Genomic DNA, 57,671 nt, shown 5'->3' with positions numbered 1-57,671 from the left:
GCACTGCGCTGGTCAATGCTGGCGGCACCTTTGGCGTCGTGCTGAACACGGCGCAAGCCAACGGTCAGATCCTCAACGCGTATCAGACCGATACCGCGGGCTTGCCGTCGGCCATCTTGACGGTCACAGCGCCCGACACTACCGCGCCCAACGCACCGGCGTCGCTGGTGCTCAATGGCGCCGGCACCGTCCTGAGCGGGATTGGCGAAGCCGGCGCAACGGTCACCGTGCGCAGCAGTCTTGGCGTCGTGTTGGGCACCGCCACCGTGGCAGTGGACGGCACGTTCAACGCCAACCTCTCGGCGGCCCAGCTCAATGGTCAGTTGCTGTCGGTGAGTCAGCGTGACGTCGCAGGCAACGTCTCGTTGCTCGCCAACCTCAGTGCCGTCGACACCACGCCGCCCGCTGCGCTGACCAACGTCGCGCTGAATGTCGCGGGCCTTCAGGTCAGCGGCAACGGCGAGGCCGGCGCGACCGTGCGCGTGACCAACGCGGCCGGGGTTGTGCTCGGCAGCGCCGTGGTCAGTGCGGCGGGCGGGTTTGTCGTCTTGCTCTCCAGTGCTCAGTTGAACGGTCAGGTGTTAAGCGTCCAGCAGGCGGACGTGGCCGGTAACGCGTCGGTCGTTGCGACGGTCAATGCTCCGGACCTTCAGGCGCCTAATCCCCCTTCCGCCCTGGTGTTGGCCGCCAACGGCCTCACCCTCAGCGGCAACGGTGAAGTCGGCGCGACAGTCAGGGTGTTCAATGCCAGCGGCACGCTGTTGGGGACCACCACCGTAGGCGCTGGCGGAACCTTCAACCTCACCCTCAACGCTGCGCAACTGGACGGCCAGGCGCTGACGGTGCGTCAGGTCGACGTCGCGGGCAACGTGTCGGCTGCCGGCAGCCTGGTGGCTGCGGACATCACGCCGCCCGGCGCACCGACAGCGGTGGCCGTCAATGCCAGCGGCTCGGTGGTCACGGGTACCGGTGTCGCCGGCTCGACAGTGACCGTGCGCAACGCAATCGGGGCTGTGCTCGGCAGCACGACAGTGGCCGCCAACGGCAGCTTCTCGGTGGCATTGAGTGCGGCGCAGATCAACAACCAGGTGCTGAGCATCAGCCAGGCGGATGCCGCGGGTAACGTGTCGATTTCGGCAAGCGCCATTGCGCCTGACCTGACACCGCCGGCTGCACCCGGTGCGCTGCTGGTCAGCGTGGATGGCCTGACGGTCAGCGGCACGGGGGAAATCGGCTCGACGGTGCAGATCAAGTCCACCGGCGGCGCAGTGCTCGGGACGGGCACTGTCGGGGCCACAGGGCTGTTCAGCGTCACCTTGGCACCGGCGCAGATCAACGGCGAAACCCTGCTGGTCAGCCTCACCGACATCAAGGGCAACCTCTCGGTGGCGGCCAACGTCACCGCGCCGGACATCGACGTCAACACCCCGGTCATTGCCAGCGACAACCTGGCCACCGCCTCGGTCAGCCTGGTGCCGGTGAAGACCACGCAGAACGTTGCGGACTCCTTCAGCACCTTGCTGGCAGGGTTTTCCAAGGCATTTGTGTTCACCGTCAACAGCGGCACCACCCTTGATCCGACCCTGACACTGACCACCGGCAGCGCGGTGTCACTGCTCGACGGAGTCGTCTACACACTGCAGGTCAAGAACGCCAGCGGCAGCTGGGTGACCCTGGACGTCAACGGCAACGGCGGCCTGCTCGACCTGGTCGCCCTGACCGGTCAGGGCGTGCGCGTCAATATCGCCGATCTGCAGGGTGGCGATTACCGGCTGGTCGTGTCGAGCACCGGCATCGGCGTGGTGACCACGGTCACCACGCAGCTGCAGCTGGACGTCACCAGCCTGACCCAGTTCAACGGGGTGGCCGGTGCCGCCGTGACCGGCAACGTCATCACCAACGTCGGCACCGACGGCCAGGTGGATGTGACCGGCCCGGACAACGGCGCGGTGCTCCAGGTGCTGAAAAACGGCAGCTACGTCACCGCCAGCGCGGGCACTACGGTGCAAGGGCTGTACGGCACATTGACCATCGACGCCAGCGGCAACTACAGCTACACACCCAACGGCGCTGTCGCCAGCGTCGGCAAAGTGGATGTCTTCAGCTACCAGCTGGTGCACCCGAACGGCCTCAGCGACACGGCCAATCTGTACGTGCGCATAGACAGCCCGCAGGCCACCGAGGTGTGGAGCGATACCAACCTGGCCAGCCCGGCCTTGCTGGTCGACGCCACCAACGACATCGCGGTCAGCGACATTACCCTGGTCAACAAGGAGGTCATCACCAACTCGACGCTGGGCAGCTTCAGCGTGCCAGTGCTCGGCGGTGGCAACGGGTCGTGGAACACCAGTGTGGCGGCCGGCACCATCAGCGATCTGACGGTAGTGGTCAGCTCGAGCAACGTGGCCAGCCTGCTGGGTTCGCTAACCGTCGGCCTGTACAAGCTCAACACTGCGACCGGCCAATATGTACTGGTCAAGAGCTACGGCGGCAGTGCCCTGGCGAACCTGGGCGGCAATAGCTACGGCATCCGCTTCGACGACCAGACGGCCGGCAGCTATCAGGTGAAAATCAGCTCCGGCGGCATCGGTGTGCTGACCACCGTCAACGCCAGCCTGATCAACGACGCCACTTACACCAATCAGTTCGTGGTCAGCAGTTACACCCCGGTGGCGGGCAACCTGCTCACCGATACGGCCGGCGGCGGGGCTGATGTGCTGGGCTCGGCATACACCGTGCTCAGTGTGCTGGCGGCCGGCAATTACGTGACACCGGGCTACAACGGCACCACGATTCTCGGCACCTACGGTTCGCTGCTGGTGCAGGCGGACGGGCGCTACACCTACACCCTGACGCCGGGCCAGACCAATGCGGTCATCGGCCATGAAGACATCTTCACCTACCAGCTCAAGCACCCCAACGGCACCACCGACACGGCGACGCTGACCGTTGATCTGGAACAGGCCGGTGCCGCCGTCACTACCTCATTCGCGGCGCTGTCCACCGTAGCGAACGTCGACGATCACAGCGCCACCGCCGTTGCGACCACCGGCGCCGAGCTGATTCAGGGCACGGCGGGCAATGACACGCTGGACGGGTCCCATGGCGGCGCGGTCACCCTGCAAGGCGGTGCTGGCAACGACACGCTGATCATCGCCGACCAGCATTTCGCCTCGGTCGATGGCGGCACGGGCACCGATACGCTGCTGTGGGCCGGGGGCGATGCGACCATCAACCTGGGCGATCTGCAGAGCCGGATCCACAACATCGAGGTGCTGGACCTGAACCACACCAGTGCTGTCGCGCTGACCATCAGCCTGGCGGACCTGGTGTCCATCACCTCGGCAGACAACAACACACTGATCATCAAGGGGGGCAGCGAAGACAGCGTCCACATGACCAACACCTGGGTTGCCGGCGGTGCGCAACAAGCCGATGGCGTCGATTACACCCAGTACACGCCGCAAGAAGATCCAACCCACCATCTGTGGGTGCAGAACGGTATTCACGTCGTTTGATCAGCCCGCCCTCTGGCGCTGCCAGCGGCGGGGTTCAATCGGCCGAATGATGGGTTCGGCCGGTTGATTAACCAACAGGGAAGCTCTGTATTCGTACAGTAAGGAAGCCACGTGGAGCGCGTTCGCAAGCAGAAATGGCCGGCAGTCGTCCTGACCCTCGGCCTGTGTCACCCGATATTTTCCGTTGCACTGGCGCAGGATCAGATCGATCCAAGCCTGCGCAGCATCAGCCCTTCGCGGCTGCAAGTTAAGCCTGAGGACACGCGGCCCAAAGGTGGCAGCGCCAAAGGCAAATCCGGCGGTAAGTCCGAGGGCAGCACCCCAGGCAGTCCCGGGCCGGGTGCGGTGGCGGTCAAGGAAGACAGCCAGACCCTGGGCCTCGAACAGGCGGTCAGGCTCGCCGTTGACTGGCACCCCAGTATCAGCGAAGCGATCGGCACCTTGTATCAACAGGCCGAGGGCATCAACGTGGCCGAAGCCGGTTACTACCCGCAGATCTCCGGCGGGATAAAAGGCGGATACACCAGCGGCTACGGCAGCGACGCCGGCAGCCAGTCGGTGAGCATTTCCCTCAAGCAGATGCTCTACGATTTCGGCAAGGTCTCGAACGCGGTCGAGGCGGCTCGCGCCAAGGCGGCGCGCAGTCAGGCAAGTATTCTGCTGGCCATCGATCAAGTCAGCCGCGACACCGCCTTCGCGTACATCGAAGTCCAGCGCTATCAGCGTCTGGTGGACATCGCCCGCGAGCAGATCCGCGGCATCGGCGACATCGTCGAACTGGCCCGGCAGCGCAGCGACATGGGTGCCAGCACCCGTTCCGATGTGGTTCAGGCGCAGTCGCGGGCCGAGGGCGGGATGGCCACGTTGCAAGAGTACAAAGCACTCTACGCGCGCTGGCAGTCCACGCTGACCAACCTGCTCGGTCGGCAGACCCCGCCCCAGGTCAGCGATACGTTCAGTACCTCAATGACCGACGCCTGCAGCGCATCGGTGAGCACCGACGCCCTCCCCGCCGTGCTGCAAGCCGTCGCCCAACGCACCCAGGCCCAGGCCGAACTGGCCCAGTCCAAGGCTGAAGCCTACCCGACGCTGTCATTGCAGCCCTCGATCAACCAGTTCCTGGACGACCATTACGACGACCAGAACTCGACGATCAATCGCACCCAGGCCGGGATCTTTCTCAATCTGGAAGTGCCGATCTATCAGGGTGGCGCCATCAGCGCCCGCAGCCGCGCCGCCAACTATGCGCTGACCGCCGCCGATTCCGCCGAAGACGCCGCGCGCTTGCAGGCGCGGCAAGGGCTGGGCGAAGCGCAGGCACAGACGTCCGGCCTGACGCGACGTCTCAGCTCGCTGGAATCACGGCAGAGCAGCATCACCGAAGCCCGCGAGCTGTACGGACGGCAGTACCTGGAACTGGGCACCCGGCCGTTGCTTGACCTGCTCAATGCCGAGCAGGAGATCCACCAGTCGCGCTTCGACCTGGCCAACACCCAGGCTGACCTGCGCCGCCTGCAAATCGACTGCCTGTACAACAGCGGTGCGCTGCGCCGCGCATTCGGCATTGATCACAGCACCATCCAGCACGTGGAGATCCTGCCATGACCGAAACCATCGTCATCCCCGAAGCGCCCGCGGCAGGCCCTGATCGTCCAGACTATTCGCCGTGGCTGGAAGCCATCCTCACCGTCGCCCGGCATTACCGCCTCGACGTGTCACCGGAAAGCATTCGCCTGGCCTCGACCAACAGCGAGGGCCGCGTTGAAGAAGTGGTGCGATACATGGCGCGTCAGGCGGGCCTGAGCGTCAAGTTCGCCTCCTACGACCGCAAAAGCCTGTCCCGCTGGCGCACGCCGCTGCTGGTGCAACTGCGCGACGGCCAGGTCGGCGTCATCGAAAGTGTCAGCGAGCAAGGCGAACTGGGCATCGCCTACAGCGGCGACCAAGGCCTGCAAAGCCGCATCGACCCGGCCGTGCTCGCCGAGCAGGCGCTGCGCACGGTGATCCTGCGGCCCGTTCAGCCGCTGAGCGACGTGCGCACCGACGACTACATCAAGCCCTACGACGAGCACTGGTTCAGGCGCATTGTTCTCAGTGACCTGCGTCCGTACCGGCAAGTGATGCTCGCGTCGCTGGTCGCCAACCTGCTGGGCATGGCCGGCGTGCTGTTCTCCATGCAGGTCTACGACCGGGTGATTCCGGCCGAGTCCCTGCCGACCCTGTACGTGCTGTTCGGCGGCGTGATGCTGGCGCTGGTGTTCGATTTCGTCATGCGCATCATGCGTCTGCGCATCACCGACGTACTGGGCAAGCGCGCCGACCTGCGGGTCTCGGACCTGGTCTTCGGCCACGCCCTGCACCTGCGTAACTCGGCCCGGCCGAAATCCACCGGCTCGTTCATTTCGCAGCTGCGCGAGCTGGAGCAGATCCGCGACCTGATCACTTCCAGCACCACGACAGCGCTGGCGGACATGCCGTTTTTCTTCCTGTTCTTGCTGGTGTTCTACCTGATCGGCGGGTCGCTGGTGCTGATCCCTTTGGTTGCGCTGGTGGCGATGGTGCTGCCCGGCGTGCTCGCCCAACGCAAGCTGGCGCGGCTGGCCAATGCCTCCATGCGCGAAGCCGCATTGCGCAACGCCATGCTGGTGGAAGCGGTACAGGGCATTGACGACATCAAGGCGCTGCAGGCCGAGCAACGTTTCCAGCAGCAGTGGAATCATTACAACGCCGCGTCCGCCGACAGCAGTCTGAAACTGCGTTCGCTGACCAACAGCCTGGTGGCCTGGACTCAAAACGTGCAGGGCGCGGTGTTTGCCGTGGTCATCGTGTTCGGTGCGCCGATGGTGATTGCCGGCGACCTCACCACCGGCAGCCTGGTGGCCGCCTCGATGCTGGCTTCGCGGATGATGGCACCGATGGCGCAACTGACCCACGTGCTGACCCGCTGGCAACAGGCGAAGGTCGCGCTGCAAGGGCTCAATCGGCTGATGCAGATGCCGGTCGACCATCCCGAAGGCAGCCAGCGCGTGCATTTGCCCGCCATTCGCGGCGACTACGTGTTGCGTCAGGCCGGCTTCAAGTACAGCGAAGAGGCCTCGCCTGCCCTGAGCGGCATCAACCTGAACATTCGCCCCGGCGAGCGCGTGGCCATTCTCGGGCGTAACGGCGCAGGCAAGTCCACGCTGCTGCAGGCGCTGGCAGGTTCGATGGATTTGTCCAGCGGCGAAACCACCGTGGACGGCATCTCCCTCGCTCACTTGGACCCGGCCGACCTGCGCCGGGACGTCGGCCTGATGTCGCAACAGGCGCGGCTTTTCCACGGCACGCTGCGGGACAACCTGACCCTCGGCGCCGGCCAGGCCAGTGATCAGGAGATCATTGCCGCTTTGGCGGTGACCGGCGCGCTGGAGTTTGTTCGCCAGCTGCCCAAGGGGATGGATCACCTGATTCTCGAAGGGGGTTTGGGCCTGTCCGGCGGTCAGCGCCAGAGCCTGCTGCTGTCACGCCTGCTGATTCGCCAGCCCCAGGTGCTGCTGCTGGACGAACCCACGGCCTCGCTGGATGACATCACCGAACGCCAGTTGCTGGAAAAACTGTCGACCTGGTGTCGGGGCCGCACCCTCATCGTCGCCACGCACCGGGTCAGCCTGCTGCAACTGGTGGAACGCATCATCGTGCTGGACAACGGCCGCATCGTCATTGATGACCACCGCGACGCCGCCCTCACCCGACTCAGGCAGCCGCAAGGAGCGCAGGCATGAACGCACTGACCACCGAAAAAACGCCTCGGCTTGGCGATCAAGTCACCTACCTGGACGGCAAGGACGAGCGCAGCATTGCCGGCGGCGTGCGGGTCATCTGGATCTGCGCCGTGATGCTGGCGTCTTTTCTCGCCTGGGCGGCCTGGTTTCAGGTCGTCGAAGTCTCCACCGGCACCGGCAAAGTGGTACCCAGCTCCAGGGAGCAGCTGATTCAGTCGATGGAGGGCGGGATCATCAAGGAGCTGAACGTCAGCGAAGGCACGCTGGTGGAGCGCGGCCAGGTGCTGGCGCAGCTGGATGCGGTGAAGAGTGAATCGAACGTGGGTGAGAGCGAGGCGAAATACCGGGCGGCGCTGGCCAGCGTCAACCGCTTGCAGGCCGAGGTCAGTGAGAAACCGCTGGCCTTCGACCCGTCGCTGGACAAGTACCCGGAGCTGCGCCGCGCCGAAACCGAGCTGTTCAACGCCCGGCGCAAGGGCCTGAGTGAAACGCTGACCGGCATCGAAAGCTCGCTGAAACTGGTGCGCAGCGAACTGACCATCACCGAGAACCTGGCGAAGATCGGCGCGTCGAGCCGGGTCGAGGTGCTGCGCCTGAACCGCCAGCGCTCCGAGCTTGAGCTCAAGGCCACCGAGGCACGGTCTGAATACATGGTGCATGCCCGCGAAGACCTGGCCAAAGCCAACTCCGAGGCACAGATGCTGTCAGCGGTGATCCGCGGCCGCAGCGATTCGTTGTCACGCCTGACGCTGCACTCGCCGGTGCGCGGCATCGTCAAGGACATCAAAGTCACCACTATTGGCGGGGTCGTGCCGCCCAATGGGCAGTTGATGCAGATCGTGCCGCTGGATGAGCAACTGCTGATCGAAACCCGCATCTCGCCCCGGGACATTGCCTTCATTCACCCCGAGCAGCAGGCCAAGGTGAAAATCACAGCCTATGACTATTCGATCTACGGCAGCCTCGATGGCAAGGTGGTGACCATCTCGCCGGACACGATTCAGGATGAAGTCAAACCGGAAATCTTCTACTACCGCGTGTACATCCGCACGGACTCGGACGTATTGCGCAACAAGGCGGGCAAAACCTTTGCCATCGTCCCCGGGATGATCGCCACCGTGGACATCCGCACGGGTGAAAAAACCGTGCTGGATTACCTCATCAAACCCCTCAACCGCGCCCGCGAAGCCCTGCGAGAACGTTGATCAGTTGACAGCGAGGTGGGTCGGCGCTGGCGTGACTGGCTTGAGTTGCGCCATGTAACGGGTCCACTCGCGGTTGATCTCGTTGTACGGCATGAAGATGCTGACCCGTGGCTGGTTGGCCAGGTCCGGGCGCTTGATCTTGGCCAGGTCGCTGGAGGTCAGCAACGCCACGGTGATCCCCACTACCTTGCCGTCTGCCGCAAACACCGGGCCGCCCGACATACCCTTGGCCACCGGGCCATCATGGGTGCCGTACATCACGTTGCCTTCTTTGGCGTCCAGACGAACCATGGCCGGCAGCGCATGGCCGGTGCCTTTGACTGACATGTAGGCGGAGTTGTAGCCCACGGAGGTCAGTTCTTCACCCGGCTGATACGAACGCCACATCGGGACGGAGTCGGCCTTGTGCTTGAAGAACTGAACGTCGCCCTGCCCCTGGAACACCGCGCCCGAGATGTAGGGAATGTGCTTGACGGTGACAGCATAATCTTCGTTCCACTGGATCGCGGTGCCCATCAACAGATAGGGCAGCGGCGCACCGGAGTGGACGACGAAGGCTTGGTCAAAGACAGGATCCTGGGTGAAAGCGGTGGGCATTCCGTTGCACCCGCTGATCAGCACAGAGGCTGCAACAAGTGACTTGAAGGGGCGCATGTTTTTCCGTGGGTATGGGTTGATGGCGGAGTGAATATGTCATTGCGCCATCACTTAATCAATAGGTTTACTCTACCGTCCGTCTAGTGGTGATAAATTCATTTAATTGGATCCAGTCTTTTCGGATTTATTAATCGATAGATTTGGTCGATCATTCACTCTTTTGTACTAAGTTCTAAAAAAACAGCGGCCGTTCTGAATTATTTACGGCTTGGTTCTATCTCATCGGGAACGGCCTGCCACTGTTGCGACAGCACCTCTTTCCGTCGGAATCTGCGTGCTGTCGCTGGACAGAGAACTGTTCGCCACAACGCCGCAACGTCACACTTCCAGCTGCCGAGACTTCTATGAGATCACGCAAGAAAACCGTCAACCCGATCGGGTTGCAAGACATCACCATCGTCGACGATGCCAAGATGAAGAAGGCCATCACGGCTGCCGCCCTGGGCAACGCCATGGAATGGTTCGACTTCGGCGTCTACGGCTTTGTGGCCTACGCACTGGGCAAGATCTTCTTCCCCGGCGCCGACCCCAGCGTGCAGATGATCGCGGCCCTCGCGACCTTTTCGGTGCCCTTCCTGATTCGCCCCATCGGCGGTGTGTTCTTCGGCGCCATCGGCGACAAGTACGGACGACAGAAAGTCCTCGCCGCCACCATCGTCATCATGTCCCTCAGCACCTTCGCCATCGGGCTGATTCCCTCCTATGAATCGATTGGCATTTGGGCGCCGATCCTGCTGCTGCTGGCGAAGATGGCCCAGGGCTTTTCGGTCGGTGGCGAATACACCGGCGCCTCGATTTTCGTGGCTGAATACGCGCCGGACCGCAAACGCGGGTTCCTCGGCAGCTGGCTGGATTTCGGCTCGATCGCCGGTTTCGTACTCGGTGCCGGGGTCGTGGTGCTCATCTCCTCGGTGATCGGTGAGGAGAAATTCCTCGAATGGGGCTGGCGCCTGCCGTTCTTCCTCGCCCTGCCCCTGGGCATGATCGGGCTTTACCTGCGTAACGCGCTGGAGGAAACCCCTGCGTTCCAGCAGCACGTCGAAAAGCTGGAGCAAGGCGACCGCGAAGGCCTGGCCCATGGTCCGAAGGTCTCGTTCAAGGAAGTCGCCACCCAGCACTGGCGCAGCCTGCTGACCTGCATCGGCGTGGTCGCGGCGACCAACGTCACCTACTACATGCTGCTGACGTACATGCCCAGCTACCTCTCGCACAACCTGCATTACAGCGAGAACCGCGGCGTACTGATCATCGTGGCGATCATGGTCGGGATGCTGTTCGTGCAGCCGCTGATTGGTTTCCTCAGCGACAAGATCGGCCGTCGCCCTTTCATCATCGCTGGCAGCATTGCCTTGCTGGTGCTGTCGATTCCGGCGTTCAAGCTGATCAACAGCGGCCAGTTGGGCCTGATCTTCGCCGGTCTGCTGATGATCGCGGTGATCCTCAACTTCTTCATTGGGGTGATGGCCTCGACGCTGCCGGCGATGTTCCCCACCCACATCCGTTACAGCGCGCTGGCCAGTGCGTTCAACGTGTCGGTGTTGATCGCTGGCCTGACCCCAACCGTGGTCGCCTGGCTGGTTGAAACCACCCAGGACTTGTACATGCCGGCGTACTACCTGATGGTGGTCGCGGTGGTGGGCCTGATCACCGGTCTGACCATGAAAGAGACCGCGAACAAGCCGTTGCGCGGCGCAGCGCCGGCGGCATCGGACCTCAACGAAGCCCGGGAGCTGCTGCAGGAGCATCACGACAATATCGAACAGAAAATCGAAGACATCGACACGCAGATTGCCGAGCTGCAAACCAAGCGCGAAAGCCTGGTTCAGCAGCACCCGCGTATTGATTGATTTTGGTGGGACCGGCTTCAGCCGGGAAGAGGCCGGTTTGTACACCATCAGTGTTGTGGTGTACCACCCACGCCTTCCCGGCTAAAGCCAGTCCTGCACTGCCGTTCGCGGCCATTTGGCAAATTCGTCGGAACCGCTGCGCCCCTCTCCCGGTCAGGTCTTGCATGAGCATTCAACCGCATCTGTGCAGACACAGACACACGGACAGAGAACTGAAAGGCAGCCTTCCCCATGACCGACATCATTGATCACTTGCCCCTCGTGCTACGACCGCAAAGCGAAATGATCCTGGCCGATATACGCGCCTCCGGCTCGACCATCGATGTGGTCAAGAACGGCGCTCAGGCCAACGGCTTCGTGCTCGGGCTGCGGTGCTGTGGCGGCATTGACGCGCAGCAGGCCGAGCAGCTTTCCGAGTTCTACGACGGGGTCGTGGAATCGCGGTTAAAGCGGCTGACACTCGGGTTGTCCTGAGCCGACTTTTAATAGCCTTCCTTATCGGGCGAGCGCGTCCCTTTATTTTTTATCACTGTCAGCGGATGACACGTTTACTAACGGAGCCCAGACCATGCGATCCAATACTTCATTTTTGTTCGACCTCGACGGCACGTTGACTGACAGCGTTTACCAGAACGTGTCGGCGTGGAAGGAGGCCCTCGATTCGGAAGACATTCCCCTGGCGATGTGGCGCATCCACCGCAAGATCGGGATGAGCGGCGGCTTGATGCTGAAGATGCTGTCCCGGGAGACCGGGATGGAGATCAGTGAGGCGCAGGCCGAGCGGTTGAGCAAGAAGCACGCCGAGGCGTATGAGAGCACTCAGGATCAGATCATCGCCCTGCCCGGGGCTGTGGATTTGCTGAAGACGCTGGACGATGAGGGTTTTTCCTGGTGCATCGCGACCAGTGGGGAGATGTCGACGGCGAAGATCAATTTGAGGGCGTTGGGTCTGGACCCGAAGAAGATCAATCTGATTACGCGCGATGATGTGAAGAACGGCAAGCCGGACCCGGATTTGTTTGTGACGGCGGCGAAGAAGATTGACGCGAGGATCGAGGATTGTCTGGTGGTCGGTGATGCGATCTGGGACATGCTGGCGGCGCGGCGGTGTAAGGCGACGGGGATCGGGCTGTTGTCCGGAGGGTATGACGTGAGCGAGTTGGAGCGCGCCGGGGCATTGCGGGTGTATGAGGATCCGCTGGCGTTGCTTAATCATCTGGATGAGGTCGCTACGCGGGAGTAGAAGCTTAAGAGCGTCTGCCTGGGGGCAGACTGTTTCGCCTTCGGCGACTTACTTTTGAAAAGCACCAAAAGTAAGCAAAAGTGCCTGCTCCTGGTTGGGCCCTTCCTTCGTCAGGGTTCCTTCACTCCGGTCCCGCTCCGTGGGCCCGCGCCGAACGGACATCCATGTCCTGACGGCGCTCTCGCCGCATCCATGCGGCTCGGCCCACTGCGCGAGACCTGCGTTCAGCCTGCACCCAAGTCGCGATTGGTGTCGCCTAGACTTCCTGTGTACGAAGATCAAAGGCAGATCACAAGCGGATCACAGTCGGATCAACTGCTTCCCGGCTGAAGCCGGTGCCACTGACTGAATGCTTTCCTCTGTAATTGGATGGACTCGCCCAGGCCGAGGCGTCAATGCGCCACGGTGGCAGTCTAAACAGCCAACGACAGCGAGGGCGAGTCCATGAAAAAGCATACGACGGTTAATCAGTCTCTGTCTTCATCCGATCTCCCGGCATGCACCACCGTGGCGATTGATCTTGCCAAGCGGGTCTTTCAGATCGCTGGTGAAGATGCCTTGGGCCAGGTGCTCTATGAGGAGCGGATCAAGTCACGAGAAGCCTTCTACGCATTTTTGTGCAAGCTCGAACCGCACGTTATCGTTCTCATGGAAACCGGTCCGGGCGCTCAAGCCTGGGCGCGGCAGCTGCAAGATCAGGGCAATCTGGCACGCATACTTCCAGCCGGGCGCGTCGCTGATCATCGCAGCGGCGCCAAGAATGATCGCAACGATGCGCTCGCAATATTGCGCGCGGGCCGCGACAGCAGAATTTCGGCAGTGCCCATCAAAAGTGCCGCGGAGTTGGCCATGCAGGCATTGCACCGTATTCGCCAAGGTTACGTGCGTCGGCGCACAGCAGTGGGTAACCAGATGCGCGGTTTGCTGCTCGAGCACGGCGTCGCCATGGCGCAAGGCGAGGTGGCGATCAGCCAGAAAGTACCTCGGGTACTGGAAGACGCTACCCAGCCGTTGCCGGAGATGTTGCGCGAACTGATCGACGAGTTGCTGGGCGAATGGCGCCATTTGGGCGAGCGAGTCAGTGTATTGACCGGGCGTCTGGAGGTTGCTGCGAAACGGGACAAGACCGCCGTGCGGCTGATGACCATACGCGGTGTCGGGCCGATCATTGCCACCGCGATAGTAGCCAAGCAAACCCGGCCTGAGCGATTCGCTGACGCGCGCATGTTTGCGGCCTACTTCGGCCTGGTGCCCGATCAAAACAGCTCAGGAGAGCGGGTTCGCCTGGGTCGAATGACCAAGCGTGGTGATGGGTACATCCGCAGCCTGGCGATACAGGGTGCTCATGCAGTGTTGAGGCAGCTGCGGCACGACTCCGAGCAGCCGGATGACCGTCGGCTGTTGCAGTGGCTGAGCCGTCTGGGAAGCAAAAAAGCCGCCGTACGGCTGGCGAACCGCAACCTGCGCATCATCTGGTCGCTTTTACAGAATGATCAGACTTATCGTCGTGAGCCGTCCAATAGGCAGGCGGCGGCGATGAGTCACTGATCCAAAGCGTTCTGCCACCGGGGCGCAAAAGCGCTCCTGCCCCTGCTAGAAAACATTGACCCCAGGTAAGACCGTCGCGGATAGATGCCTTGGCTCCTACTGGCCCTTGAGGCCTGACTGTAATAGGCATACCGCGAGCTCAACCAATGTTGGCCAGAAGCCCAGAGCGGCTTCCTCGAACAGGCCTTATACATAGATGCAACCGGGTGGCGGTGTTGAAAAGCGGGTAGACAGTGGAGGCGAGTCCATACATAGGAGCCGGCTTGCTGGCGAACGCGGTGGGTCAGCACTAATGAAATCGACTGACCCTACGCATTCGCCAGCAAGCCGGCTCCTACGGCCTGCCGGCCAGAATCAAACACAGATCAACCGCTGACCAGATGCAGATAATTGATCGTTGCACCGGCCCCAGACTGCATGCGTAGTGGGACCGGCTTTAGCCGGGAAGAGGCCAGTGCATCCACCGCGAATGATCGTTCCCACGTTCCGCGTGGGAACGCATCCCTGTGACGCTCCGCGTCCGCGTCTGTGCTCGATCCGGGATGAGGCGAGGGGTTTTATTCGCCAGCCTTATAAAACGGGTAATCGACATAGCCCACTTCAGTCCCGCCATACAGCGTGGCCGGGTTGACGGGGTTGAGGGGCCAGCCGTTGGCGATGCGTGCCGGCAGGTCGGGGTTGGCGATGAAGGGGCGACCGAAGGCGATGAGGTCGGCCAGGCCGGCGTCGATCAGGCGGTTGCCGCGTTCAGCGGTGTAGCGACCGGCGTACATGATGCGTCCGCTGAAGGCTTCACGGATGGCTTTGCGGAAGGTTTCCGGCAGTTCGGGGGCGTTGTCCCAGTCGGCTTCGGCGATGGAGACGTAGGCGACGCCTGCGTTTTCCAGGACCTTGATGGCTTCGACGTAGGTGTGCTGCGGGTCGCTTTCCACCAAGCCGATGTAGACGCGTTCTTCATCGGTGCTGGCGAACAGCGGCGAGAAGCGCACGCCCAGACGGTCCGCGCCCACGGCTTCGGCGACGGCGGTGACGATCTCGCGCAAGAAGCGCAGACGGTTTTCCAGCGAACCGCCGTATTCGTCATCGCGGTGGTTGGCGTGCTCGGAGATGAACTGGTTGACCAGATAACCGTTCGCCGCGTGAATTTCCACGCCGTCAAAGCCTGCTTCAATCGCATTTTTCGCGGCCTGGGCGTACAGCTTCACCAACGCGCGGATTTCTTCGACGGTCAGGGCGCGAGGCGTCGGCGGCACCACGAGCTGTCCTGCGCCCGGCGCGGTTTCGATGAACGCTTTGGCGTTGGCCGCCGGGATCGCCGAGGGGGCGACCGGTGCTTCGCCGTTGGGCTGCAGCGCGTGGTGGGACACGCGACCCACATGCCAAAGCTGAGCGAAGATCACGCCCTCTTCCGCGTGCACCGCGTCGGTCACTTTGCGCCAGCCTTCGACCTGCTCGGCGCTGTACATGCCCGGTGTCCACGCATAACCCTGGCCACGAGGCTCGATCTGAGTGCCTTCGGTGATCATGAAACCGGCGGACGTACGCTGCTGGTAATAGGTCGCCATCAGGTCCGAAGCGATATCACCCGGCTGCAGGCTTCTCTGGCGGGTCAACGGCGGGAAGGCAATGCGGTTTTTCAGCACGTGCCGGCCCAGCGTTACGTGGGTGAGCAAGGGTTGCGTGGACATGGGTGATACTCCGTTCAAAGCATTGAAAGTGGTGACCGGATCGGCCGGCGTAGACCAGTCGTCTAGTGGATGGCCGGGAGTCTAAAGCGCACCCGCAGACCCGGCAATGTCAGATCCGCAATGATTCCGGACATCGGGCGCAGGCAGAGCCACTTGCAAAATCTTGCGCTTTTGACCCCTCCTGCACTCGCGAGCCGTTGCACTCGGCAGTCGCGCGCTTATCATTCCGCACATCGAACGTTGGGCCAACCTGACACCGCAACAACGCAACAACGCAGCCCATCGGTCAAAGACCTACTATTGAACAGGCACCCCATGAACATCATCCGCAGCAAAGACTTCACCGGTGACCGCCCGTGGGCCGCGCTGGACATTGCCAACATGAACGGCATCACCACGCGACTGCACTGGACGGATCAGCCGTACAAATGGCACGTCAATGATGGTCAGGAGGTGTTTGTGGTGCTGGACGGGCAAGTGGAGATGCGCTTCAAGCAGGACGGCGTCGAGGAGAAAACCGTGCTGCAACCCGGCGATATTTTCTACGCCTCCATGGGCACGGCCCACGTTGCCCACCCGCTGGGTGAAGCGCGGATTCTGGTGATCGAAAGCGAGGGCAGCATCTAAGACGAGCCGCCTGACACCGCATATCCCTCGTAGGACCGGAGATCTGCAGTGGGACCGGCTTTAGCCGGGAATAGGACGGTGTCACGCCGCAGAGCAATTGACGTGCCCCGTATCTGAATATAGGAGCGCGCTTGCCCGCGAAACCGTAGTCACGGACGACCAGTATGCGTCGGATGTACCTGCCTCTTCGCGGGCAAGCGCGCTCCTACACCGATCAGCGGCGCACAATCAGCTCGCGAAGCAGACACTGGCCTCTTCCCGGCTAAAGCCAGTCCTGCAATGTGATCGCGGTCATTCAGTGGGACCGGCTTCAGCCGGGAAGAGGCCGGTGTGTAGACCATCAGTTTCCGGTGTGACAACTGACGCCTTCCCGGCTAAAGCCAGTCCTACCGGGCGCCACCGAAACGCGGTCCTGGCGTTCCGTTCACCCAGTGTGGGGACTCTGACAGACATCAGGGTGCTCGTTCCTGCCAAAGCGCCCTCGCCCCCGTTTCAAGCCGGACACGCTGCGTATACTCAAGGGCGACGAAGCACAGGACTTCGAACCGCCGGGGGCTACGATGCTGGACGAACATCAATCTCCTCTCTACACCCGCTTCCCGCAGCCAGCGGAACAACACTGGCCGGACGCGGTTCGGTACCCTTCTCTACATCCCCTCGCGGACCCGACAGCGCGTCTTGCCAATCCCTGCCACCAGAACGCCGCCGCGCTAAGCGATTACGCCCAAAGCCTTCACGCCCGCAAGATGGCCGAGTTCAGCGCCTCCATCGCCCATGAAATCTGCCAGCCCCTTCTGGGCATCGCCGCCAATGCCGCCGCATGCCTGCGCTGGCTGCAGCGCGACGTGCCGGATGTCGAAGAAGCCATCGCCGGTCTGAAGGACCTGCGCGCTGGCTGCGAACGTGCCGCCAACATCGTCAAGGCCCTGGGCGCGCTGGCCCGCCAGGCACCTTTACAGCTGCAGAGCCTGAAGATTGACGACGTCATTCGCGAAGCCATTCTCCTCACCCAGCCTGCGCTTACTGCACAGCGGGTGCGGCTTGAAACCGGTTTGTTCGTCGATCAGTCCATCGTTGCCGATGCGGTGCAGCTGCAGCAGTTGCTGGTCAATCTGATCACCAATGCCGTGGAAGCCATGGCCGGTTGTGGCGGCGACGCTGCTGTCCTGCGCATCCATTCATTCACCCTCAATGACGGCGTCGAAGTGTGCATCGAGGACAACGGCCCGGGCATCCCGGCAGATCGTCGCGAACAGATCTTCGGCGCGTTCTACACCACCAAGGGCAGCGGCCTCGGCGTCGGCCTGGCGATCTGTCGCGCGGTGGTCAACGCGCACCACGGGCGCATCTGGGCACAAGCCTCGGCCAGCGGTGGCGCACGCATTCGCGTTCAGCTGCCAACGTGCTGTTACTGACCGGCTGGCGTTAGGCTGACCATCAACCCGACAACCCCGCTAACGACTTGCCAACCCCAGTCCGCTCAAAGGCGATGAACAGGCGGCACATCACCAAACGCCCATTCGCGGGCAAGCGCGCGCCTGCATTGGTTTTTTACGGCGATTGGTTACCCATGTGGTACGCAGGATCCGTTGGAGCCGGCTTGCTGGCGAGCGCGATTTGTCTGTGACCCGTTCGGCGGCTGACATGCCGCCTTCGCCAGCAAGCCGGCTCCTGCAGCGATCGCGGTGGTCAATAACTCTACGGCAACTGTTCCGACGCCATCGCCGACAAGCGCGCTCCTGATTCACATCCGTCCGCGCAATCCCCTAGAATGCCGCCTGGTTTCAGGCTCGTGCCCCCTGCCCTGGCAATGGCGGCAATGAATAGGCGATCGAGGCATGCGCGACATTCCCAAGCAAAAGACAGTGGCGATGGTGCTGTTCAACGACGTGCTCATGCTCGACGTGACCGGTCCCATGGACGTCTTTTCGATTTCCAATCGACTGCTGACGACGGAGAAACAGTACCGACTGATCACCGTCGCCGAACGCCCGCTGCTCATCCGCAGCTCCTGCGGGCTCAAGGTTCAGGCGGACCTGGCGCTGGACGACCTGCCGGCCGACATCGACCTGCTGCTGGTCCCCGGCGGGCCCGGCGCATACGGCGTCAGCCACCCTCAGCTCACCGCCTGGCTGCCGGCTGCGGCCCAGGGCGCCCGGCGTTTCGGCGCGGTTTGCACCGGCGCGTTTCTGCTGGGTGACGCCGGCCTGCTCGACGGTTACCGCTGCACCACCCACTGGAATTACGTCGAGCGCCTGGCCCGGCGGTTCCCCGCGTCCCGCGTCGAAACCGAACAGATCTACGTCGTGGACCGCAACCTGATCACCTCCGGGGGTATTACGGCGGGGATCGACATGGCCCTGGCGATCGTCGCCGAAGACCACGGCAAAGACATCGCTCTGGAAGTGGCCAAAGTGCTGCTGGTGGTGATGAAGCGTCAGGGCGGACAAACGCCCTACGGCCCGCTGCTGGCGGCTGTGCCCCGGGATGACAGCGCGATTGCCCGGGTGCAGGCGTACGTCGTCGACCATATTGATGAGGCGTACACCGTGCAGCGCATGGCCGACCTGGCGGCGATGAGCCCGCGCAATTTCGCCCGGGCGTTCCAGCGCGAAGTCAGCCTGACGCCCATGCAATTCCTGCTCAACGCGCGCATCGACCATTCACGCAAACTGCTCGAAGGCAGCGACCTGCCGCTCAAGGTCGTGGCCAGTCGCTGCGGCTTCGGCAGCGCGCGGCACATGCGCAAGGCGTTCAGCGAGCGCATCGGCATGACGCCCGGCCAATACCGTCAGCAGTTCGGCGGCGACTGAACGAGTGCGCGCATCAATCATCTGATCTTCAAGGGCGGCCGTTGCGCCGCGCACTCGCAAACAGGCTCGCAGACACGCACACTGCGCTGCGTACCTGACACACCCCGTTAATAGCTGGAAGGACTTGCCCATGACCACCCACACCGAAACCGCGCTGCTTGCCGGAGGCTGCTTCTGGGGCATGCAGGACTTGCTGCGCCGCTACCCCGGCGTCGTGTCGACCCGCGTCGGCTACTCCGGTGGCGACGTTGACAACGCCACCTATCGCAACCACGGCACCCACGCTGAAGCCATTGAAATCGTCTTCGATCCCGAGATCATCAGCTACCGTCAGATTCTCGAATTCTTCTTCCAGATTCACGACCCGTCGACCCCGAACCGTCAGGGCAATGACAAGGGCGTGAGCTATCGCTCGGCGATTTTCTACTTGAGCGAACAACAGAAAGCCGTAGCGCTGGACACCGTCGCCGATGTCGACGCTTCGGGCCTGTGGCCGGGCAAAGTTGTCACCGAAATCGCCCCGGCCGGGCCATTCTGGGAAGCCGAGCCCGAGCATCAGGATTACCTGGAGCGTATTCCGAATGGCTACACCTGCCATTTCGTTCGCGCGGGCTGGAAACTGCCGCACCGCCAAACCTGAACAACAGCCTGACCGACCAGGAAGATTCCCCAAGACCGCCTTGCCAGAGCGGTCCAAGGGGAATACGGTTACCGGCGCATGGCCCGAATTGATCGGGCCTAAATGCATAACCTAATAACTAAAAGATATTTATCTAATCTTTTTTAGACTCTTATGATTCGCGGCTTCCGCTCTCCTGCCCTCATTGACGTCACGAGTCCGCCATGCCCAATCGTCGTAACATTTTTGGCAACATTCCCCGTTCGATGTCTGTCGCATTCGGCTCCGCCCTGGTGCTGAACGCCGTGCTTTCGTTCTCCGCCGTCGCCGGCCTGCTGGAAAAGGGCCGCAGTCAGGGCCTGACCGCCGGCATCGCCAACGAGCAACCCTATGCCTACGTGGGCACCGACGGGAAAGTCGTCGGCGCCAACGTCGAAATTCTCCGGGCCATTCTCGAACCGCTGGGTATCAGCAAGGTTGAGCTGCCGATCACCGAGTTCGGCTCGCTGGTGCCGGGTCTTGCGGCAGGCCGTTTCGATCTGATCGGTGCCGGCCTGTTCATCAACCCGGCGCGCTGCAAAGTGATCGGCTATTCCAACCCGGTCACCCGCTCCGGTGGCGCGTTTCTGGTCAAGGCCGGCAACCCGCTGAAGCTGCACAGCCTCAAGGACGTCGCGGCCAACGGCAAGGCGCGCCTGGCAACGCAGCCCGGCAGCAATCAGGTGCAGGAAGCCAAGGACAGCGGCATCAGCAATGGCAACGTCGTGCTCTTCGACAAAGACACCGAAGCACTCGCCGCGCTGCAGGCCGATCGCGTCGACGTGGTGTACTTCCCCGATGCGGAGATCATCGGCCTGCTGAAAAAAGCCGACGGCACGCCGGTTGAACGGGCCCTGCCGTTCGAGCAGATCCCGGACGCCGACGGCAAACCGACCTGGAATTACCACGCCTACGGCCTGCCGAAAAACGATCCGGCGTTCACCCAGGCGTTCAACGAGCAACTGGCGAAACTGCGCGCGTCCGGCGACCTGCTGAAGATCCTGCAGAAGTACGGCTACACCGAAAACGAACTGCCACCCGCAGACGTCACCGCCGAGCAACGCTGCAACCGCTGATGCCGATGTCGACGCCGACGCCGACGCCGACGCCGACGATGATGATGATGATGATGATGCCGGCGCCATTGTAGGACCGGCTTTAGCCGGGAAGGCGTCGATAGGCACACTGCAAAATCGAAGGCGTCAGCACGGGCCTGTTCCCGGCTGAAGCCGGTCCTACTGTGGGATCGCATGCAGTCAGTGGGACCGGCTTTAGCCGGGAAGGCGTCGATAGGCACACCGCAAAGTTGATTTTTCGCCCCGCGACATGACGGCCCCAGCCCATATGAGTACGGCCCATGCTTTTTGATGCTTCTACCCTGGACACCGCGCGCTTCATCGCCCGCCAACTGGCCAACGGCGCACTGGTCACCCTGGAAATCACTTTCTTCGCCCAAGTCGTCGTGGTGGTGATGTCGTTTGTCATCGCGCTGATGCGCCTGTCGCCGTGGCGCGCGCTGCGCTGGATCGCGACGGTCTACGTCGAAATCCTGCGTGGCATCTCCGCCCTGGTGCTGCTGTTCTACCTGTTCTTCATCCTGCCGCTGTTCGGCGTCACCCTGGCGCCGATGACCACCGGCGTTCTCGGCCTGGGCCTGACCTTTTCCGCTTACGGTTCCGAAATTGTGCGCTCGGCCCTGAGCAATGTCGCACGTGGCCAACGGGACGCGATCAAAGCCCTGGACTTCGACGCGATCACGGCGTTTCGCCGAATCATCCTGCCCCAGGCCTTGCCCTTCATGCTGCCGCCGATGGGCAATCAACTGGTCGAACTGCTGAAGACCACCTCGCTGGTGTCGCTCATCACCCTCAGCGACCTGACCTTCTCCGGCGGTCAACTGATCACCACCCTGGGCCAGCAGACGCTGATCTGGAGCATTGTGCTGGTGTGTTATTTCGTCATGGCCTGGCCCCTCAGCTGGCTGGTCAAGCGCTATGAGCGACGGGTCACCCACTGGCGTCGCGGGGTCGCACCATGAACTTCGATTACGCCTTCGCCTGGTCCATCGTCCCCGATCTGTTTCAGGGCCTGCTGGTGACGCTGCAAGTCGTGATCCTCGGCTTTGTGCTGGCGGTGCTGCTCGGTCTGCTGCTGGCCATCGCTCAACGCTCGAAAAACACGCTGGTGCAACGATTGAGCGCCGGCTACCTGAGTTTCTTTCGGCACACGCCGCTAATGGTGCAGCTCTACGTGCTGTTCTTCGCCCTGCCCCTGGCCGGCCTGACCCTGCCGGCGATTTCCACCGGAGTCATCGGGCTCGGCCTGTATTACGCGGCCTACATTGCCGAAGCCTTTCGCGGCGCCATCGAAGGCGTGCCAGCCGGTCAATGGGAGGCGGCCAGGGCCCTGGATTTCGACCGTGCAACGACGTGGCGAAGGATCGTCCTGCCCCAGGCCCTCAAGCCCATGCTGCCGGTGCTTGGCAATTACCTGATCGGCATGTTCAAGGAAACCCCGCTGCTGGCGGTAATCACCATTCCCGAGTTGTTCCAGGCAGCCAAACAGATCGCCGGCATGACCTACCGCTACAACGAGCCCTACACGGTGATGGCGCTGATGTTTCTGGCGATCAGCGTGCCGACCTCCCTGTTGTTCAAATATTTCGAGAGGCGCAGCCATGTCTGATCTTGCACACGCTCTGCCCGGCGCTTCGCCGCAGATCCTCCTCAAGCAAGTGGTGAAAAACTTCGGCGCGACCCGGGTCATCGATCACCTGGACCTGAGCATTCCCGCCGGCCAGAAAGTCGCCTTGATCGGCCCCAGCGGTTCGGGCAAATCCACCGTGCTGCGCCTGATCAAGGGCCTTGAGGCCTATCAGCACGGCAGCATCGAGGTGGCCGGCGCGTCGGTGCCGGCCAAGTCGGGCGGGTGGCACTGGCCGGGCGCGAAAAAGCCGCCGGTGGTGCACCGCGTCGGCATGGTGTTTCAGCAGTTCAACCTGTTCCCCCACCTGACCGTGCAGCAGAACGTCACTGAGGCGCCGCTGCAAGTGCTCAAGCTGAGCCGCGAAGAGGCCCTGGAGCGCGCCCATCAATACCTCGGGCTGGTCGGTTTGAGCCACAAGGCCGACGCCTATCCCGCGCAGCTATCCGGCGGGCAACAACAGCGCGTGGCGATCGCTCGGGCGCTGGCCATGCGACCCCAGGTGATGCTGTTCGACGAGGTCACCTCCGCCCTCGATCCGGAGCTGGTCGGTGAAGTGCTGGCGGTGATTCGCGCCATCGCCCACGAGCAGCAGATGACCATGCTGCTGGTGACCCACGAAATGAAGTTCGCCCAGGACATTGCCGACCGCGTGCTGTTCATGGAGGCCGGGCGCATCGTCGCCGATGGCTCGCCGACTGAAGTGCTGGTGGATCCGCAGAACGAGCGCACCCGACGTTTTCTCAATCTGGTGGAGCAACGTTGATCGGCTTCAGATCAGGTTCGCGCGACGTCGAAAAAAACCCGAACTCGCCGACCGCCCACACATCCAACCTTCATACACCACAGCGAGGATGAACCCATGAGCAACGACACCCCGGTCGACCCACGCAACGTCACGCAGCCCGACGCGCCAACCCTCGACAGCGCAGGCAAACCTGTGAATGTCGTAGCGCGGGACCTCAACGACCCGGACGACGACACCCGCGCGGTGGACGAGGTCATCACGCCAACCTCCATTCGGGAAAAGGAACAGGACGCGGAAGAACTGAACAAGAAATCAGCGGAAATCGAACGCAAGGTCGCTGACGGCCGTTGATTCGCCCGAGGGCGGTCTCACCGCCGCCCTACTTCCTTGATTTATATCCACTCCCCGCATCATCTGCCGCGCTGCACAATCGATGGCGTCTGTACCGGACTCTTCCCGGCTGAAGCCGGTCCCACAAAAAGCATCCCCTGCATCCAGTGAGGCTTTCTGCGCCCCGGCTGCGGCAGCGGCTATAACCTCGACTCCGCACCATCACCTTCAAAAAACCGAGTTAACTGCCAGCGTCTGTGTAGCAGCAGATCAACAAGGCGCAGCTGACCCTGGACGCCGTCAAACCGGTGCTCGACAGATGGGCCAAGGACATCCGCCTGAGTGTCGAGGCGCTCAAGGCGAAGCAGTGACCGCTTCCGGCTGAGCGCCCTCGCAAGCGCCCAGCAGTTCGCGCACCGCCTCAAGCACGGCGCTGATCTCGAACGGCTTGTCGAACACCTTGCTGAACAGATCGGGCCGGGCGACGCCCAGATGAGACTGCGCACCGCTCATGAGCACAATAGGGATCTGCCCCAGGCTCTGATTGACGCGCACCGCTTCCGCCAGCTCGATGCCGTTCATCCCGGGCATCATGTAATCGGTAATGATGAGCTGCGGACGCTCACGCTCGAGTATGCCCAGCGCCTTCAGCCCGCTGCCGGCGGTGACGGTCAGGTAGCCTTCGTCTTCCAGCGCGAAGCTCAGTATGTCGGCGATGAGGTATTCATCATCGACAATCAGAATGGTGGTCATGCAGCCCTCCGCGCTGTCGAGCGAACATCGTCTCGAAGACAACCGTTACGCCGTCGCATTGCCTGAATCGTCAAGGGCATGGAACACAGCCTTTTTCACAGTCAGACCCTGATCGCCGATCAAGACGTCCAGCAGGGCCGGGTCATAGGGGTTATCTCGGATTTTGAGGATCGACAGCTGCCGGGCCAGCCCTGCGGATGACTGGGCAAAGCGGATCAGCATGAGGTTGTCGACGATGCCCGACAGGTCCGGGGCCGGGGCGTCGACCTTACCGCCGAGCAGGCCGCGGATTTCCCAGCTCGCCACCACCGTGACACCACGGGCACGCAGCTCACTCATCAGGGCGTTGAACAGGTCAAGAATCCGCGCCTGATCGGCAGAGGCCCGGGCCATACCGCCGAGACTGTCCAGAAACACCCGCTTGATGCCCTTGTCTTTGACGATCCGCAGCAGGTCGAGGGCGAGCTTGTCGATCAGCTCGGTGGTCACTGACCTCCAGACGATGTGCAGCGCACCGGAACGTTCCAGCGCCTCGAAATCCAGCCCGAGCGCCGCCGCCTTTACCCGAAGGCGCTGCGGGGATTCGTAGAAGCCGAACAACAGCCCAGGTTCCTCGGCCGTCGAGCGAGCGAGGAAGTTGAGGCCGAACGTGGTCTTGCCGGTGCCCGACGGGCCAAGGAGCAAGGTCACGGACGACTCCACCAGACCGCCGCCAATCAAGGGATCGAGCGCGTCAATGCCGCTGGGGACGACGCTGAATTCTGCACTGTCGCGCAGCGCCGAGTGGGTGATGGTGCTTTCGAGGCGCGGGTACACGACCAGACCGTTCCCGGTGATTTCGCATTCGTGGGCGCCGGGGATGGCGCCGCTGCCACGGGTCTTGCGCGCCTTGATGCGGCGCACGGAACGGTTACAGACCAGTTCTTCACCCATTTCCAGCACGCCGTCGACCATGGTGTGTTCGGGGCTGCCGTCGTCCAGCCGGGAGCTGGTCAGGAAGAACACCGTACAACCGGCGAAGGCCGCGTGGCCCTGCAGTTCGGAGATGAAACGCTTGGTATTGAGGGTGGATTCGGCTTTGGAGCGGGCATTGAGCAGCCCGTCGAGGATCAACACTGTGGACTTCTGGCGGACGATCTCCCGGCGCAGCAGTTTGACGACTTCATCGAGGCCGTCGTTTTCCATGGTGTCGAACGCGCTGACGAACTGGATCTGGTCGCCGACCCGGTCCTTGTCGAAGAAGCTCATGGTGGAGAGGAACTGAAACAGCCGTTCGTGGGGCTCGGCGAGCAGGGTCGCGAACAGCACGCGGCCGCCATTGCGGATGTGGTTGAAACCGATCTGGTTGGCCAGAATGGTTTTGCCCGAGCCCGGTCGACCCTGAATGATGTACGAGGATCCGGCAACGAAGCCGCCCATTAACAGCTCATCAAGCCCTTCAATTCCGCTCTGAAGGCGTTTTAGCTGATTCAAATTTGCTTCCTCCGCCACGGTATTGGCGTCGTGAATGTTACGAGTTGAGTGCGCGACTGATCGCACATTCTTCCGTTTTTAAGGGAGCTTTCCAAGGGCAATCATCAATTCTGGTGACAGATGTGCACGCATTCGCCGACAGACGTGTCGGGAAATCCATTCGAACGGGTGATTATCATTCGGCCGAATTGGCTCCAGCTTCCGGGGTGCACCCGTCGGTCTCGCGCTCGTGCGGTGCACAGGACCAGTGGAGTGCGGGGGGTGTATGTCACTGAGAGAAAATCAGTGGCCTCCTACCCGGCCGCTTCCCGGGGGAACCGGACCCCAGTAGGACCGGCTTCAGCCGGGAAGACGTCAATCGTCTCACTGCAAAATTCAGGGTGGTCGCACCGGCCTCTTCCCGGCTAAAGCCGGTCCCACTGACAGCACGTATTCCTCCTGTGGGACCGGCTTCAGCCGGGAAAGCGTCAATCGTCTCGCTGCAAAATTAAGGGTGGTCGCACCGGCCTCTTCCCGGCTAAAGCCGGTCCCACTGACAGCACGTATTCCTCCTGTGGGACCGGCTTCAGCCGGGAAGGCGTCAGTCGTCACGCCGCACAACGGAAAGTGCTCAAACCGGTTTTTGACCCGCCGAATCCAGTTTCAACAACACGGTAAAACAGCACCCACCGTCATCACGGCTGGTCAGGGTGACGGTCCAGTGCTGGTTGGCGCAGATTCGCTGGACCAGCGACAACCCCAAACCCAGCCCCTCCCCGCGTTGCTCGTCACCGCGCACAAAGGGCTGGAACATGGCTTGCTGTTTCTCCAGCGGGATACCGATGCCGCTGTCCTCGACGCTGAAACCATCGCTGCGCAGGGTCAGCTGAATGAACCCCTGATCGGTGTAATGCCAGGCGTTGCGCAGCAGATTGCCCATGACCGAACGCAGCAAGGGTGCGTTGTGCGTTTCGCCGTCGGCTTGCAGCTGTTGGTAAATGAATCGCAGGCCTTTGGCCTCAATGGGAGGACGCCAGGCCTCGACCAGTTCGTCGGCAATCTGCGCCATCGATGAGCGCTGACCCTGGGGAACGTTTTTGCCCTCGGTACGGGCCAGCAACAGAAAAGTTTCGACCAGTTGGTTCATGCCCGCCGTGGCCTTGGCGATGCGCTTGACCTGCGTGCGGGAGCGGTCGTCCAGCGCCGGATACTCCATCAGCAATTCACAGGACGTCGCCAGCACCATGAGCGGCGTGCGCAGCTCATGGCTGACGTCGCTGGTGAACAACTTCTCGCGACCCAGCGCGGCCCGCAGCCGGCCGAGGGTTTCGTCGAAGGATCTGGCCAGCGCGCCCACTTCGTCGTTGGCGTAGTCACTGGCCAGCACCGGCGCCAGTTCCAGCAACTGATCGCGATGACGCACCTGGCTGGCCAGGCGCGACACCGGCGTGATCACCCGGGACGCCAGCAACCGACCCAGCAGCACCGCCAACAGCACGCTGAGGACGAAGCCGACCAGCACGACCCCAAACAGAATGCGCTCGCGCTTTTGGAATGTGCGCTGATCGCGCAGCAGCACGTAGTGACGCCCGTTCACTTCCGAGACCATGGCGTAATAGGCTTTGTTGCCGCGAAAGAACTCCTGAAATCCCGGATGCAGGCCCTTGAGGTCGTCGCTCATGGCGAGGTCGTCAACGCCCTCGTCGGCGTAGAACAACTCGTCTTTTTCCGGCCGGTGGCGCCAGTCGCTGATGCTGTCCACGGCCAGCAGACGGTGCATATTGCCGCCCAGGCTCATGACTGACAGGCGCTTTTCGACCACGTGCACGGTGGCAATGATGCCGACGGCGAATACCCCGGCGACCAGCGTGCTCATCAACGCAAATACGATGACAATCCGTTGCTTAAGGCTTTGTTTGATGTCCATGAAGGTCCGTGCATGGCGGTACTCGAATCCGGGGCGTTGCCCCACCGGCGGCGATTATCCGGTGCGGGATGTCATGGTTTTGTCAAACGTCGCGCGCTTCACGGCGAAAGCCGGTCCCAGTGAAAATCAGAGGCCGCATCAGCCACATGCCGATCGCGCACGCGCCCATCAGCAGGCAAGTGACCATGAACACTATCGGCATGCCGAAATGCCCGCCCAGGTATCCCCCGGTCAGTGGCCCGAGCACCTGGCCGATGTACTGGCAGGACGTGGAGTAGCCAAGCATGCGCCCGGCCACGGCGTCGGGCACCGAATGGCGAATGATCGCCGCGATGCACGGCAACAGCCCGCCCAGGGCAATGCCCATGAGAAAACGCAGCAGCACCAGTTGCCAGGCGTGACTGACGAACGCCTGGGGTATCAGCAGAATCGCCGCCGCGCTCAGGCAGCCGATGACCACCTTCCAGTGGCCCACGCGGTCCGCCAGTTTGCCGATGCGCGAGGCGGACAACACGCTGGCCAGCGCAGTGGCCGACATCACCAGCCCGGCCATCAGTGTGACGTTTTCGCTGTGCAACTGGGTCAGGTACACGGTGATGATCGGCTCGATGGACATGATCGAAAACATCACCAGACAGGCGACCACCAGCATGGTCAGCACCGGCTTCTTGTCAGTGATGACGTCCCACGCCCGCACGACGGGCGCTTTCGCGTCGCCAGCCAGGCGTTTGGGCCGAGGCGCTTCCTTCATCAGGAACAGCGTGGCAAGGAAGGTCAGAAAGATCACGCCCCCGGCCAGGAAGAACGTGTTGCGGATGCCGACCAGCGGCGGCAACAAACCGCCAATCAACGGCCCGGCCAGATTGCCGGCCATGATGCCTGACGAGAGCATGCCCAGCGCCCAGCCCGTGCGCGCTTTGGGGGTTTGCGTCGCCACCAGAATGGTCGCGCCGGAGGCATAGCCGCCGAGCAACCCCGCCAGTAAACGCAGCCCGACCAACTGATAAATGTTCTCCGCCAGTCCGATCAGCGACATGGCCACCGCCATGCCCAGGCTGGCACGGATCAGCATTAGCTTGCGGCCGTAGCGATCACCCAGACGCCCCCACAGCGGCGCCGTCAGCGCTGCAGACAGAAAGGTCGCGCCAAACGCCACCCCCGACCACTGCACGATGGCCGCCTGATCGCTGACGCCCAGGTGTTCGACATACAGCGGCAGAAACGGCAGCAGCAGGGTCATGGCAACGATGGTGGTGAACGCGCCGAACACGCAGACGGCCAGGTTGCGCTTCCAGTGTTCTTCGACGATGGACTGCCGAGGTTGGGTTTCAGTGTTGGGTGGGGATAGCGCGGGCATGAGGGCTCTACCGTGAACGGACTGCGCTCACGGTAGAGGCCTTGCGGCGATAAATAAAATTCATGTTTTTCATGCAGGGGATTCCAGACAGGAATAGCCCCGCCATCAGTGCCCGGCCCTTCGGCGTCAAGAAATCAGGGAAACGCGCGGCACCGAGAAGCGGAACTCACTGCCGACGCCTTCCTCGCTGGTGGCGCTCAGTTCGCCGCCGTGGGCCTTGACGATCCCCTGGGAGATGTAAAGCCCAAGCCCTGAGCCACTCGGATTGTCTTCGCGTCTGCGCCAGTAGCGTTCGAACACGTGGGGCAACTGATCAGGAGCGATGCCGTCGCCGGAGTCGACCACGCTGACCACCACGTGGTCGCCTTCAGCCGCTGCCTTTACGCTGATATTGCCGGCCTTGGGCGTGAATTTGATCGCGTTGCCGACCAGATTGGAGAGCACTTGAAACATTCGCTCGGGGTCGGCGAGGATTTTCAGGTCGGGCTCGGCGTGGAACGTCAGGTCGATAAATTTGTTCAACGCCAGCGGTGTCAGCAATGACCAGGCATCTTCGAACAGCTGGCTGACTTCCAGCGGCTGGGCGTCGATGGAGTAACGGCCGGCTTCGATCTTGGAGGTGTCGAGCAAGTCCTCGAGCAGGCGGGTCATCCGCGTCGAGGCGCGCTGCAGGGTGTCGATGGCGGAGGTGAGGCGTTTTGACGAGGCGCTGATGTCAGCGGCAATCACCCGCTGCATCATGCCGCACTGCATGACAATCACCGTCAGCGGGCTGCGCAGGTCATGGGACACCACGGCCACAAGCTCATCGCGAGCGCGCACGGCGTCTTTCTCACGCAGCACCTGGCGCGACAGGTCAGCTTCCAGCGCCGAACGACGCAGGTCGGACACGGCGTAGACATCACCAGGGCTCCAGCTTCTGGCCGTGCCGTCGACCTGCTGCTGCCACACGGCAAAGGATTCCCGTGGGTGCAGGCGGTCGTTGACGATCCGTTTGGCCTGCTGCGGGTTGCCGCTCCACTCCACGCTGCCCTTGAGCTCGCCTCGAAACCACAACACCCCATTGGCCACCGGTTTGGGCAAGCTGAAGGCCAGCAAGCCGCTCGCCACGTGGGAATAGGCCTGAGCTTCAGGGAACACCGCACCGAGGCTCGCCGACTCGAACACCGGTTTGGGCCTTGTCTGCAGCCATTGCTGCAACGCGATCACCTGCTCGGGGCTCGGGCACTGCCCGATCAGGTGCACCTGACCGTCGATGATCACTGCCGCACCGCTGGCGTCGACCAGTGTCAGCAGCGCCTCGGAATGTTCGAGCAAACCGTGGTAAACGTCGTCTGACGCCTCGTTCATCGCCCGGGACAAGCGCTCGAGCATGTGATGCTTGGCCAGCCGCTGACGCTGGATCTGTTGGTCTTCGAGCAGGCTGATCTGCATCGACAGCACCTGGCCGATGGTCTGGCAGGCCGAGCGCAGTGTGTGCGGCACCTGCAACGGCTCGCGATTGCCGCAGCTGATCAGGCCCCACAAGCGATCGTCCTTAAGCAGCGAGATGCTCATCGACGAGCGCACGCCCATGTTCTGCATGTACTGACAGTGGATCGGCGAAACGCTGCGCAGCACTGCATGGCTCATGTCCAGCGGCGCACCGGTGTCCGGGCGCAGTGCTGGCATAAGCGCCGCTGGCACATACGTGGCGTCGGGGATGATGCGCAGCCAGTTCAGGCGATACAGCTCGCGGGCCTGCTGCGGAATGTCGGTGGCCGGGAAGAACAGGCCCAGGTAAGCGTCCAGCTGGGCGGTGGCCGACTCGGCAATCACCTGACCGTGGCCCTCCTCCTCGAAGCGGTAGATCAGCACGCGGTCGTAGCCGGTCAGTGCGCGGATTTCGTCGACGCTGATGGCGTACAAATCACCAAGCGATTTGGCCGACTGCAAGCGCCGCAAGGTGCGGGTGAGACGCGGGCCCAGTCCGAGCAGCGACGCTTGTGTGGAGACGGGTTCCAGTTCCAGAAACAGCAGGCCGTCGTGGCGGTGCAGCAAGCCCTCGAACGCCCGCCCGCCACACTCCATCGGCAACGGGTCGAGGCTATCCAGGTCAGCGTTTTCCTGCACGGCGGTGCGCAAGGCGTCTGCCTGCGCGTCGCCCAGCCAGCGCGCCAGGGCGTCACCGGGCAGTCTGTCGTGGGCGATGCCCAACATCTGCCAGGCATTGGCGCTGGCCTGTTGCACGGTCCAGTCGGTTTCGAGAAGGGTCAGCAGGGCGCCGTGGGGTTGAATGGCACCGGGAATGCGAATGGGTTCGTTGGCGCAGTTGTCCAGGAGGTCATCCAGCACCTGTTCCCTGAGCTGCGTGTCGTTAAGCGTCATTCAGCACTCTCGCTTGCTCCAGCCAGGTTTGAAAGCAGTCGAAGGTCGCGCAAGCCGCCTGCACCACCTCGGCGTTGTGCAGCGGCGTATCGAACTCGGCCAGTTGCTTGAGGAAGGCCTTCCACAAACGCCCGGTGTCGCGGCCGTACACGTCCAGAAACTCGCCGCCGCTGTCGGCATCGATGCCCAGTTTGTCGGCGATGATCCGGCGCAGCACCTGCCCCCCCAGCGTAGCCCCTTCCATGACATACATCACGCCAAGCAACTGGGCGATGCTGCCGATGGCGGGCAGTTCGCGGCATTGGGGCAAGGCGTAAATCTGCGTATCGCTCAGCCCGAGGGCGTGCAGATCCTTGATCAGCGACGGAATTTTCTGCCGCGCGGGGTCGATGGCATGGGGCGCAAGAAAGCGCTCGATCAACTGTTGCAGGGGCAGATGGAAGCCGTAATAGGCCTCGATGATCCGTTTGTAGGTGTCGAGGTCGAGTCGGGAATGGGTCAGTGGCAGCCTGGCTTCGAGGGCCCTGTGCCGGACAGCGGTCGCCGTGCGCAATTGCTGCAGTACCGTGGCGAGGGGCGCCGGGGCGTCCGCGCAGGGCAACTGGTGGGTGATTTCAACCAAGGGCAAAAGTGTCCGGTCTGAGCGGACGTGCCTTAAGATGCGGCAGCCGCAGTCTTTAGGCAGATGATGCGCGCACACTAATGGAGACAGTGCCCGGCTGTAAATATAGCTGACAGGTAAATCCCGACGTTCGGCTGGGCGGTACGTCCTCTGCGCGACCGGCGCCGTGGGGAGGCCATGATACACCCGGCATCGTCACAGCCAGGCCAATGCGGCGAGCAGGCCGAGCAGCCCGCCGATCAGTAATCCGATCCACATCGCGGGGCATTTTTTTGCATCGGGCCTGATGGGGATTGACGTTGGCTGCGTGGCTGCGGGGTTCCGTTGCGTTGGGGAGTGCGTCCTGGCGTGCATCGGTAAGGGTGGCATGGCGTTCGGCGCCACCAGCACTGCGGCCTGAGCATCGCGTTCGATCAGGGAGACCCGTTGCGCCACCTGCGTGCGCAAGCCTTCCAGGCTAATGATGGGCACTGGAATCTGCTCAAGCAGCGTCAGGCGCACGTGCTCAAGCTGCACATTAAAGAAATCAAGAGCCGCCAGATCGCAGACATCGATTTCCAGCTCCCGCAGCACCGCTTGCCACGAGGCGAAGAGTCCATTGAGGATTTCAGTCCGCGCCGACACCCCTCGGGGCCAGGGTTGGGCGTCTGCCCGCAAAAGGGTTTCCAGCACCCCCAGGCCTTCGTACATCCCGTCCAGCCCGGCCAGGCGGCTGCGCGCCAGGGCGTAAGCCGCCGCCGTTTGCAGGTCCACGCCGTTGCTGGCGAACAAGGCGAGGCAGCACTGCTCGATGGTTCGCCAGTCAACATCTGGGCAGGCCGGATGGCCAAGCCTTGCCATCTCGATGCACAACGTCCGGTAGTCAGGCAACGCGCGCGGATCGCCGCCGGCCTTGATCCCCATGGCGAAATCCCTGGTCATCGAGCTGTCTATCGGCCTCAAGGCAGGGCCCGCACGTCATGGCGCTTGAGATGACGCACCACCGCCCTTCCCTCCGGGCTCAACGTCGTGCCGAACGTGGCGGTGCGCTCGCCTTCCAGCTTCGCGTCGAGGGCGTAGACCAGATGGCCCGGCTCGGTCTGTGGCAACAGCTCGATGTGCAGCGACAACAGACGCGGCTCGTATTTGAGTAGCGTGTCGGCAATGGTGCGCATCAGGGCATGGGCGGCAGACGGCAACCCTTCGAGCACGGCGCCCATGTCCGGCAGGCCGTAATCGGGCAAGTGCGCGAGGGTGCCCGCGCGGCTGTTGAGAATGCGCTGCAGGTTGTCCAGCACCGAGAGCACGTACTGATCGTCCTCCGCCACCCGGGCCAGATCGAGTTCACCGGTGAAGTTCTGCAGCAGGGTTTCGTAAAGCGACGGGTTGAGCTCGGTCATGGCTCAACCCTCGGCCAGGGGGCGCAGCGTCAGCCGGCTTTCGCCCAGCTCGATGACCCGGGGCCGGTCCGGGTCGAGGTCGTCGCGGCTGAGCAGCAAGCGCCAGTCATTGACCTGTGAGTCGGGCTCGCGGAACAACCCGACGACGGCGACCACCCCGGCGTTTTCATTCAGCGGCACATCCAGCTGCGCGCCCTCTCCCGGCTTGATCACCAGCGATCGCTGATCCAGCAGGTCAGCGCCGAGCAGGCGGTCGGCGTCCCGCAGCAGGTCGTCGTAGGTGGCGTTGTTCGCCGACTTGCCATCGCGCAGCTGGTACACCCGCACCATCACTGGCACCGATAACGCGCGCATGTCCGTGCCCTCAGTGTTCAGGGCCACACGACCGTCGAAGTCCAGGCGCAGCGTTTTGACCTGTTTGTAGAAGATCGCCCTGGTCATCGATGCGGTGGAGTCGGACACGCTCTGCGTCACCCCGCAGCCGCTGACGAGGAGGCCGAGGGCGATGATGGGCAACGTTTTAACAATAATAGGCGACATGGGTAGGTTCTCCTTCCTGAGGGTTGACGTGGAGCCCCTGATAACGGCCCAGATGAATGGTGATGGTGTTGTTTTTCCCGGCGGCGCAGCCCTTCAACCCCAGTCCCGCGGTCATGCCCAGCAGCACGCCGCGTCCGCTCAGTGCTGAAACCGGCAGGCAGTCGATCGGCAGCGACAGGCGCAACCGAACCGTACAGCGCCAGCCCAGATACACCTGCAACAGCACCAGCAGGTCGCTGTGCAAGCCGCCGCCGGGCAACCATTCCCGCGCCTCATCGTGGTCAGCGGTGAACAGCGTCAGCATCAGTTCGCTGTTGACGTCGCGGCCGACACTGCCCAGCGGTGTGCCCTGGGACAGGCTCACCGGCGGCGCGGAGCAAAGTCTGGCAGGCGCGTCGAGGACAATGTTTAGCGGCCAGTGGGCCGCGATCGACGCCTGGGTGTGAGACGCCAGCAACTGCACCAGCGCCGAAATGCCCTCGGCATTGCGGGTCGGCAACCTCATCACGCCCAGCAACGCCAGAAAACGCGACAGCGGCGTGGCGACGCGTTTCGCCGTGCCGGGGATGCCCAGCCCGATCAGCCCGAACAGGCACTGGGAGGTCGGGTCGGCGCCAGCGGGCGCGAACGACGCCGGGTAGGAATACTTGCGCCAGATCCGGTAGAACTGGGTGAAGACCCGATGGTTGAAGATGTCGAGAAAGCCCTCCAGTGCCTCGTGGCCTTCCCGCCGTTGCGCGATGTCGTCGAGGTAACGCGTGGGCAGCGGCGAGTCCACGCCATAGAGGCCGAGCAAACGGGTGCGCACGGTCGCCGGCAGCCCCTGATCCTCGGACGACCACTCCACGGCTTTCAGTTCACTGGCCGGAAAACCCATGCCGGGATCGGGCCGAAAACGCACCAGATCATCCGCCGGGTCTTCCGTGCTGCCCAACGGCGGCTGATCTGGCGCAACGTTTTCCAGCAACTGGCAGAAGCGGTAAACGCTCGCCTGCGCCACCCGCCCCTGCACGGCATCAAGCCATTGGGCAACCCTTAACCGGGAATCCGCTGGCTGTGGTTTTCGCTCCATCGCAGGCTCCTCCCGGTCGGTTGCAGGATCAGGGTGATCTGGGTGAACAGATGGATGTCGGCGTACAGCGCGAAGAACCGGTTGAGCATTTCGCCGAACAGGCAGATGTCACCCTCGCCGGCAAAACCGCTGGCATCGAGGGTGACTTCGATGTCCACGCCGCGCAGCAGAAAGCCTTTTTCAAAGCGCTGAATGAGGTGATGACGCACCTCGACGATGGCCTCCAGCCGCCGGCGATTGAGCTCGCTGCCGGTCCAGTCGTAAAGCGCCAGGGTGCCGCGCAGCACTTCGGCGCTGTCGAGCATTGGCAGGAAGTTCGAGCCCAGATGGCTCAACACCCGCCAGTGAAAACGGTCGCGGCTCGGCGGATAACACGGCAGGGTCGGTGCACACAGGTTGCGCACCCGCAGGCCGGCCTGGGTCGCGCGCAGCGGCGTGTCGAGGATCGTGCTTTGCAGCGCTTTTCTCGGCAGTTGGCCGTTGGTACCGGTGAGCCGCAGGGACAGGCATGGGCGCTCGGTCAGACGATCGACGTCCGCGCCCTCTCCGCCCAGTATCAGCCAGGTGTCATGCAGCCCGTTCGCCCCGCGCTTGAGGCGGGTGTGGAAATACCGCTCCGGCGCCTCGTCGCGGAGCATGCCGCCCTTGTGCCGGAAGCTGGAAAACGGCACGTACTCTTCCCGCCCCGAATCGCGAGACGCCGTCACCCGGTCGACCGAGTAAATTTCGGTGTGGCCGTCCTGCAAGCGCATCGGCCGCAGCAGGTAGTCGGTCTGCAACGGGTCCAGGGACAGCGGGTCGGCTTCCAGCTCAAACAGGTTGATCACTGGCACGGCGTGCAGGCGAATGTGCTCCGCGCTCAGGGCAAACCCGTGGGGCCACGGCACACTCAGCACGGCCTCGAGTTCAAACCACGGCGCGTCGGGCGCGAGGCTCATGTTCTCAAGCCCGTGCAGGGTGACGAACATGAATTTCTCGGGAAAACTGAAGTACTCCAGCAGCAACTGATAGCCGCTGAAGGCGCTGTCGCCCTTGGGCCAGAGCCGGTCGTCATCGCCGAAGCCCTTGGGTCCAAAACGCCCCAGCAGCGGTTGGCGTTGCGCGTCCCCGGGCTGACGCACATAAAGCGCCTGGGTGCCCAGGGTCAGTGCGTGATGCAGCGCATTGGCCACCGCCGGCGTGGCGTTGAGGTACAGCGGGATGCGGCGCAAGTCCAGCTGACCCCAGTGGCTCAGCGCACCGCAGGAAAAACGCAGGCGGATCACCGAGCGGCCGTCCGGCTCCTGGGCCAGGCGCACCGAATCCAGCGCCAGCGGACGCAGGGTCAAGTCCTGGGTGGTGGTGTAACTGCAGCGCGTGCGCTGGGGGCCGATGGGTTGCGACTGGATTTCAAAGCCGGTCGCGACCTGTTCGCTCTGCTTCATCTGGTGCACGTCGGGCTGCAGCTCGACAATCGACAGCGACGGAATCGTGCGCAGGTAATGGGGCCACAGCAGGCTGACCAGGCCTTCGGTCAGCTCCGGCAAGTCGTCGTCGAGCTTCTCCCGCAGGCGCCCCATCAGGAACGCGAAGCCTTCGAACAGCCGCTCGACGTAGGGATCGTGGGCGCCGGGTTTGTCCAGATTCAGCGAGGCGGCGCGGTCGGGAAACGCCTGGGCGAACTCCTTGCCGGCCTCGCGCAGGTAGCGCATTTCGGCGTCGAAATAACGCAGGGTCAGATTGTCCGTGTTCATAAAAACCTCCTGGTTGAAAGGGTCAGCCGCACAGCACTGCTGCGCGCACCGGGTCCATGGCCACCAGAGCCGCCAGCAACGGCTCCATGCGTTTGCCCAGGGCGGCCTTGTCGGCGTCGCTGCGCTGGGCTTTGATGCGCAGCAGCTTGAGCAGCCGCGCCTTGACTTCAAACACCCGCGCAGGCTCCCACTGGGCGAGCACGTGGCGCTGGGCCGTCGCGTCCAGTTCGCCGAGCACGTGCAACGCCAGCTCGCTTTTGCCGTACTGCTCGGCGACCCGCGCCATCAACAGGCGCAGCAACCAGCGCTGCCGGCCGCCGTGAATGTCGGGCCGCGTGTCGAGCCAGGCCAGCGCCACCTCGACGCCGTCGCGGTCAGCCTGGGCCAGCGCCTCGCTTTCGAGGGCCAGAATGTCGGCCTCGTCCGCCACCGAAGTCGCCGCCGCGGGCAGCCATGCAGCAGCGCCCTGGGTGCTGACGTGCTGTTCGATCCACTCGCGGGTGGTCTCGTCGGCAAAGGCCGAGCCGTCGTCCCAGCACAACGTTTCGAGGCCCGGCAGGCGTTCGAGGAGCAGGCTCAAATCCTCCTTGACGATGCGCGCCCAGGCTTCCGACGGCGCGGGTTGTCGACTCAGCGCCTGATACAGAAACCACTGCAGGTCGAGCCAGAAATGGTTCACGCCCTCGGCGAACATGCGCTCCACCTGATCGAGCAACTCATTCCAGCTCTGTTGCAGGTACAGCCGTTTCAGCTGCGCGCGGTATTCGCCCCGGGGCGGCGTCAGTCGTGTTCGACCGCTCGCGTCCTGGGGCGGCGACTGGTGCACGGTGTCCCAGCGCAGACTTTTCATCAGCCGATGGGCCGCCAGCCAGCCCTGGGGCTGCTCGCGCAGATAACTGGCCAGGGCGCGACCGTTATCGAGCAGGTCGCGGCCTGAGCGGATGGTGTTTGGCGCGGGGCTGGCGGCTTCACGGCTGCCTGCTTCACGGCCACTGGCGTCGTGGCTGGCACTGAATTGCGGCACCACGGCATCCAGTCCGCCGGCCTGGGCCAGCCGTGCCGACAGCGCCGAGCACAGCGCGCCCAGCTCCGGTCGCTGCTCGGCGGGCCATCCTTCCAGCACGCGATCCAGCCAGGCGAGCGCGGCGACCGTCCGTTCGGCCTCGGCCTTCACCACTTCCGGGTACAGCGTCAGGCTGTCGAGCACCTTGGCGCTGGCCAGCCACTCCAGCGCCACCTTGCGACTGTTGGGCCGCGCCGGCAGCACGTCAGTGGTGTAGCGCTCAACGATGGCCGCCAGCAGATTCAAGCCCTGCGCGAATCCGGCTTCGCCGTCCCGCTGCAGACGCGCCCACAGGTAATAGGTGAGCACGCGCAGGTCCTTGCACGTGCCTTTGAGCAGTTTTTCCGCCAGCACGATGATCCGATCGGCGTCCGCCCCGGAGAGCTTGTTGACCTCCTCGCGCATGCTCTGGAAATCATCGTCATAGCCCGGGTCCTGGCCGGCCGGAGACTCGGCGCTGATCGGCGTCAGCCATGACGCCCATTCCGTGGCGTGGGCCTTGGCGATCCCTGCGGCGTCGCGGTCACCCAGCGTCGTGGCGATCAACGCTTGCAGGCTCATTCGATCACCTCGGCACGTGATAACGTTGGTGCGCTGGCAATCCCGTTGAGGAAGATCTGTCGCGGCAATCTGAAATTGCGCAGCGCCAGCAGGCTCATCGGTCCTGCGCCCAGCTCGGTGCGCATGTGCCAGGTCAGGTCCAGGCCATCCGGCGCCGGCACGCTGATGCGGTAGCGACTGTCGCTGTCGTCCAGCGCCGTGAAGGTGGCGGTGTCCAGCAGACGGATCAGCCCCCATGCGCCCTCAAAATCGCCATACAAACGCTCGCCGCTGCGCACGCTGGTCCAGGTCAGGCTGGCGCCGGGGTAATCGCTGCTGCCGGGCCAGGCAAAGCGCTGCCAGCTTTCTTTCTGGTTGAAGTACTGATGGCGCGCGCCGTTGAGCACGAAGGTGGTCTGCACCACGTCGCGCACCGCCTTGCCCTGCAGTTCGAAGTTGATGCCCATGCCGCCGTCGGTGTAGAGCACGTCGGCCAGGTGGCTCAGCTGGTTGACCGCCGCGAGAAACTTCGGATTGATCAACAAAGCCTGACCATGGGCCGGGTCCACCACCCAGCGGCCGCCGTCCTTGCGCAACACGCCGGTCAGTTCGCGCTGCAGGAACTGCTCGATGCGCCCGGAGTCGGCGCGGATCATCTTGCCCAGCATCGGCAACGAGGCGTCGCTGCCGGTGGCGGCGAAGGGATAGCGGCCGAGAAACGCCGTGTCCCAATGATCAACAACGGTCTGCTGCCACTGCCGGTTCAGCGCGACCGCCGACGGTTCGAGCACCTTGCCCCATGCCTGATCCAGCGGCTGCACGAACAGCGCATGGGCCACGCCGTCCCACTCCTCGCCGAGACTGGCCGCCAACAGTTCGCCGTAGGCGCGGGTGTCGGTCAGGTCGATGTTCTTGCCCTGAAACACCGTCTGCGCCATGGCCTGGGTCATGCCCTGGGGATCGGCAGCGTGACTGACCTGCTGCAACTTCAGGCGCACCCGGGTCACGCGGGTCAGGAACGCTTGCAGGCTGAGGTCGTCATCGCCGCTTTTGCCTTCCGGATCTTTGCCCAACAACCCCAGCAGCGGGCCGAAGGTCGGATCCAGCGGCCCGGCCGGCGAGTCGAGCTGCTGGTTGATGGCAGGCACCGGCATTGAGCGTTCGCTGCCCATCAACTTCTGCGCCGACTGCACCAGCGAGTCCTTCAGCCCCTGACTGCGAGTGCCGGCCTGACCCTGCCACGCGAGGGTGTTCATGAAGGCAATCAAGGGTGACTGACGGACGTCGCTCATCAGCGTCAGCTGATCGATGACGTCGGCGAGGCTGTCGGCCCGTCGCCACTGCACGCTGTTGAGAAACTCAAGCCAGGCGCCGGAATAGTCATGAAAGTAGCGCTCGGTCAGGCGCGCTCGCAGCTGTTCCGGCGAGGCGTCCGCAACGCTGCTTTCCCGATCACTGAGCACCCAGTCGATCTGCTCGCGACGGGCCTCGACGATGTCATCGATTGCCTGACGCACCTGCCCTTCCCACGCTTGCCGTGTAAACACACCCGGCACCCGCGCCTCGGTGAAAAACAGCGGCCACGCCTCTTTGTCATCAACCATCTGCTCAACCCCAAGATCGGGAGCGTGGGTCGCGGCGGCCTCCAGCACCTGCTGGTACAGGCTGGCTTCGCCGTTGCGCTGCCCCAGTTGCACCAGCAACACCTGCCGCGCCTGGGCCACCAGTGCGTCATCCGGCTCGATGCGCCACTGCGGATTGGCCGCCAGTTGCTCGGCGTAAAACTGCCACAGCGTCGGCGACAGGCCTTTCCACAACCCCGGTGATACGCCCATTCGCGCCGGTTCGGCATGACCCAAAGCCGTCACCAGAAACGCGGCATCTACCTTCTCCGGCCGGGCCATCATCAGGTAGGCCTTGAGCTGCACATAAGCGTTGTGCGCGCCCTTGGCACGCCGTGGACTGTCGGCGGGCGACGCCACCAGCGATGCCAGCTGGCGCTCCAGGTTCTGCGCCGCAGGGTCTCGCATCAGCCGGTTATTGGCCTCCACATAGCCCGGCCACATCCCTGCGAGCAGCGCATCGTTCTTGCTCAGCCCGAAGCGCTGGAACCACGGCTCGCCACGCGGGGCGCGTTCCTTCAGCCTACCCATTTCGAGGATCAGCGCGTTGAGGGCCAGCAACTGCTCATCGCTATTGCCCGCAGGTTGGACGGCCGCGAGGGATGACTTGATTTCAAGGATCTGCGTGCGATGGGTGGAAAACGACAGCAGTTGGCCCGTCAACCAGATCAGCATCGCGCCGAGGGCAAGCGCGTAGCTGATGCGCGTGACCGGCCAGCCCAGCCGGCGGGTTTGGCGTGACTGGTTTTGGAGTAAGCCCGCCCACGCTGGATCGGGCAGCCACAAATGGTCAGCGGCGTGGGTGGGTTGCGCCGGCAAGCTGAACCACAGGCCGCTCAACGATACGCCACGCGCAAACTTGCCCAGCAACGGCGTCAGCGCCTGACGCCAGCGGGCGATGCCCTCCGCTTTCAGCTGTTGGGACAAGCGCAAGAGAAAGTCGTGGTCCGCGTTTTCTTCCATTTGGTCCAGGCCCTGTTTGCGCAGCGGCTCGTCCAGACGGGCAAGAGACGTTTCCAGCTGCGACCCGGTGACGCGCGCGGAGAGCAACGATCCAACCGGCTCACGCGGACGGGTGTGCTGCGGCCATTGGCTTTCGCAGACCTCCCACAGGTGCAGCGGCAACTGCCAGCCCACGGTTCGCGCCAGTTGCTGCAGACCGGCGACGCCACTGGCCATTGTCGCCGCGTTGGCGCTTTGCTGTTTATCGAGGGCCCAGACCACGCCGTCCAGGCCGCGCCGCTGGGTGACCGCGTGCCAACGGGTGGCGGTTTTGCAGAGCTGGGATTGCGGGCTGCCGCCCCAGAGCAGCACGGTGTTCTGGCCTTCAAGCCACTGGGCGTCGGCAAGGCCTGGCGCGATGGCCTCGATCTGTTTGGGCTCGCCGACGACCAGAATGAAACGGGTGCAGGTGCGCTGGAACGCGGTGTACTGGTGGTCGAGGTGCTCCTGGAGTTCAGCGACGCCCGGGAGTTTCTTGGTTTCAGACGTGGATGACGATTCCTCCGGTGGGAATACGCCGTCACCCTGCCGCCGCTCAACGCTGCGGCGGCTTTTCACCAGCGCCAGGACACGAGGAAGGGTCTGCACCAACAGCGCGATCACCATCAGCAACAGAAACGCCGTGATTTGCTGATGTCTCTCCGGCAGTCCGACCCTCGCGCCATAGGTGTAAACAAGCCAGCCCAGCGCTGCTGCGAAGGCGACAAGCCATACAGCGCCACCCGCGCGTCGCCAGCCATTGCCGATCAAGGATTTCATGCGAGTTCTCCCGGTATGACGGTATTGATCCAGCGGCCTGTGTCTTCACTGGCCAGTAGCAACAAGGGTTGCTGCGCGAGTCTGGTCATCTCGATGCCCAGCGCTGCCAGCAGCCAGTGACCGCAAGGGCCCGGCACGCCGTTCATCGGTTCCAGAATCCAGCGATGGTCAACCGACAGCGCTGCACCCTCTCGCGCGGCTGCGGGCAGTAATGGGGTGGTTTTCGGTTGCCAATCGGCGCTGTCAGCCAGGAGGCCTTTGGCCTGGCGAGCAGTGGCCTGAATCTGAAGGAAGCTGGTGAAGTCGGTTTCCAGCGAATCGACGTCGAGGGGCATCGGGCGCAACAGGCGCGCTGCGATTGGGAGCTGGTGGGCTTTGGCGACTGCGTCGGGGCAAAGCAGGAGGGCGGCGAGCCCGTCGGAGTAAGCCTCTTTACCGTGGGACTGGACGACGAGGATGAGCTCGACGGCGTCGCTTGGGGTTTTGAGGGTTTCTTCTAGCCAGGTGAAGGAGAGCTGGCTTGTTACCTGGATGGCGGTGAGGGATGACGGGGTGAGATCGGACAGGTGCTGCTGGCAGGCGTCCGCCAATGCTGGATGCTCATCCTGTGGAGCATCGGTCAGGACAGTGACACTGAGCTTTTCACTCGGTGGCAGCGGCGCCAGGACTGTCGACAGCGAACCCATCAATTGAGCAAGACCCGCCAGGGCCCGGCCCTTTTGGCCCTTCGGCAGGCCAACGATGCGGCGGGCTTTGCCTGAGTGTGGGACAGCCGTATGGGGCGGCTTCATCATCGCCACCGCAGACAAATGCTCGGGCAAAAGAACCAGACCGGCCATGGCCGCCATGTAACGCTGACCCCATTCCGCCCAGGCGACCTGTGCCAGCCGCGACCGCTCCTGCAGCAGCCTGTACTCATCCAGAGCGCCACCGTAGGCGTGCACCCGCGCCGCCAGCGCGAGAATCGCCACCACCAACGGCGAGGCGGTGAACGCCCATACGTTTAACCCCTGCAATTCAGGCACCACGACGTAGAGCAGAAACATCAGCACAGCCGCTGCCCCCGCTAAAACCACGATCAGGAGCCAGCGAACCGCTGAAGGGGGTTTGGGTGCGAGCCCTGCTTGCACGTATTCACGTTGCCACGCCATCTTCAATCCACCGCCCAGTCAGGTGCGCTGGAAATGACCTGGCAACCGCACAGCGAGTGACAGCCGTCGACCACCAAGGCACGGCCATCTTCGAAGCAGTCGTCACAGCCCTCAATAATGGGATTAACGCCATGTCCCGGTATGGGACACATGACCATATCCCCCACCAGAGCGACTGCTTTGCCCTGAGTGATATGAGTGGACGACGCGGAAGTTACCGCTCCTCCGTGGGTGGTCTTGTCACCCAACAATACGAATCCTTGTGACATTGAAAGATCCTTTGTTAATGAATTGATGAAGCTGGGTATTTATTCCGCGCGAGCGGATGCCTGGGCGAGCTGATGCGTTGCGCGTGCTTGTCATACGTGCCGGGTTTTAACGGTGCGGGCCTGTACTTACCGGCCTGATGGCCGATTCAAAGATCAGGTGTGGCAACCTAAGTCATTTCACATCCTCATCGGTTGGCTTCAGCCTTTAAACGAATGGCCTCAAGCGTGGGAAAATCTGGCGTATCGCTGTCATCAGGGCCCGAAGTGCCGTCTGGATAAGTAAAGGCAGGGTGAATTCCGGTGCTTTTGAACTGTGGCTGTTTTGATGTCACGACATACTTGGCGTGAAGCACTGCCTCAACGTTTATGTTTCGCACCTGGGGAGCCAGGTAAGTCTGGTAAGGCACCGCTTCGCCCACCAGATTAAGTCTCTTGACGTAATCCTTCTTTGAGACATCTTTTAACCATGGGTAGTAATTATTCTTTATATCGAGACGGGTCCCCACCACCTCTTTGGCCCATTCAGGCCGAAAATCCGGGTTGTTATGCTGAAACAGGACCAGAACATCACCTCCCGTTCCCACTACCGCACCTTCGCCAATGCGCTCAGGCCATTGAGGACGTACCCCAAAATTCACATAAGCCACGCGCCACCTACACATCCCGCCACCGTCAACAGCGAAATCGGCGTCATAGAAATCGCCCTCCCCGCGCCGTTTGAACGCTACACGCTGCTCCCTGATATTGCCGAATACATCAGGCCCCTCATAAACGTTTTCGCAGATCGTCGATAGATAACCCACGGCCATGGTCGGCGGGACTAAACCTTCCGATACTTTAATCGTCATCGTGACTCTCTCCCCCTCCGTGTCCGGATGGAGTTCATAGTCAAGTGCGCAACCACTGAGCGATGCCAACAACGTAATACTTATGAGTAAAGCGCTGAAGCCTGAGGCTTTCTGATTCATTTGATCATCCTGAAGATATCCAGCGCCGCTGAGCCATTTCATTATTTCGCCTCCGTCTTCAAGCGGATTTTCTGCATTTTTTCAAAGTCCGGCTCAAGTTCCCTGTTGGATTCTTCCGTTCCGTCGGGGTAGCGAAATGTTGTCGTTACGATTTCGTCAGCGCTGCGCTTCTTCGGGGAAGTCGACGTCACGACAAGATCTGAATGCAGCACTGGCTCAAAATAGATGTTTCTTGCATCCCGAGCCCTGTAGGTACGATAACTTTCATACTCTTTGGCCAGATTTACACTCTTATCATAGTAACCAAGTTCGTAGGCTTCCCTTACCCATGGGTAGTAATCCTTTACGATTTTCAGGTCCGGTCCTTCCACAAACTGATCAACAGTATTAAAAGGCGCGTGCTCCCCATCGAACTTAACGACAACCGTCCCAGCAAAATAAGCCGTTACTTTTTTTGCAAAACGATTTGGAATACGATGAGCGACTCCAAACTCGATGCTATCTAGTTGCCATTCACATTCACCGCCGCCATCAACGAATACCTCCGCCTCGTACAGATCTGTTTCTCCCCGCCTCGCGAACTTCGGATTTTGAAAATTTGATCCTGGAAATGGCACACTGCCCACACCGGGGAAGTCGATAAACATTCGGCATCTGGCCGACTCGTACTTGGCGAGCAAAGTTTTGGGCTCAAGCTCGGCAGGCACTTTTATAACAATTTTTACCTTTTCGCTGTCGGGCGGGGGAGTCAGAACTTTATAGTCTTTTACGCAACCACTTAAGAGCGCGATTAGCGCAAGGCATAAGAGTGTAGTTTTTGCGTATAGCGTCGCGTTACTCATATAAGACTCCTTAAAAAACAGGTGCAGCACACCGAGCGACTTCATTTGTTTGCTTCAGCTGCCAAGCGTATTTTTTGCATTTTAGTAAAATTGGGTACCGACTGCCCATTGGACTCTACTGACCCATCTGGGTAGTAAAACTTTATGAAATCTCCAATGATGTGTCTCTTTGGCGACACGGATGTCACGACCACGTCCGAATGCAAAACTGGCTCAAAATATATGCGCCTCGCCTCCCGAGCCTTATAAGTAAGATAACCGCCACCTTCGCTAGAGAGACTTGCATGCCTGGCATAACCGCCGATAAATTTTTCGCTTAGCCATGGATAGTAATCTTTGACCATTATTAAGTCTGGACCTACCACATTCCTTGTTCTTCCGAAACTGAGCTGCGCATCGTTACCATCAAACTTTATGATGACCGTGCCGCCTATGCCCTGCGTTACACTTTCCCCGAAGCGACTAGGAATACGGTAGTTGATGCTAAATACGACATTACTAAGCCGCCACTTGCAGCGACCGCCTCCATCGATGAACAACCTCGTCTCATAGAACCCTGTGGCCCCACGCTTCGTTAGCTCCGAACCATAACCGTTATATCCTTCAAGGGACTCAGGCCTCCCGTCACCGTCATGGACAACTTTACGGCATATAGCCGAGCGATACATGACTCGCAGAGGTGTCAGCTCCAGTTCCTCAGGCATCTTTATAACGATTTCGACCTTCTCACCATTCGGCTGTGGATTCATACTGTAGTCTTTGGCGCAGCCGCTGACAGAAGTTAGCACTACAAAGCACAAAATCGAATTTGTAAAGATTGAGTTAGCGTGATTCATGGAATGTTTCTCAACACAGACGGTGGAGCAGCTGGCGACTTCACGTCTTCGGCTCCGCTTCCAAACGAATCTTTTGCAGTTTTTCAAAACTCGGCATCGCACGCCAATCGGACTCCACCGTGCCATCCGGGTAGTATAATTTTAGGAATTCACCAGGTATGGGTTTTTTGGGCGCTATAGATTTAACTACATAGTCTCGATGCAGCACTGGTTCGAAATAAATCTTTCGTGCATCTGGCGCTTCATATGTGATGTAGCTTCCACCCTTGCCGGACAGACGGACTCTCTGGACATAGCCGTTTATAAAGCTCTCGCTCACCCAAGGATAATAATTTTCCACAATGCGCAGATCGGGCCCATTTACTTCTATGGAGCGAGACACCTGCCGCTGCGGGTTGTTGTGATCAAAAACGATCACTACTCCACCGCCCGAACCTGGTATTACGTTTTCCCCAAAAGGGGTAGGCATTCGGTATTTGACGCCGAAATCAACGTTGCTTAGACGCCATTGGCACGGACCGCCTCCCTCGACAAACAGCTCTGTTCCGTACAGATCCCCCTCGCGTTTCTGTAGTGGGACTTCAAAACCATTATGCCCGTCCACCCTCTCCGGCCGACCGTCTCCATCATATATCACACGCTGACAAACGGCAGATCTGTACATGACACGCATGGATCTCAACCCAAGATCTTCGGGCAACTTAATAGTCAACGAAACTTTTTCACCATATGGTGCCGGCGACAATCGATAGTCCTGAGCACAGCCACCTAATAATGTCACCGTCGCCAAAAGCAGTAGCAGACTTCTCGAGCCGGACATCGTAATCTTCATTTCCACACCACATCTTTTTCTAATGCGTCCAGACGCAACAACGCTTCAAGGCCGCCCTCGGCTTTTTGCGTCGCCGTTAAAACCGAGCTGATGGAAGTGAGCAGCGCTAAACCCAGAATTGAATTGCTGACGAATAACTTCACACTCTTCATTTAGCCCTCCTTGCGGTGTTCTGCGGCACGTTGAGTGACTTCATTTTTTTGATTCGGCCTTCAAGCGGATTTCCTGCATTTTTTTAAAGTTGGGCTCTGACCTCCGATCAGACTCTACTGTTCCGTCAGGGTATTGAAACGTAATGAATTCACCAACCTTGTGTTTTTTTGGCGCTGTCGATGACACCACATAATCAGAATGCAACACCGCCTCGAAATACACGCTACGAGCTTCACGGGCCTCGTAGGTTAGATAACTTCTCGCCTCGCCTGCCAGACCCGCACGTTTGACATACCCGCCCGAGTAACTATCTTTTACCCAAGGGTAATAGTCCTTGATGATAGTAAGGTCTGCTCCTTTAACTTTCATCAAACCAGATGTCCGACGCTGTGCATCGTTGTGGTCAAATATCACAATTACCCCACCGCCCCCTCCTGAGCCCACGTTTTCTCCAAAACGATTAGGCACGCGATAGCTCACCTCAAATAAAACATTACTTAAGCGCCACTCACAGGGCCCACCGCCGTTTACAAATAAATCTGCCTCATAGAGACTTCCGTTGTTTTGGTGTGACAATTTCACATCAATCGAGTTGTAACCTTCGAGCTTCTCGGGTCGTCCATCTCCGTCATGGGTGACACGTTCGCAGATCGCTGATCGATACATCACCCTCAGGGGTGTTACTTCTAATTCCTCGGGGACCTTAATAGCAATCTTGACTTGCTCGCCACTCGGTGACGGCGCCATGCTGTAGTCTTTCGCACAACCACTAATGGAGAGAACCGTCGCAACACAAGGCAGCAAAACCTTCAAACCCAAACCTTCTCTACTCATACTAAACTCTCGACGCACTAGCAACTATGTCAAGCCGCTGCAACGCTTCAACCCCACCCTCCGCCTGAACTGTTGCCTCCAATGCCGCTTCTATTTGCTTATGCATTTTAAGAAACAGGTCATTCCGCTCATATTCTTCTTTCGGCGAGGTGCCGCCATGCTTTGTCATCTGTTCCGCGAAGCGCTTGATCTCGTCCTGTGCATCAAGCGGCGGCTTCCGATCAGGTTCGATGGCTGTGAGTAGTCGATGGGTTATGTGTGCCATATATTCGCCCATCATGTGATTCCCAATACCTAGCAACCCTCCCGGCTTGGGGTTTTTGTAGCGTGGGAATATTCGCTCTAGCGTTTTCTTGTCAAGGCTGCTTATGAACAGGTGTTGTAGTTTTCCGCTTTTTTCACTCAATGTTTTATTAATACTTGGCACCAGATACAGGTTAGGCCGCACGGGCAATCGGGTCTTTATGGTGTTGTAGTACGGCGCGCCGAGACCATCCTTATTCCGATATGCAGGGTAGGAAGAGCCACGGCTCTGAATGTGCTGTTCTACACGATAAAACATGGCAAGTTCGCCATGATGGCCGTATGAATCACCGAATTCGATCACATTAGTTGCGAGGGCCTGACCCATCGACCAAGCGAAACCTAACGTCGTGCCTAAAGGGCCGTAAAGCCTATAGAGATGGTTATCCAGATCTGCCTCAGGCGGCACGCTGGGTATAGTGTCGGTGTCATGGACGTGTCGAAAGTGGGCAAATCCGCTTAACCCCTGTATCGCGTCTATGGTAAACGTACGTGGCATACCGTAGGTGTACAACACCGGACCTTTATCCTTGAGTGTTGCTGCATGTATTAGACCCAAAGCTCCTCCAAGGCTGTGTCCGCAAATGAAAAGTTTCCTAAACACACTATCTTCTGGAATAAATTCACTGAAGTCCCTAGCGTATAAGGTTTCAGCTACTTTGAAGGCCTCACGAAACCCTAGGTGAACCCGGCCCTCGAGCGCCAGGTCTGCGCATGGAACCGAAGGCGCACAACTCAACTTCAGCTCTGGAGGGACAGGACGAAATGTGAGGTCCGTGACTAAGTCTGGCGCATGGAGGCGGTCAAAGTCAGTCCCGCGCCATGCCACCAGTAACTGAGCCGCGTTTCTGACGTAGAAGAGCTGTGTGTCACCCTTGGGAATGGCTGCTTTAGCAGTATTCAATACCTCGCAGCGCTCGTAACGATCATCGAACGGTACGTCAGTGACCAGACAGGGCCAATTTCTCCCACCATCCCACACCCTAGGCGTCCTCGATAAATCAACGCACTGCTCGGCAAAGAAATACTCAGGTGACCCGTACAAATTCTCCGCGCGGTTGCTGTATGACAAGATGCTCATCAGCCCCAAGTTGTAGGCATTAGCCAGGCTGTACTCAGGCTGATGATGCAAAACCAACGACCACGCACGCAGCGGGCAAACTTCCAATACATGCCGACAGTTCAGCGCTTCGTATTGCACCGTAAACCCTGAAAACTCAGCGTCCGGGAAATGATAAGCCGGTGGCGGATCCAGCTCTGGCCAGGGCGGATTGAACACCGGTAGCTCATCACACAGTTGCCCTATTCGCAGGTAGTGATACACATGTCCCTGCTCAAGTGCCTGCTTTTGCAGCGGCGAAAACCCGGGACGCTGCTTTCCGTACAGAGGTTTGCTGTCACTTGCACCTGGCCGCTCGGGCTCAGGCCTCACCGCGCGCAACCGCCGCTGTTGCAGGACTTCAGCCAACGGCGCTGCCGGCATCAGCAATGTCACGTCGAGTGGATAAAGATCCTCAAGTCGAATCACACCCTGTGCATCGGTGAGCCCAGAATATTCGGGAACGCAGCCATCCCGCACTGCCTGATTGGTCGCCCGCCACGGCAGATTAGCCAGCGGCGCGCCGAGCTCATCCACCAGTTGAAATTCAACCCAATGGGTTTTCTGCGGGCCGATGGCCACAGGCTTGTAGGTGCAAAAAATGTCCGTCTGGTGCTGTCTGTCTTTCATGCCGGGTCCTTCCTGATTGAAAATTTGATGCGGTGATAGATCGTCGCGGCCGATTGCCTGGCGGCGGACCCAGTGTCGGTAGCCGTTGCGATGCAGATCGCAACCCATCCGGGCGACGGGGCCCCTGAGCGGTGGTCACTGCTCATCGTGCTTGTCATTGGGGAACTCGATCACCACGTTCCCGGGCAACAGCGTGTGGACCGGAATGGTCTTGCCGTCCTTGTCTGTCACGCCGGGGAACCGCTCGCCCTCCTGGGTGGTGATCAGGTAACGGGCGAAGGGCGCGTAACCCTTATCGGGTTCGCTGAGGGTGTAGCCCGCGGCATAGCCCGGCGGTATCGGCGTTGCCGGGGTGGTCAGCGTGGTGGCACCGCCCTTTAGCACGTACGCGGCCCGGTGATGGATGTTCCCTGGCGCGCCCAGCTCGATGTCGCCATCCTTGATGCGGATGAAGGCGCCGCCGCAGCTGAAGACGATTTCTTCGGGCGCACTGATCTCGACACGGCCGGCCAGGCTTTCAATTTTTATCTGGTCATTCGCCAACGCGTGCATCGCGCCGCCGTAGGCGTGGAGCTGCATATCCCCATCCACGGCTTTTAGATCGAGGCCTTTAGTCACAGCGCACAGGCTGATCGCACCTTCGGCCGTACCCGTGATGTCGTGCCCCGCGCTGATGTTGGTCGAGCGGGACGACGTGATGGCGACGCTGTCACGGCCGGAGGACAGCAAAACAGCCTCGGGGCTGACCACGCCAATGCCGGCCGGTGCATGCAGTAAAAGCCCTGGTTCGGTAAGGTTGGTAAGCGCCGCGGTGAGTTGTTCGTGGCCGCTCGTATCGGCGGCAATGGTCTGGGCACTCCGCGCGGCTTGAGCCATGGAGCGGGCCAACGACAACGCGCTTTCCAACTGCTCGATTGCAGCGTCCATGTCGAGCTGCTGACCGTGGGCCTTGGCCTGTTCATCCGCACTGATAAACACCCCACGCCCGGCCCGAATGGCGCCCCAGCCATCACTGCGCAATTCGAACCCTTCGCCGCGCTTGTCCTTCTCGTTGTCGACCAGATGTCCAAGGTTCAGCTGGCTCTTGCCGCTGTGTTCGGTGCTGAGTTTGATGTGCTCATTGCCGCGATCATCTTCCATGCGCAGCTTGTTATTCGCCGGGGTGCGCAGCACGTTGCGTTTGTAATCGCTGCGCAGCAGCGTCACATGGTCAGGATGGCGACTGTCGTGAAGGGCATGGGCGATGTAGGGCCGGTCCGGGTCGCCCTGCTCAAACGCGATGGCTACTTCAGTGCCGCAGATCAGTGGCAAGTGCAGGCCGTGGGTATCGCCAGCATAGGGCCGAGCCAACCTCAACCACAGGCTTTCCTCACCCAGCTCCCAGCTGTCGCGGTCAAACAGAAAGCTGACCTTGTAGCGGCCTTCGCGGTCGATGTGGCTGTAGGGATCGTTGGCCAGCGAGCTGGTGACCCGCGCCGGGACGGTTCCGGCAATTTGCGGTTTCGCCAGCAAAGGCGGCCGAAAACAAACGCTCTCGGAATAAGGAATCGCTTCAAAGCTCAACTCAAAACTGCGATCCCGTGCAGCCCGCAACTGCAATCGGGTGATCACAGCACCCGGTTCAAACGCCTGGGGCGCGCCGCCCGGAATCTGCAACACCTGCGCCAATCCCAACGAAGCGCTGCTGCTGACTCCACTCAGCCGCGTCTGGTCATTCAGATACCGCTCATGCCGCAACCGACCATAGAAAAACCCGCTTTCCCCCAGCAGATCCTCATCCTGATCCAGTTTGTGGCCCAGGGCCTTGAACGGCTCGGCATAGTGATACGCCTCGCCATAGGTCGTCGTATCCCCCCGCGTCTGATCCACATCCCCATCCAGCCACGCACTGGCATCCCGATGGTGGTAGGCACGAAAGTGAACGCTCTGCTCCACCACCTCATGACTGACCTGCAGCCCCCAAACCCCGTCCGCGCCACTGCTGCCCAACCCGGACTGAGGCCGAAACGGCAAGCTCACACGCGGCCGAACGTAATGCCGCTGATCATCGTGAAACTCGACGACCGCGATACCCAATCGCTCGTTGTTGCTAAAGCGGTACCAGATCCCCACCTCTGCTAACAGGCGGGAGATAAACGCCAGATCACTCTCGCCGTACTGCATCACCTGCTCGCGCGCCGGGTACTCCCGCACCAGCGAAAACAGAAAATCCTGCCCCTCAAAGTCATGCCGAGTCCGCAGAATGCTTTCAACAATCTGCGGCACCGACTGATGCTGATAAATCCGGAACTGCCGTCCACGGGCCAGCAACGCCAGGCGCGGTTCCAGCGTCACTTCATAGCGCGCCTCGTCAGCAGAACCCGACAGTCGCTTGAACCCCGTCACCACTCCATGCAACGTACGCAGCGGTTCAACTGAAGGCACCGACAAACCACGAATCGCAACCGGCAAGGTATGCGCCGCCGCATGCAAGCTGAACTGCGCATCCTGCCCCAGCATCCGTTCAGCGCCGATATCCTGCTCAACCGAGGTAAATTCCACGCGGTAATGAAACGGCTGACTCAGCCGCTCCTCGCCCTCAAACGCCAGCACATCCAGCGCCACCGGCAGGTTATGAACGGTAAGTTTGTGACGGCTATGGTCGAAAAACACCCCGATGGCATCGTTCATCATTTGCCCTCCATAGACGCCGAGGCCTCGACAAACTCAAGGGTGATGCCGTCCTCCTCGCAGTGCCCCAGCACCACGCCCCGGGTTGCCAATCGCGCCGCCTGGCGCTGCAAAAGCTGCTGACTGAGCACCGGCAAAATCTGCTGATTGAGCAGGCTGTCGATGTTCCGCGCGCCGCTGTCGGGCAGCAGGCACGCCTCCATCAGCGCGTCATGCAGGCGCTCGTCGATCCGGCAGTCCAGCCCGTAATGCCGGCGCAACCGCTCCGCCACTTTGCTCAGCTTGAGCGCGACGATGCGCTTGAGCGCCGGCGCCTGCAGCGGTCGATAGATCAGCGTCTGAAAACGCGCCAGCAGCGCTGGCTGGAAGTATTCGCGCAGGACCGGTCGCAGTTGCTCGTACACTTCACCGTCGAGCGCGTCGGGGTTCGCCAGCAGGTAGTCCTGCAACAGGTCGCTGCCCAGGTTGGAAGTCATGACGATGACGGTGTTGCGGAAGTCGATTTCGCGCCCTTCGCCGTCCCGCATGAAGCCCCGGTCAAAGACCTGATAAAACAGGTTGAGCACGTCGCGGTGGGCCTTTTCCACTTCGTCCAGCAGCACCACGCTGTAGGGTCGCTGGCGCACCGCTTCGGTGAGCACGCCGCCCTGGCCGTAGCCGACGTAGCCCGGCGGCGCGCCTTTCAGCTGGCTGACGGTGTGGGCTTCCTGGTACTCGGACAGGTTCAGGGTGATCAGCGACTTCTCGCCGCCAAACAGGGTGTCGGCCAGCGCCAGGGCGGTTTCGGTCTTGCCGATGCCGCTGCTGCCGACCAGCAGGAACACGCCCAGCGGCGAGTCCTCTTCAGTCAACCCGGTTTTGGCGGCGCGCAGTCTTTGAGACAGACCAGTCATCGCTCGGTCTTGGCCGATGACGCGGGATGCCAACGACTGCTCCAGCGTCAGCAGGCTGGCCTGTTCATCTTTCAGCAGGCTGCTCAGGGGCACGCCGGTCCAGTCGGCAATCACCTGGGCGACGCTGCGATCATCGACGTCCAGGGACAGCAACGGTGCATCGCCCTGAACCGCCTTGAGCTGGGCCTGTAGATCCGCGCAGGTGTCGGCGTCGAAGACCTCCGCACTGCGTGCGGCAAGCAGCGTCTGCGCGAGATCGAGTTCGTTGGCGTGCTGGTCATGAAGTCGCCCCAACTCATCGCTCAGGGCTACAAGCTGCTCGGCGATGGCTGCCAGACGTTCATCGGCGTTGCGTCCGTTGATGCGCTGATCGTCTTGCAGCGCCAGACGTTCCTGCTCCAGCGCGGACTGCCGGGCCTTGCTCGCAATCAGCGCCTGAGGCTCGCAATCCAGGCTCATGCGCACCCGGGCGCTGGCGGTGTCGAGCAGGTCGACGGCTTTGTCCGGCAACTGCCGACCGGGCAGATAGCGGCGCGACAGCACCACTGCCGCCTGTATCGCGGCGTCCTCGATGTGCACGCCGTGGTGGCTGGCGTAGCGGGCCTTCAACCCGCGCAGCATGACCATCGCCGTCGCGTCATCCGGCTCGTCGACTTTGACCGTCTGGAAGCGCCGCTCCAGCGCCGGGTCACGCTCGAAGTACTGTTTGTATTCGCTCCAGGTGGTTGCGGCGATGGTGCGCAGTTCGCCACGGGCCAGGGCGGGTTTGAGCAGATTGGCGGCGTCGGCGCCCCCCGCCTGATTGCCCGCGCCGATCAGGGTGTGGGCTTCATCGATGAACAGCAGCACCGGGTGTTCGGCCTGCTGCACGGCCTCGATGACATCTTTGAGGCGTTGCTCAAACTCGCCTTTCACTCCCGCGCCGGCTTGCAACAGCCCCAGATCCAGCGTGCGCACGCTGACCGGTTTCAGGCTAGCGGGCACGTTGCCTTCGACGATGCGCAGGGCCAGCCCTTCGACCAGCGCGGTTTTGCCGACGCCCGGCTCACCCACCAGAATCGGGTTGTTCTTGCGCCGGCGGCTCAGGATGTCGATGACCTGACGAATCTCGTCGTCACGGCCCAGTACGGGGTCGATCTCGCCCTTGCGCGCCTTCTCGGTGATGTCCTGGGTAAACCTCGCCAGCACCGGGTTTTCCGCCGCTGAACCCGCGGACGACATCGCCACGGCAGCTCGATCCGGCGCAAGATCCAGACCCGGCCCCGGCCCCGGCCCAGGCGCCGAACCCGCGCGCTCATCGGAATGCTGTTCAAGAAACGGCAGCAAGTGGCGCAACTGCACCTCGCTCAGGCTGAGCAACGGCCAGGCCTCCACGCATGCAAGCAGGTCGGGGCTCTCGATCAGCGCGGCCAGGACGTGGGCCGAGCGCAGTTGCTCGTTGTCCTCTTCCATCGAAGCGCGCACCCAGGCGTTCTTGATCAGCCGCTGCAATCTGTCACACAGCTGCGGCTTGGCCTGGAGACTGCGTGGCAGGCGGTCCAGGTGGTCGAGCAGGCCGGTCCACAGCGCTTCGATGTCCCACTCGTAACGCCGGCCGATCAGCACCAGATCGCCGTCGCCCTGCCCCAGCAGTTTCAGCAGCCAGTGCTCGATGGTGATGTGACCGTGGCCGCGGCTCTGGCACAGCGTCGCGGCCGCGCTGAGGGCCTGGGCGCAGAAAGGGTTGAGGCGGCGAAGCAAACGGGAGGAGCTCTGTGCCATGGGTCATCGTCCTTGAACGGAAGGTTGGGGTGCCGGCGCCGAGACCGGTAACGGGTCGCGGCATGGCTGGTTCTTTAATGTGCGGTGCAGATGTGCTTGGCGGAGCGCCCGCGAACGGACGCTTCACCCAACACACCGCAGCCGGCAGACAGGCGCGCAAAAGCTGCCTGTCTGCCGGCCTTGCAGCGTCAGGCGGTCTGGCGTTCGTTCCACGAGTCGGAGTGGATGATGTTGCCGTCCTTGTAGGTCCAGGTGACCTTCTCGTAACGCAGCTCGATCATCTCCAGGTGGTTGTGCTTCTCCTTGGCCGGGTCCTTGACGTCGTGCATTTTCGGCGCGACGCGCACGACCTTGACGTTCTCCAGCAGGGTGTTGAAGTACTCGACTTCCTGGCCGGCGTCGTCGATGCGGTACCACTTGAACTCGGCGCTTTTCAGGGTCTGGCCGGTGCCGACCGCCTTGTACAGGTACGGGCTGCTGGCATCGATTTCCTTGGTGAAGAGGAACGGCGTGTGGACGCGGGCGCCGGTCAATTTGCCGGTGTTGTTGTCGGTGGGGATGTACACGCTGTGGTCCTGGGCGACCACTTCGACGCTGCCTTCCCGGGACTGCACGTTGACCGAGCCTTTGATGTCAGCGCCGCCGTCATCTTTGAGCCAGAGGTAAACGGGAATTGCCATGTGAAACTCCTTGCTTGGGTTATCGAGTGCCGCGAAATGCGACGGGGGTAGCCGGTCCGGCCCCGGCAGAAAGCGACCCGCAGGCCCCCTCTTCCGGCACCAGACGGATGTCGACGCGGCGGTTGGCCCTGCGTCCTTGTTCGGTGTCATTGCTGGCGATCGGCTGACTGGCGCCGTAGCCCTGCACGGCAAAGCAACTGCCGGGAATGCCGCCCATGCGTTGCATCCAGTCGCGCACCGAGGCGGCGCGGTCGCGGGACAGGCGCAGGTTGTGTTCCGTGCTGCCGGTGGCGTCGGTGTGCCCGGTGACGACGATCAACCAACCGGGTCGGGCCTTGATGCCGACCAGGGCGTTGATCAGCACCTGGGTCGACTCCGCCTTGAGTTCGGCGCTGCCGATGTTGAACAGCGACAGCGTGTCCAGCCGCACCGGTCCAGGCGCCTGCGCCGTCTCGGTGGGCGGCCGGTAACGGCCGATGGCGTGCCAGACCCTGATGCGCAACTGTTCGGCGCGGTACAGGCCGAGGCCCAATGACCGCGGCTCGCCGTGACGGTAGTAATCATCCAGACGACGGGCGTCGTCGTGCAGGACGTTGAACGCCGCTTCGCGCAGGGCCACGGCCTGCTGATCCTGGCGGGCGGTTTCATTGATCGAGGCGTAGCGGCGCAGGTCGTCACCGAGCTGGCGGATTAGCAAGGTGTTCTGCCGGGCCGAGCTCGACATCGCGACGACGGCAGCGAACGCCGTGAGCCATATGCCGATGACAGTGGCGCGCCTGGCTGCGGTGTTGCCGGTGTGCCGGGGCAGCAGATCAAGTAAAGCATCCGGCACAGGCAAAACACCGCCCGTGGGCCCCGTCAAATGGGTCGGCACCAGCGCGGTCTTCGCCTGTATCCAGTGCTGCCAGACGCTGCCCGGCCTGTGGTCAGGCAGACTCGCCACGCGGCAGATCGCGTACGCCAGCGGCAACCGCGAACCATTGCGGCCGTTGCGTATCAAGTGCGCAGCGACGTACTGCGCCAGCCACGCAGCGTAGGCATTCATTTGAACGCCGATTTGCATCCGCTCAGTGAGAGCAGCGGCGTCTTGTCTCTGCCAGTCCTCCACGCTGGCGCAGGTGCCGTTGTCCCGGACCTGCGCGGATGTTCCGCCGCTTTCCCAACTGAACCAGACAGATTCGGCGCCCGCACTTCCCTTTTCCCGGGTAAAGCCGCTCCCACCAACATCGCGCGACCCTGGTGAGGCTTGTTGATAGCTAACCACCCACAAAGGCAAGGTCAGCGCACACCTGCGGACCACGGAAAGCTGGTGACACAGCGCACGAAGCTCGCCGGCCACCACCGCGCTGTCGGCGTACATGGCTGGATTGATCACGAACATGACACTCAGCTGCGCACGCCATTGCGGACGTGCCGCCAGCAGCGCAGCCACCATCGCGGGCGATCGTTCAATGCTCGGCACCCTGACGTAACACCCGTTTGGCGTCGTCCGCACGGCCGTTGGCTCGGCGATATTGGCATCGGCATCGGCATCAACCGCAAAAAGCCCCGCCGCTCCCTTGCCACACACCAGCACCACGGGCAGGCGGTACTCACTGCCAGGCAAGGCTCGGAACTCATCCAGCCGCAGGGAACCACCAACACGCGCCGAGCGCCGACCCGCCAGCAGCCAGGCCCCGAGCACCAGAGCCAGGGCGCCCGCCGCCGCCAGGGCTTGAACGACCAGGCTCAGCGGCAACACGCTGATCACCATCAGCGCCAAGCATCCGGACCACAGGGCAAGTGCACGCATCAACTTGAGTGTCATGGGCGCGTCACACCTGCTCGGTCACAAGGGAGGCGACCAGAGCCGCCAGATGCGAATCCAGCAACCACCAGATGCCCGCCAGCAGCAAACCGGCCACCAGCAGGTGTAGCAACGGTGCGCGCACCCAGGCTGGCAAGGGCTTGCGGCCCCGCGCGTCGATCCACGTCGGCAACGGCTGATCCAGGCTCACCGGAGCAACCCGGCGGGTCAACTCGGCCATCAACTGTTGCCGCTCGGGGTGGTTCGGCTCCTTGTAGCGACCGAGAAATCCCAGCATCAGGACGCGGTGATAGACCCTCAGTACGCTCGGGTCCGGAGAAGGCTCGTTCAACACCTCACGCATTTCTTCGTAGAGAAACTGCCCCGCCTGATGACGCCCGAAGTAATGCGCCTGGAGCGGTTCGTGGGT

Annotated in this window: 46 protein-coding genes (2 of these 46 only partly in view); 17 read left to right on the top strand and 29 right to left on the bottom strand. The window is 61.8% G+C overall.

Features of this window, described 5'->3' with window-relative positions; genetic code table 11:
* The 4 genes from OKW98_RS13595 to OKW98_RS13580 form a co-directional block, all read left to right on the top strand.
* On the top strand, positions 1 to 3,518 hold the 3' portion of the coding sequence (locus OKW98_RS13595; RefSeq protein WP_265385201.1) for a BapA/Bap/LapF family large adhesin. 9,631 nt of this gene lie to the left of the window's left edge; the window shows 3,518 of its 13,149 coding nt (coding positions 9,632-13,149); the start codon falls outside the window, past its left edge; the stop codon is at positions 3,516 to 3,518.
* A 150-nt stretch (positions 3,519 to 3,668) separates the two neighbouring features.
* The gene (locus OKW98_RS13590) at positions 3,669 to 5,123 is read left to right on the top strand and encodes a TolC family outer membrane protein (protein WP_416148465.1); all 1,455 of its coding nucleotides are present in this window, start codon (positions 3,669 to 3,671) and stop codon (positions 5,121 to 5,123) included.
* A complete protein-coding gene (locus OKW98_RS13585; protein WP_265385199.1) occupies positions 5,120 to 7,279 on the top strand; it encodes a type I secretion system permease/ATPase in 2,160 nt (719 codons plus the stop codon). The genes OKW98_RS13590 and OKW98_RS13585 overlap by 4 nt, the downstream gene beginning before the upstream one ends.
* A complete protein-coding gene (locus OKW98_RS13580) occupies positions 7,276 to 8,484 on the top strand; it encodes an HlyD family efflux transporter periplasmic adaptor subunit (protein WP_265385198.1) in 1,209 nt (402 codons plus the stop codon). The genes OKW98_RS13585 and OKW98_RS13580 overlap by 4 nt, the downstream gene beginning before the upstream one ends.
* Here OKW98_RS13580 and OKW98_RS13575 read toward each other — a convergent pair whose 3' ends face one another.
* A complete protein-coding gene (locus tag OKW98_RS13575) occupies positions 8,485 to 9,081 on the bottom strand; it encodes a trypsin-like peptidase domain-containing protein (RefSeq protein ID WP_265385197.1) in 597 nt (198 codons plus the stop codon).
* 404 nt (positions 9,082 to 9,485) lie between these two features.
* On the opposite strand from OKW98_RS13575, the gene proP reads away from it, so the two are divergent.
* The 4 genes from proP (at position 9,486) to OKW98_RS13555 (ending at position 13,779) form a co-directional block, all read left to right on the top strand.
* Complete coding sequence (proP, locus tag OKW98_RS13570) at positions 9,486 to 10,988, top strand: glycine betaine/L-proline transporter ProP (protein WP_265385196.1); 1,503 nt, start codon at positions 9,486 to 9,488, stop codon at positions 10,986 to 10,988.
* Between the two features lie 231 nt (positions 10,989 to 11,219).
* Complete coding sequence (locus tag OKW98_RS13565) at positions 11,220 to 11,462, top strand: hypothetical protein (protein WP_265385195.1); 243 nt, start codon at positions 11,220 to 11,222, stop codon at positions 11,460 to 11,462.
* Positions 11,463 to 11,556: 94 nt separating this feature from the next.
* A complete protein-coding gene (locus OKW98_RS13560; protein WP_265385194.1) occupies positions 11,557 to 12,231 on the top strand; it encodes an HAD family hydrolase in 675 nt (224 codons plus the stop codon).
* A gap of 444 nt (positions 12,232 to 12,675) precedes the next feature.
* A complete protein-coding gene (locus tag OKW98_RS13555) occupies positions 12,676 to 13,779 on the top strand; it encodes an IS110 family transposase (RefSeq protein ID WP_265385193.1) in 1,104 nt (367 codons plus the stop codon).
* A 557-nt stretch (positions 13,780 to 14,336) separates the two neighbouring features.
* On the opposite strand, the gene OKW98_RS13550 is transcribed toward OKW98_RS13555, so the two are convergent.
* Positions 14,337 to 15,467 (bottom strand): alkene reductase, encoded by a 1,131-nt coding sequence (locus OKW98_RS13550; RefSeq protein WP_265385192.1) that lies wholly within the window; start codon positions 15,465 to 15,467, stop codon positions 14,337 to 14,339.
* Between the two features lie 315 nt (positions 15,468 to 15,782).
* Here OKW98_RS13550 and OKW98_RS13545 point away from each other — a divergent pair, with 315 nt between their 5' ends.
* From OKW98_RS13545 to OKW98_RS13505, 9 genes are all read left to right on the top strand, one after another.
* Complete coding sequence (locus tag OKW98_RS13545) at positions 15,783 to 16,094, top strand: cupin domain-containing protein (protein ID WP_265385191.1); 312 nt, start codon at positions 15,783 to 15,785, stop codon at positions 16,092 to 16,094.
* A gap of 560 nt (positions 16,095 to 16,654) precedes the next feature.
* Positions 16,655 to 17,509, top strand: coding sequence for a sensor histidine kinase (locus OKW98_RS13540; RefSeq protein ID WP_265385190.1), 855 nt, complete (start codon positions 16,655 to 16,657; stop codon positions 17,507 to 17,509).
* Between the two features lie 423 nt (positions 17,510 to 17,932).
* The gene (locus tag OKW98_RS13535) at positions 17,933 to 18,907 is read left to right on the top strand and encodes a GlxA family transcriptional regulator (RefSeq protein WP_265389614.1); all 975 of its coding nucleotides are present in this window, start codon (positions 17,933 to 17,935) and stop codon (positions 18,905 to 18,907) included.
* Between the two features lie 130 nt (positions 18,908 to 19,037).
* Complete coding sequence (msrA, locus tag OKW98_RS13530) at positions 19,038 to 19,547, top strand: peptide-methionine (S)-S-oxide reductase MsrA (RefSeq protein WP_265389613.1); 510 nt, start codon at positions 19,038 to 19,040, stop codon at positions 19,545 to 19,547.
* A 203-nt stretch (positions 19,548 to 19,750) separates the two neighbouring features.
* The gene (gene ehuB / locus OKW98_RS13525; protein ID WP_265389612.1) at positions 19,751 to 20,641 is read left to right on the top strand and encodes an ectoine/hydroxyectoine ABC transporter substrate-binding protein EhuB; all 891 of its coding nucleotides are present in this window, start codon (positions 19,751 to 19,753) and stop codon (positions 20,639 to 20,641) included.
* Positions 20,642 to 20,922: 281 nt separating this feature from the next.
* Entirely contained in the window at positions 20,923 to 21,603 is a 681-nt protein-coding gene (gene ehuC / locus OKW98_RS13520; protein WP_265389611.1) for an ectoine/hydroxyectoine ABC transporter permease subunit EhuC, read from the top strand.
* On the top strand, positions 21,600 to 22,250 hold the full coding sequence (ehuD, locus tag OKW98_RS13515) for an ectoine/hydroxyectoine ABC transporter permease subunit EhuD (protein ID WP_265389610.1): 651 nt from the start codon (positions 21,600 to 21,602) through the stop codon (positions 22,248 to 22,250). Before ehuC ends, ehuD begins: the two co-directional genes overlap by 4 nt.
* Positions 22,243 to 23,034, top strand: a complete 792-nt coding sequence (locus OKW98_RS13510) for an amino acid ABC transporter ATP-binding protein (RefSeq protein WP_265389609.1) — start codon at positions 22,243 to 22,245, stop codon at positions 23,032 to 23,034. Before ehuD ends, OKW98_RS13510 begins: the two co-directional genes overlap by 8 nt.
* 96 nt (positions 23,035 to 23,130) lie before the next feature.
* Entirely contained in the window at positions 23,131 to 23,367 is a 237-nt protein-coding gene (locus tag OKW98_RS13505; protein ID WP_265389608.1) for a hypothetical protein, read from the top strand.
* Positions 23,368 to 23,700: 333 nt separating this feature from the next.
* On the opposite strand, the gene OKW98_RS13500 is transcribed toward OKW98_RS13505, so the two are convergent.
* The 27 genes from OKW98_RS13500 to tssL all read right to left on the bottom strand — a co-directional run.
* Entirely contained in the window at positions 23,701 to 24,099 is a 399-nt protein-coding gene (locus OKW98_RS13500; RefSeq protein ID WP_265389607.1) for a response regulator, read from the bottom strand.
* A 45-nt stretch (positions 24,100 to 24,144) separates the two neighbouring features.
* Positions 24,145 to 25,572: an ATPase domain-containing protein gene (locus OKW98_RS13495; RefSeq protein WP_265389606.1), complete on the bottom strand. Its 1,428-nt coding sequence runs from the start codon at positions 25,570 to 25,572 to the stop codon at positions 24,145 to 24,147.
* Positions 25,573 to 26,182: 610 nt separating this feature from the next.
* A complete protein-coding gene (locus OKW98_RS13490) occupies positions 26,183 to 27,478 on the bottom strand; it encodes a sensor histidine kinase (RefSeq protein WP_265389605.1) in 1,296 nt (431 codons plus the stop codon).
* Between the two features lie 82 nt (positions 27,479 to 27,560).
* A complete protein-coding gene (locus OKW98_RS13485; protein WP_265389604.1) occupies positions 27,561 to 28,835 on the bottom strand; it encodes an MFS transporter in 1,275 nt (424 codons plus the stop codon).
* A gap of 126 nt (positions 28,836 to 28,961) precedes the next feature.
* Positions 28,962 to 31,202: an ATP-binding protein gene (locus OKW98_RS13480; RefSeq protein WP_265389603.1), complete on the bottom strand. Its 2,241-nt coding sequence runs from the start codon at positions 31,200 to 31,202 to the stop codon at positions 28,962 to 28,964.
* Positions 31,192 to 31,824 (bottom strand): biliverdin-producing heme oxygenase, encoded by a 633-nt coding sequence (locus tag OKW98_RS13475; protein ID WP_265389602.1) that lies wholly within the window; start codon positions 31,822 to 31,824, stop codon positions 31,192 to 31,194. The genes OKW98_RS13480 and OKW98_RS13475 overlap by 11 nt, the downstream gene beginning before the upstream one ends.
* Positions 31,825 to 32,019: 195 nt before the next feature.
* Positions 32,020 to 32,745 (bottom strand): type VI secretion system ImpA family N-terminal domain-containing protein, encoded by a 726-nt coding sequence (locus tag OKW98_RS13470; RefSeq protein WP_265389601.1) that lies wholly within the window; start codon positions 32,743 to 32,745, stop codon positions 32,020 to 32,022.
* Positions 32,746 to 32,762: 17 nt separating this feature from the next.
* Complete coding sequence (gene tssE / locus OKW98_RS13465) at positions 32,763 to 33,203, bottom strand: type VI secretion system baseplate subunit TssE (RefSeq protein WP_265389600.1); 441 nt, start codon at positions 33,201 to 33,203, stop codon at positions 32,763 to 32,765.
* A gap of 3 nt (positions 33,204 to 33,206) precedes the next feature.
* Positions 33,207 to 33,743: a type VI secretion system lipoprotein TssJ gene (gene tssJ / locus OKW98_RS13460; protein ID WP_265389599.1), complete on the bottom strand. Its 537-nt coding sequence runs from the start codon at positions 33,741 to 33,743 to the stop codon at positions 33,207 to 33,209.
* Positions 33,724 to 34,815 carry a type VI secretion system baseplate subunit TssG gene (gene tssG / locus OKW98_RS13455; RefSeq protein ID WP_265389598.1) on the bottom strand — a complete coding sequence of 364 codons (1,092 nt, stop codon included), beginning with the start codon at positions 34,813 to 34,815 and terminating at the stop codon, positions 33,724 to 33,726. The genes tssJ and tssG overlap by 20 nt, the downstream gene beginning before the upstream one ends.
* Entirely contained in the window at positions 34,779 to 36,548 is a 1,770-nt protein-coding gene (tssF, locus tag OKW98_RS13450; RefSeq protein WP_265389597.1) for a type VI secretion system baseplate subunit TssF, read from the bottom strand. The genes tssG and tssF overlap by 37 nt, the downstream gene beginning before the upstream one ends.
* A gap of 22 nt (positions 36,549 to 36,570) precedes the next feature.
* Positions 36,571 to 38,172: a type VI secretion system protein TssA gene (tssA, locus tag OKW98_RS13445; RefSeq protein ID WP_265389596.1), complete on the bottom strand. Its 1,602-nt coding sequence runs from the start codon at positions 38,170 to 38,172 to the stop codon at positions 36,571 to 36,573.
* The gene (locus OKW98_RS13440; protein ID WP_265389595.1) at positions 38,169 to 41,534 is read right to left on the bottom strand and encodes an ImcF-related family protein; all 3,366 of its coding nucleotides are present in this window, start codon (positions 41,532 to 41,534) and stop codon (positions 38,169 to 38,171) included. The genes tssA and OKW98_RS13440 overlap by 4 nt, the downstream gene beginning before the upstream one ends.
* On the bottom strand, positions 41,531 to 42,685 hold the full coding sequence (locus OKW98_RS13435; RefSeq protein WP_265389594.1) for a hypothetical protein: 1,155 nt from the start codon (positions 42,683 to 42,685) through the stop codon (positions 41,531 to 41,533). The genes OKW98_RS13440 and OKW98_RS13435 overlap by 4 nt, the downstream gene beginning before the upstream one ends.
* A 2-nt stretch (positions 42,686 to 42,687) precedes the next feature.
* Positions 42,688 to 42,954, bottom strand: a complete 267-nt coding sequence (locus OKW98_RS13430) for a PAAR domain-containing protein (protein ID WP_265389593.1) — start codon at positions 42,952 to 42,954, stop codon at positions 42,688 to 42,690.
* Between the two features lie 185 nt (positions 42,955 to 43,139).
* Complete coding sequence (locus tag OKW98_RS13425) at positions 43,140 to 43,964, bottom strand: hypothetical protein (protein ID WP_265389592.1); 825 nt, start codon at positions 43,962 to 43,964, stop codon at positions 43,140 to 43,142.
* Entirely contained in the window at positions 43,964 to 44,764 is an 801-nt protein-coding gene (locus OKW98_RS13420) for a hypothetical protein (protein ID WP_265389591.1), read from the bottom strand. The genes OKW98_RS13425 and OKW98_RS13420 overlap by 1 nt, the downstream gene beginning before the upstream one ends.
* Positions 44,765 to 44,805: 41 nt before the next feature.
* Positions 44,806 to 45,600 carry a hypothetical protein gene (locus OKW98_RS13415; protein WP_265389590.1) on the bottom strand — a complete coding sequence of 265 codons (795 nt, stop codon included), beginning with the start codon at positions 45,598 to 45,600 and terminating at the stop codon, positions 44,806 to 44,808.
* A gap of 40 nt (positions 45,601 to 45,640) precedes the next feature.
* Positions 45,641 to 46,432, bottom strand: coding sequence for a hypothetical protein (locus OKW98_RS13410; RefSeq protein ID WP_265389589.1), 792 nt, complete (start codon positions 46,430 to 46,432; stop codon positions 45,641 to 45,643).
* The gene (locus OKW98_RS13405) at positions 46,429 to 46,584 is read right to left on the bottom strand and encodes a hypothetical protein (protein WP_265389588.1); all 156 of its coding nucleotides are present in this window, start codon (positions 46,582 to 46,584) and stop codon (positions 46,429 to 46,431) included. Before OKW98_RS13405 ends, OKW98_RS13410 begins: the two co-directional genes overlap by 4 nt.
* Before the next feature lie 40 nt (positions 46,585 to 46,624).
* Entirely contained in the window at positions 46,625 to 47,419 is a 795-nt protein-coding gene (locus OKW98_RS13400) for a hypothetical protein (RefSeq protein WP_265389587.1), read from the bottom strand.
* 1 nt (position 47,420) lies between these two features.
* The gene (locus OKW98_RS13395; RefSeq protein ID WP_265389586.1) at positions 47,421 to 49,451 is read right to left on the bottom strand and encodes a lipase family protein; all 2,031 of its coding nucleotides are present in this window, start codon (positions 49,449 to 49,451) and stop codon (positions 47,421 to 47,423) included.
* A gap of 135 nt (positions 49,452 to 49,586) precedes the next feature.
* On the bottom strand, positions 49,587 to 52,121 hold the full coding sequence (locus tag OKW98_RS13390) for a type VI secretion system Vgr family protein (protein ID WP_265389585.1): 2,535 nt from the start codon (positions 52,119 to 52,121) through the stop codon (positions 49,587 to 49,589).
* Positions 52,121 to 54,775, bottom strand: coding sequence for a type VI secretion system ATPase TssH (gene tssH, locus OKW98_RS13385; RefSeq protein WP_265389584.1), 2,655 nt, complete (start codon positions 54,773 to 54,775; stop codon positions 52,121 to 52,123). The genes OKW98_RS13390 and tssH overlap by 1 nt, the downstream gene beginning before the upstream one ends.
* Before the next feature lie 188 nt (positions 54,776 to 54,963).
* Positions 54,964 to 55,455, bottom strand: a complete 492-nt coding sequence (locus tag OKW98_RS13380) for an Hcp family type VI secretion system effector (protein WP_265389583.1) — start codon at positions 55,453 to 55,455, stop codon at positions 54,964 to 54,966.
* A 19-nt stretch (positions 55,456 to 55,474) separates the two neighbouring features.
* Positions 55,475 to 57,262, bottom strand: coding sequence for an OmpA family protein (locus OKW98_RS13375; RefSeq protein ID WP_265389582.1), 1,788 nt, complete (start codon positions 57,260 to 57,262; stop codon positions 55,475 to 55,477).
* A gap of 7 nt (positions 57,263 to 57,269) precedes the next feature.
* Positions 57,270 to 57,671 carry the 3' portion of a type VI secretion system protein TssL, short form gene (gene tssL / locus OKW98_RS13370; protein ID WP_265389581.1) on the bottom strand. 270 nt of this gene lie beyond the right edge of the window, so 402 of the gene's 672 nt are visible here — the last part of the coding sequence; its start codon lies beyond the right edge, outside the window; it ends in the stop codon at positions 57,270 to 57,272.

Source organism: Pseudomonas sp. KU26590 (assembly GCF_026153515.1).
Lineage (GTDB): Bacteria > Pseudomonadota > Gammaproteobacteria > Pseudomonadales > Pseudomonadaceae > Aquipseudomonas.
This window is presented reverse-complemented; position numbering and strand designations above follow the sequence as displayed.

Bases quoted from the DNA above. Each gene is read 5' to 3' on its own strand.
- OKW98_RS13560 (WP_265385194.1), top strand. From the start codon at position 11,557: ATGCGATCCAATACTTCATTTTTGTTCGACCTCGACGGCACGTTGACT.
- tssJ (WP_265389599.1), bottom strand. From the start codon at position 33,743: ATGTCGCCTATTATTGTTAAAACGTTGCCCATCATCGCCCTCGGCCTC.
- OKW98_RS13375 (WP_265389582.1), bottom strand. From the start codon at position 57,262: ATGACACTCAAGTTGATGCGTGCACTTGCCCTGTGGTCCGGATGCTTG.
- OKW98_RS13565 (WP_265385195.1), top strand. From the start codon at position 11,220: ATGACCGACATCATTGATCACTTGCCCCTCGTGCTACGACCGCAAAGC.
- tssH (WP_265389584.1), bottom strand. From the start codon at position 54,775: ATGGCACAGAGCTCCTCCCGTTTGCTTCGCCGCCTCAACCCTTTCTGC.
- OKW98_RS13470 (WP_265389601.1), bottom strand. From the start codon at position 32,745: ATGACCAGGGATTTCGCCATGGGGATCAAGGCCGGCGGCGATCCGCGC.
- tssE (WP_265389600.1), bottom strand. From the start codon at position 33,203: ATGACCGAGCTCAACCCGTCGCTTTACGAAACCCTGCTGCAGAACTTC.
- OKW98_RS13580 (WP_265385198.1), top strand. From the start codon at position 7,276: ATGAACGCACTGACCACCGAAAAAACGCCTCGGCTTGGCGATCAAGTC.
- OKW98_RS13535 (WP_265389614.1), top strand. From the start codon at position 17,933: ATGCGCGACATTCCCAAGCAAAAGACAGTGGCGATGGTGCTGTTCAAC.
- tssA (WP_265389596.1), bottom strand. From the start codon at position 38,172: ATGAGCCTGCAAGCGTTGATCGCCACGACGCTGGGTGACCGCGACGCC.
- OKW98_RS13545 (WP_265385191.1), top strand. From the start codon at position 15,783: ATGAACATCATCCGCAGCAAAGACTTCACCGGTGACCGCCCGTGGGCC.
- OKW98_RS13390 (WP_265389585.1), bottom strand. From the start codon at position 52,121: ATGAACGATGCCATCGGGGTGTTTTTCGACCATAGCCGTCACAAACTT.
- OKW98_RS13505 (WP_265389608.1), top strand. From the start codon at position 23,131: ATGAGCAACGACACCCCGGTCGACCCACGCAACGTCACGCAGCCCGAC.
- ehuB (WP_265389612.1), top strand. From the start codon at position 19,751: ATGCCCAATCGTCGTAACATTTTTGGCAACATTCCCCGTTCGATGTCT.
- OKW98_RS13575 (WP_265385197.1), bottom strand. From the start codon at position 9,081: ATGCCCACCGCTTTCACCCAGGATCCTGTCTTTGACCAAGCCTTCGTC.
- OKW98_RS13440 (WP_265389595.1), bottom strand. From the start codon at position 41,534: ATGAAATCCTTGATCGGCAATGGCTGGCGACGCGCGGGTGGCGCTGTA.
- tssF (WP_265389597.1), bottom strand. From the start codon at position 36,548: ATGAACACGGACAATCTGACCCTGCGTTATTTCGACGCCGAAATGCGC.
- OKW98_RS13395 (WP_265389586.1), bottom strand. From the start codon at position 49,451: ATGAAAGACAGACAGCACCAGACGGACATTTTTTGCACCTACAAGCCT.
- proP (WP_265385196.1), top strand. From the start codon at position 9,486: ATGAGATCACGCAAGAAAACCGTCAACCCGATCGGGTTGCAAGACATC.
- OKW98_RS13410 (WP_265389589.1), bottom strand. From the start codon at position 46,432: ATGAAGATTACGATGTCCGGCTCGAGAAGTCTGCTACTGCTTTTGGCG.
- OKW98_RS13490 (WP_265389605.1), bottom strand. From the start codon at position 27,478: ATGGACATCAAACAAAGCCTTAAGCAACGGATTGTCATCGTATTTGCG.
- OKW98_RS13415 (WP_265389590.1), bottom strand. From the start codon at position 45,600: ATGAATCACGCTAACTCAATCTTTACAAATTCGATTTTGTGCTTTGTA.
- OKW98_RS13435 (WP_265389594.1), bottom strand. From the start codon at position 42,685: ATGGCGTGGCAACGTGAATACGTGCAAGCAGGGCTCGCACCCAAACCC.
- ehuD (WP_265389610.1), top strand. From the start codon at position 21,600: ATGAACTTCGATTACGCCTTCGCCTGGTCCATCGTCCCCGATCTGTTT.
- OKW98_RS13485 (WP_265389604.1), bottom strand. From the start codon at position 28,835: ATGCCCGCGCTATCCCCACCCAACACTGAAACCCAACCTCGGCAGTCC.
- OKW98_RS13430 (WP_265389593.1), bottom strand. From the start codon at position 42,954: ATGTCACAAGGATTCGTATTGTTGGGTGACAAGACCACCCACGGAGGA.
- OKW98_RS13480 (WP_265389603.1), bottom strand. From the start codon at position 31,202: ATGACGCTTAACGACACGCAGCTCAGGGAACAGGTGCTGGATGACCTC.
- tssG (WP_265389598.1), bottom strand. From the start codon at position 34,815: ATGGAGCGAAAACCACAGCCAGCGGATTCCCGGTTAAGGGTTGCCCAA.
- OKW98_RS13425 (WP_265389592.1), bottom strand. From the start codon at position 43,964: ATGAAATGGCTCAGCGGCGCTGGATATCTTCAGGATGATCAAATGAAT.
- OKW98_RS13555 (WP_265385193.1), top strand. From the start codon at position 12,676: ATGAAAAAGCATACGACGGTTAATCAGTCTCTGTCTTCATCCGATCTC.
- ehuC (WP_265389611.1), top strand. From the start codon at position 20,923: ATGCTTTTTGATGCTTCTACCCTGGACACCGCGCGCTTCATCGCCCGC.
- OKW98_RS13400 (WP_265389587.1), bottom strand. From the start codon at position 47,419: ATGAGTAGAGAAGGTTTGGGTTTGAAGGTTTTGCTGCCTTGTGTTGCG.
- OKW98_RS13500 (WP_265389607.1), bottom strand. From the start codon at position 24,099: ATGACCACCATTCTGATTGTCGATGATGAATACCTCATCGCCGACATA.
- OKW98_RS13420 (WP_265389591.1), bottom strand. From the start codon at position 44,764: ATGAGTAACGCGACGCTATACGCAAAAACTACACTCTTATGCCTTGCG.
- OKW98_RS13405 (WP_265389588.1), bottom strand. From the start codon at position 46,584: ATGAAGAGTGTGAAGTTATTCGTCAGCAATTCAATTCTGGGTTTAGCG.
- OKW98_RS13550 (WP_265385192.1), bottom strand. From the start codon at position 15,467: ATGTCCACGCAACCCTTGCTCACCCACGTAACGCTGGGCCGGCACGTG.
- OKW98_RS13510 (WP_265389609.1), top strand. From the start codon at position 22,243: ATGTCTGATCTTGCACACGCTCTGCCCGGCGCTTCGCCGCAGATCCTC.
- OKW98_RS13540 (WP_265385190.1), top strand. From the start codon at position 16,655: ATGCTGGACGAACATCAATCTCCTCTCTACACCCGCTTCCCGCAGCCA.
- OKW98_RS13380 (WP_265389583.1), bottom strand. From the start codon at position 55,455: ATGGCAATTCCCGTTTACCTCTGGCTCAAAGATGACGGCGGCGCTGAC.
- msrA (WP_265389613.1), top strand. From the start codon at position 19,038: ATGACCACCCACACCGAAACCGCGCTGCTTGCCGGAGGCTGCTTCTGG.
- OKW98_RS13585 (WP_265385199.1), top strand. From the start codon at position 5,120: ATGACCGAAACCATCGTCATCCCCGAAGCGCCCGCGGCAGGCCCTGAT.